This is a genomic window from Sphaerisporangium sp. NPDC049003 (assembly GCF_043197795.1).
Classification (GTDB): Bacteria; Actinomycetota; Actinomycetes; order Streptosporangiales; family Streptosporangiaceae; genus Sphaerisporangium.
The window spans coordinates 55,093-111,216 of the sequence record NZ_JBICTU010000014.1 but is presented as its reverse complement, the minus strand read 5'-3'; the positions used below and the strand labels follow the sequence as shown (position 1 = coordinate 111,216).

The window sequence follows — 56,124 nt, the reverse complement described above, 5'->3', positions numbered from 1 at the left end:
CCGTCCCGGGCCATGCGGCCCACGACCTCGACGAGCAGGCGGCGCTCGACGATCTTGATACGCTCGTGGAGCGTGTCCTCGTCGTCCCCGTCCCTCACGGCCACGGCCTCCTGGGCGATGACCGGACCGGTGTCCACGCCCGCGTCGACGAGGTGGACCGTGCACCCGGTCACGCGCACGCCGTACGCGAGTGCCTCGGCGACCGCGTGCGCGCCGGGGAACGACGGCAGCAGGGCCGGATGGGTGTTCACGACCGAGAAGGCCTGGAGCACCTCGGGGCCGAGGATCTTCATGAACCCCGCCGAGACGACGAGGTCGGGCTCGTGGGAGGCGATCTCCGTGCGGAGTGCCTCGTCCCAGGCCGCCCGCGAAGGAAAGTCGGCCAGCTTGACCACGAAGGTCGGAAGACCCGCGCGCCGCGCGCGGGCGAGGCCCTCGATGCCATCGCGGTCGGCGCCGACGGCGACGACGCGAGCGCCGTACGCGTCAGCAGCGGCGGCATCCATCAGGGCCTGTAGGTTGGTCCCCGAACCGGAGACGAGGACGACGAGCCGAGCCGACAGGGCTGCACTCCTTCGGGGCGACGTTGACGGGTACGGCTGTCAGCGTATCGGCCCGCCCGCTCCATGACGCAGAGGAGGTCAGGTGCTACCACCCGCGGAGGCTTCGGGGGTCGAGGTCGGGCGCCGGGCGCTGCTGCTCTCCATAGGCGCGCTGGCGTTGACACTGCTGATGCCCGTGCTGGGCCTGGCTCTGGGCGGCTTCTCGATCATCGTGTGCGTCCGGGCGTGGAAGACGCGGTCCGCGAAGCGCCGGCCGGTGATCATGCCAATAGCGGGGTTGCTGATCTCGATCTTCTCGATCGTCATGGCGGCGTCGGTGACGTGGTTCCAGATGTACTTCAGCGGCGAGCTCACCGCCTACACCGAGTGCATGAAGGGGGCGGGCACGGCGACCGCCCAGCAGACGTGTGTCACCGGGCTCGAACAGGGGATGGAGCGTAGGCTCCCGTTCATCCCGAAGGGCAGTCTGAGATTTCCCTTCGCTCCGTAATCCTCGGATCGGGCGGCCATCGTGACCTCCATATGGAGATATACCGGTATTGGGGCCTCGGCGTCCCGCCGGGGAGGGAGACCGCTTCAGGTCGACCGCGTGACCGTGCGCATGCCCGAGAAGCTCTAGGAGATCCTGTGAACGTCTGCACGCACCTCGACCTCGTCCGCGACGTAGAGCCGCACACCGTCCTCGGCTGCGAGGAGTGCCTTGCGACGGGGTCGCGCTGGGTCCACCTGCGCACCTGCCTGACCTGCGGTCACGTCGGCTGCTGCGACTCCTCGCCCAACCGGCACGCGACCCGCCACTACACCACCATCGGCCATCCGATCGCCGAGTCGTTCGAACCCGGCGAGGACTGGGCGTGGTGTTATCCCGACGAGGTCCTGTTCGAGCCGTCGCCCAGCGGCGAGGGCTCACGCGCCCACGCCTAGAGGCCGCCTTCCCCACGTGTGGCACCCGCTTTCCGGCGGTCCCTGGTCGCGGCCGTACTCCGGTCGCGGCCGGTGATCAGGGATCGCGGTCCCAGGCGTACGGATCGACGTAGATGATGTGACCGCCGCGGTCGTCCGACTCGTCGACGATGTCGCGGCGCGGCGGCCTGGGCTCCTCGCGCTTGCCGTCAGCCCGGCCCTTCGCGGCGGCGGGCCGCGTGCCGGCCGGCCCCTTCTTCGCCGGGCCCTTCCCCGTGACCAGGCCCTTCCCCGCGGGGGTCTTGCCGGGGACGGGCTCGAAGGTCTCGGCGGCGGCGGAGGCGTGCTCGTCGGCCCAGTCGGCGCGGATCACCGGGATGGGCTGGGTGTCGGCCTCGGTGGCGTCCATCCAGTGTCCCGGGAGCCGGTCGGCGGCGGGTGGCGTGGCCGGCTTCACCTTGCTCGCCACCTTGACGATGGCGTCCCCGGCCTTGCGCACGGGCGCCGGCGCGGGGACACGGGCGCCGTGGAACATCAGCCACCAGTTGGCCAGCCCGGCGGAGATGCCCGCGGCGACGCCGACCTCCAGGGCGACCGACAGCGCCACCTCCCAGGCGGAGGGGCCCACGGCAGAGAGGCGGGCGCCGCCGAGCGGGCCGCCCGCGAGCGCCGCGAGCATCCCGGCCGACAGCCCTGTGGCGAGCCCGCAGACGAACCCCCACAGCGGCGCCGACTCGAAATGCGGGGTCGGCGCGATACGCGCGACGACCACTCCCGCGACCGCCCCCGCGAGGAAGGGGATCGCGAGCACTCCCATGATCCACGGAGACGTCACGCCCGAGTCGGGCAGCCCGCCGAGGACCGGCAGGGCGGGCACGGTACCGAGTTGGACGCCGGTGGGCGCGACGAGGGTGCCGGTGCCGAGCGCGAAACCCGGCCCGCTGATGTACGCCACGCCCCAGATCACGAAGTTGATGAGGTAGAGCGTCTCCACGAGCAGCAGGAGCAGCCCGCCGATGAACCCCGGTGCCAGCAGATCCGACAGCCGCTGGACCTGCCCGAAGTTCATGACGACCGCCGCGAGCACGAGCACGAGCCCGGCCGCGAGCATCGTCGTGAGGGCGACCGCCGTACCGACCACGACCGACCTCGCGCGCTCGGGAAGCAGCCGGAGCATGGAACGCCAGGGCCCGATGGTGCGCGCGGTCGCCAGCGACCCCGCGACGAACGCCAGCACGAGGTGGCTCAGCAGGGCCTCTCCGACGAACGGCTGGGTCACGTTGTTCCGCGCGACCAGCGCGATCATCCCGGCGAGCAGGGCGTACGGCGCGGCCAGCGAGATGCCCGCCTGGGCGATCAGCACGAGCTGGGCACGGCGCCGGGCGTTGGCCAGGTCTTTGGTGCTTCCCTTCGGCAGCCGGGCGGGCAGCCGGAGCCGCAGGTCGGCGTCCCGCGCCATCCAGATCGCGGCGCGGTACAGCAGGGCGGCGGGCAGCACCATCAGGCCGAGGGGCAGCAGGCCGACCCGCCCGCCGGGAATGGCGAACCCGGCATGGTGCGCGGCCAGCCACACCTGGCAGGCCGCCCGGAACACCCCCGGAAGCCCCTGCCCGAACGCCCCGCGCGGCGCGGCGATCCACCCGATGAGGGTGAGCGTGGTCAGGACGGCGAGGCCGACGCCCAGGGTCCAGACGGCGGCGAGCATCGCGGAGACGGGCAGCGGACGGCGGGCCTCGTCGTCGTCACTTCCGCCCCCCGCGAGGGGGATGCGGCTGAGCACGGTGCGGGGGGCCGCCCGGAGCTGGTCGAGAAGGGCCGTCACAGTAGTCGATGGTCTCAGCATGTACGGCCCGGACGGGCCTACCGCGCCCGCGTGTCGCACCCTTTGTCCCCGGACCGATCAAGCGTCCCTTCTCTGCGCCCCGTTTCACCACTCCGGACCACCTTGGGCTTCCGGGCCGTGCGGCGGTCTCCGGGGCCGTCCGGAGGGCTCCGGTCCGTACGGCGGCCTCCGGGTCGTACGGCCGCGCGGGGAGCCGCCGATCGCCGGGGACGCGAGAACGCCCGGTCGATGTGACCGGGCGTTCTTCGCGTAGCGCGTGCAGAGGTGGGCCCTCAGCGCGAGCGCATGACCTCGCGCATGAGGCGGGCGGTCTCGCTCGGGGTCTTGCCGACGCGGACGCCGACCTTCTCCAGGGCTTCCTTCTTGGCCTGGGCGGTGCCCGCGGAGCCCGAGACGATGGCCCCGGCGTGGCCCATGGTCTTGCCCTCCGGAGCGGTGAACCCCGCCACGTAGGCCACGACCGGCTTGGTCACGTGCTCCTCGATGTAGGCCGCCGCGCGCTCCTCGGCGTCGCCGCCGATCTCGCCGATCATCACGATCGCCTCGGTCTCGGGGTCGGCCTGGAAGGCCTCCAGCGCGTCGATGTGCGTCGTGCCGATCACCGGGTCGCCCCCGATGCCCACCGCCGTGGAGAACCCGATGTCGCGCAGCTCGTACATCAGCTGGTAGGTCAGCGTGCCCGACTTGCTCACCAGGCCGATGCGGCCCGCCGAGGTGATGTCGGCCGGGATGATGCCGGCGTTGGAGGCTCCGGGCGAGGCGATGCCGGGGCAGTTCGGCCCGATGATGCGGGTCCTGGCGCCCTTGGAGATCGCGTAGGCCCAGAACTCGGTGCTGTCGTGGACCGGCACGCCCTCGGTGATGACGACGGCGAGCGGGATCTCGGCGTCGATCGCCTCGATGACGGCGGACTTGGTGCCCGCCGGCGGGACGAAGATCACGGTGACGTCGGCGCCCGTGGCGGCCATGGCCTCGGCCACGGTCGCGAAGACCGGCAGCTCCACGCCGTCGAAGTCAACGGTCGTGCCCGCCTTGCGGGGGTTCGTACCGCCGACGACCTTGGCACCGGCCTTGAGCATGCGACGGGTGTGCTTCGACCCCTCGGAACCCGTGATGCCCTGGACGATGATCTTGCTGTTCTCGGTCAGCCAGATTGCCATTACGCACCTACCGCAGCGAGCTCGGCGGCGCGCTTGGCCGCTTCGTCCATCGTGTCGACGAGTTCGACGCGGGCCAGTGCCGCGTCGGACAGGATCTGCCGCCCGAGGGTGGCGTTGTTGCCGTCCAGCCGGACGACGAGGGGGTGGGTCACGGTCTCGCCCCGTTCGTCGAGCAGCTTGAAGGCCGAGACGATGCCGTTGGCGACCGCGTCACACGAGGTGATGCCGCCGAAGACGTTCACGAACACCGACTTGACGCTCGGGTCGGACAGGACGATCTCCAGGCCGTTGGCCATGACCTCGGCCGAGGCGCCGCCGCCGATGTCGAGGAAGTTGGCCGGCTTCTGCCCGCCGTACTGCTCGCCCGCGTAGGCGACGACATCGAGCGTCGACATGACCAGGCCCGCGCCGTTGCCGATGATTCCTACGGAACCGTCGAGCTTGACGTAGTTGAGGTCCTTCTCCTTGGCCCTGGCCTCAAGCGGGTCCTCCGCGGCCTTGTCGGCGTAGGAGCCGTGCTCGGCCTGGCGGAAGGAGGCGTTGTCGTCGAGGGTGACCTTGCCGTCGAGCGCCTTCACCTGACCGTCCTCGGTCAGGATCATGGGGTTCACCTCGACCAGGGTGGCGTCCTCGTCGACGAAGACGGCCCAGATCTTCTCGATGATGTCGGCGGCGCCGTCGAGCGCGGCCTCGGGCAGGCCGCCGGCCTGCGCGATCTCACGGGCCCGGCCGCGGTCGACGCCGGTCAGCGGGGAGACCGGGATCTGGGCGACCTTGTCGGGCGACGTGTGCGCGACCTCTTCGATCTCCATGCCGCCCGCGGCGGAGCAGATGGCGAGGAAGGTGCGGTTCGCGCGGTCGAGCAGGAAGGAGAAGTAGTACTCCTCCGCGATCGCGCTGGCCTCCTCGACGAGGACCTTGTGAACCGTGTGACCCTTGATGTCCATGCCGAGGATGTCGGTGGCCTTCTGCTCGGCGTCAGCGGCGTCGGAGGCGACCTTGACGCCTCCGGCCTTGCCCCTGCCCCCGGTCTTGACCTGGGCCTTGACGACAACGCGACCGGTCAGCTGCTCTGCTGCCGCGCGTGCCTCCTCCACGGTGTGCGCGACGACGCCGCGCGGCACCGGGATGCCATACTCCGCGAAGAGCTCCTTCGCCTGATGTTCGAACAGGTCCACGAGGGTCCGTCCTTGCTTGTCCGGCTGACTTCTTCTCTACGTTGAGGGCCAGACCTCGGGGCACCCGCGATCTGCCGGAAGCCTGGCCTCAGAAGCCTAGCCGCCACCGGGACCTGGAACGCTCGCCGGGGGGTCTTTACCCCATGGCAGCGGGTAATGAGATACAGCAAATTTCCACAAATTTCACAAAAGACACCCCTGACCGGCTTTTGTCATGATTGGCCGCCCATACACCCGGACCGGCGTGGATCTACGTCCACTCCGGCCGGGATACCGCCCCCGCTTCCGCGTCTAGCGTGCCTCTTCGCGAAGCGCCGGGTGGTCGCGCCAAGCGGGCAGAGTGCGCATGTACGCCTTGGTGGCCGTCTCGGCCTCGGCGCGCGACTGGCCGGTGCGCTGGGTCTGCCACTGCACCATCCGCTCGAACCGCTCCTCGAACGGCTGCAGGGTCCCCTCGGGCGCGCAGTGCGCGCACCAGGCGCCGTCCGGGTGGCCGGGCGCGTGGTCCTCGGCGGTCGCCATCGGCATCCCGCAGCTTTCGCAGGTCTGAACGCTCATCCTTGTTCTTCCTCTCCGAGAAGTGCCCGCAGTCCTTCCACGAGCGCTTGCCTCTGTTGTTCGGTCATCCGCTTCACCGCCCGCGCCAGCGCGTCGTCCTCCAGGACCTTCGGACGCACGGCGGCCGCAGCCGTACGGCCCTCGTCGGTCACCCAGACGAAGACCCGGCGCCGGTCGCGCTCGTCCCGGATCCGGGCGACCAGGCCGCGCTCCTCGACCCGGTCGACGAGCTCGGTGGTCGCGGCCTTGGAAAGGCGCAGGTGTTCGGCCAGCTCTCCCACGGTGAGCGGGCCGGAAGCGGTCAGGTGCCCGAGGACGGCGTGCATGCGGGCGGTCAGGCCCGATCCGTCCACGGGACGGGCGGATGCCTTGAACCGCCGATAGATCGCCGGATACAGCCGGGCGATCTCCGCAGTCGCCTCTTTCTCCTCCATGGCCCCCATAAAGTTCGTACTTGAAATTTCGTACACGAACCTTAGTTCGCCGCATAGCCATCTGTCCAGCGCGCCTCGTGATTCTCTCGTGATCTTGACTCGCGAGAATGCTCGGACCCTCGACGACGGGGAGAGGGTCTTGTAACGGGAGGAACCCCCCAATGAGGCGATTGATCGCCCTAGCCGCGACCGCTCTGGTGGCACCCGCGCTGGCGATGGCCGCGCCGTCCACCGCGCATGCGGCCCCCACCCAGGCGGCCCCCAAGAACTCGGTCGACGCACTGCGGTCGCAGTTCGCGAAGAAGACCACCGTCCACATCGACGAGACCACGCGTATGAAGCTGGACGGGGACGACCTCTTCCGGACCCGCCAGTACGGCGCCCTCCGCTTCGGGAAGTCGGGCGTCGACGCGTCCGACACCAAGACCGTCTCAAGCTTCGGCGGCGAGGGCGGCGACGCCACGGTCCGCGTGATCGTGCTGGACGGAAAGGCCTACCTGAAGAGCCCGCTGTACGACGACTTCCTGCCCGCCGGCAGGACCTGGGTGCGCACCACCGCGCCCAAGGGTGGCAGCACCACCAACAGCATGATCGACATCCTCCAGCCGAAGGTGCTGAACGCCGTTCTCGGGACCGCTAAGGCCAAGGGGGCCGGCGGCACGGTCGGCGGTGCCAGGACCACCCTGCTCCGCGGCTCCATCACGCTGGCCCAGCTCTCCAAGGTGTCGCCGGTGATCGCCGATCTGTCCAAGTCGTTCAAGGTCAAGAAGACCGTCGCGCTGCCGTGGAAGCTGTGGGTCGGAAGCGACCAGCTTCCCCGCCGGTTCCAGTCGGCCTTCCCGCTGTCGACCGGCAAGCTCGACCTGTCCCTCTTCACCGACGTCCGCTTCACCTCCTGGGGTAAGAAGGTCGCCATCACGGCGCCCCCGGCCGACCTCGTCATCGACGAGGACGACATCGACACCGACCTTCCGGAGACGACCCCCGACTTCACCACCACCATCACCCGCGCGGCCACGCGGGTGCACTGAGCGTCCGTGACGTCAAGGCCCGGTGAGGAAGGTCACCGGCCTTGACGTTCGGCCCCTTCGAGGCCGAAGCGGCCTTAGAGCTTCTCAAGGGGGGCGTAGGCGAGGAGAAGGGTCTTCTCGCCGCCGGAGCCGAAATCGATCTTGACCTTGGTCTTCTCGGCCATGCCGTCGACGGTCACCACGGTGCCGAGCCCGAAGGTGTCGTGCGTCACGCGGTCGCCCGGGCTGAGGTTCGGGATCACGCGCCCGCCGGCCTTCTTGGGGGCCGGAGCCGTGCGGCTCTGGCGCGAGGTCGCGGCGCTCCAGGCGCTCTTGCCGGGATCGCTACGCCAGTCGAGCAGGTCGGACGGCACCTCGGCGAGGAACCGGGACGCGGGGTTGAAGGCGGGAGACCCCCACGAGCTGCGGACCGCGGCACGCGAGACGTAGAGCCGCTGCTGGGCCCGGGTGATGCCGACATAGGCCAGGCGGCGCTCCTCCTCCAGCTCGCGCGGCTCGCCGAGGGACCGCATGTGGGGGAACACGCCGTCCTCCAGGCCGGTGAGGAACACCACCGGGAACTCCAGCCCCTTGGCGGTGTGCAGGGTCATCAGCGTGACGACGCCCTGATGGTCCTCGCCTTCGGGGATCTGGTCGGCGTCGGCCACCAGCGAGACCTGCTCCAGGAAGTCGACGAGCGTGCCCTCGGGGTTGGCCTCCTCGAACTCCTGGGCCACGGAGATCAGCTCGTTGAGGTTCTCCAGCCTGCTCTCGTCCTGCGGGTCGCCGGAGGTCTCCAGCTCGGTGCGGTAGCCCGTGCTGGACAGGACCTCCTCGGCCAGCTCGGAGATCGGCAGTTCCTTGCTCCGCAGATCGTCGAGCAGCGCGACGAACTCCCTGATCGCGTTGAGGGACCTGGTGGCCAGGCCGGGGGCCTCGTCGGCGCGCCGGAGCGCCTCCCAGAAGCCGACGCGCTCGCGGCCGGCGAACGCCTCGATCATCGCCTCGGCCCGGTCGCCGATGCCGCGCTTGGGGACGTTGAGCACGCGCCGCAGCGACACCATGTCGGTGGGGTTGGCGAGCACCCGCAGGTAGGCCAGCAGGTCGCGGACCTCCCTGCGCTCGTAGAAGCGCACGCCCCCGACCACCTTGTAAGGCAGGCCGGTGCGGATGAAGATCTCCTCGAACACGCGGGACGCGGCGTTGGTGCGATAGAAGACCGCCACCTGGCCGGGCGTCACGTCCTCCTCGTCGGAGAGGCGGTCGACCTCCTGGGCGACGAACATGGCCTCGTCGTGCTCGTTGTCGGCGACGTATCCGATGATCTTGGGCCCGGCGCCCTGGTCGGACCAGAGGTTCTTGGGCTTGCGGCTCTCGTTGCGCGAGATAACGGCGTTGGCGGCCGAGAGGATCGTCTGGGTGGAGCGGTAGTTCTGCTCCAGCAAAATCGTGCGGGCATCCGGATAGTCGCGCTCGAACTCCAGGATGTTGCGGATCGATGCGCCGCGGAAGGCGTAGATCGACTGGTCGGCGTCGCCCACCACGCACAGCTCGGCCGGATCGACCGAGCCCCGCACGAGGTCGCCGTCGGCGGTGCGCACCTCGGGACGGCCGACCAGCTCCCTGACCAGGATGTACTGCGCGTGGTTGGTGTCCTGGTACTCGTCGACCATGACGTGGCGGAACCGGCGGCGGTAGTGCTCGGCCACATCGGGGAAGAGCTGGAACAGGGTGACCGTGAGCATGATGATGTCGTCGAAGTCCATCGCGCCGGCCTCGGTGAGCCTGCGCTGGTAACCGCGGTAGGCCTCGGCGAGCGTGCGCTCAAGATGGGTCTGCGCCTTCTCTGCCGCCGTCTCGTAGTCGATCAGCTCGTTCTTGAGGTTGCTGACCTGTGCCGAGAACGAGCGCGGCGGGTAGCGCTTGGGGTCGAGGTCGAGCTCGCGGCAGACCATCGCCATCAGCCGCTGGGAGTCGGCCTGGTCGTAGATCGAGAAGCTGGAGGTGAACCCGAGCCGCTTGGCCTCCCTGCGCAGGATGCGGACGCAGGCGCTGTGGAAGGTCATCACCCACATGGCCTTGGACCTCGGGCCGATGAGCTTGTCGACCCGCTCCTTCATCTCCTTCGCGGCCTTGTTGGTGAAGGTGATCGCGAGGATCTCCTGAGGCTGGACGTCGCGCTCGGAGAGCAGGTAGGCGATGCGGTGGGTGAGCACCCGTGTCTTCCCCGAACCGGCACCCGCGACGATCAGGAGCGGGCTGCCCGCGTGGACGACGGCGTCACGCTGCTGCGGGTTGAGCCCGTCGAGCAGCGGATGATCAACGGTGGGATTCATGGCTCGGGTCGACACGCCCCTAGATTAGGGCCGCCCACCGACAACGGGAGCCTCTTCGGGCACCGCCCCAGCCGCCGGAACGGCTCGACCGGCCGGGCATCGCTGCCTCAAGCTGGAAATATCGAGAGATGGTCATTTGTTCACCGCCCTGTGGACCTAGGAGGACGATCGTGACCGCACTGGACGACGCCGACATCAGCACGATTCTCGTGGTGACCGCTCACCCGGACGACGTGGACTTCGGGGCGGCGGGCACGATCGCGACGCTCACCGACAAGGGTATCCAGGTCGTGTACTGCATCGTGACCGACGGCGACGCCGGAGGGTTCGACCGCGCGCTGGACAACGGTGGCATGGCCGCGCTGCGGCGGGCCGAGCAGACCGAGGCCGCCAGGCGGGTCGGGGTGAAGGACCTGCGCTTCCTCGGCTACGCCGACGGCACCGTTGAACAGACCCTCGGCCTGCGCCGCGACATCGCGCGCGTGATCCGCCAGGTACGTCCCGACCGGGTGATCACCTCCTCGCCCGAGCGCAACTACGCCCGCATCGGGCCAAGCCACCCCGACCACCGCGCGGTCGGCGGCGCGACGCTCGACGCGGTCTACCCCGACGCTCGCAACCCGTACGCCTTCCCCGAGCTTCTGGTCGAGGAGGGGCTGGAGGCGTGGACGGCCCGCGAGGTGTGGCTCACGGGCGGCCCGACGCCGAACCACTACGTGGACATCACCTCGGCCGTGGACCGCAAGATCGCGGCCCTGCGTGCGCACGAGAGCCAGACCGCCCATCTGGAGACGCTGGAGGAGTTCGTCAAGGGCTGGCTCGCGGCCACCGCCCAGGCCGCCGGGCTTCCCGAGGGCAGCTACGCGGAGGCCTTCCAGGTCGTGCCCACGGGCTGAGCGCCCCGGCCTCCTCGCCGGTCGAGGCGCCTGGCGGCCCGGGCGGCGAGGAAGCCGAGCGAGTTGGTGGCCAGGTGGAACAGGGACGGCGCCGGCAGTCCCCCGCGCCGCCGGAGCTCGTGGAAGAACACCCCCGCCAGCCCGGTCGAGACGACGGACCCCACGACGACCCTCGCCCTCCCGCTCGCGGGCGAGCCCGCGTCGGCGAGGCCGCCGAGCGCCGGGTTGGCCGCGGCCATGTCCAGCGACGGGAGGACGTGCCAGAGCCCGAAGAGGGCCGAGGAGCCCGCGACGGCCACCCCCGCCCCGTACGAGCGGCGCAGCACGGCGGGCAGCACTCCCCTGAACGCCACCTCCTCCAGCAGGACCGTGCCCAGCGGGACCTGCACCAGGGCCTCCTCGGCAAGGCGGGCGCGCGACAGCCCGAGAGCCCGCTCGTCGCGGAAGAAACGCCGGGTCGAAGGCAGCAGGACGCCGCAGGAGTACACCGCCGCCACGGCCACCGCCAGTGCCCCTCCGATCTTCACCCCCCTGCTCCCGCCGCCGAACCCCATCTCGGACCAGGACAGGCCCGACCGCCGGGCGAGACCCACCAGCGTGCCCGCCGCGAGGGCCGAGGTCACGGGCGCGAGCCGCCGGGCGACGCGGTTGTTGAGCACGTTGGCCGCCACGAGCACGGCCACGGCCGCGGGCAGGAGGCGCGGGTCTTCACCGTGACGCGCAGCGGGGCCGCGGGCGACGGCGCGCCCGGAGGCGGGGTCGTCACCGACCACGAACCGGGGGGCGGGGACGTCCCGCGTCATGAGGCGGCGCTCTGTCGCCAGCCCCGGGGGAAGCGCAGGCGGCGGCGCTCGTCGGTGGTGAGGCCACCCCAGATGCCCTCGGGCTCCCCCGCCCGCACGGCATAGGCCCGGCACTCGGCGACCACCGGGCACGTGGCGCAGATGGCCTTCGCCCGCTCCTCCAGGTCGAGGAAGGGGGCGACGGGGAAGAACAGCTCGGGATCGGCGCCCCGGCAGGACCCCCTGGCCGCCCAGCCGGCTCCGCGGACGGTTTCCGTACCCATGACCACCTCCCTGGCCCGCGCCTACACCGCCAGGCTAGGGACCGCCCCGCGACGGCACATCCGTCTGGCGGTGTATCCGGGGATCATGTCTGTCCCCATCTCGGTGTAGGTCAGCACGCGTCGACGCCGTTGTTGAAGCCGGTGGCGAACGACCGCTGGCGCTGGATCGGAGTGCCGTGGGCGTCCTCGCGCCACCACGCCTCGCTCGGGTCTCCCGCCGCCGCCAGGTTGGTGAGCAACTCCGCGTCGTCTCCGGTCTCAGCCTCCAGCATATTGGAGTCGATCATGCCCCTCAGCGCCCCGCCCGCGTAGCAGTCGGCCTGGAGCTCCCGCTGGATGCTCAGACTGAAGTCGCGCATGAGCTGCGCCTGGATGGCATGGCCGACCTCGTGAGGGATGATCACGTACACGGCCCCGTCGCCCAGCTTGTCGTAGAGCGAGCGCATCCACGTCTCGTCGTAGGCGACGAAGTGCCCGACCGGGCAGTAGAAGGCGTTCTCGGCCACGGCGGGCTGGCCGCCGCAGGAAGGGCCGTCCTCTCCGGAGTACGCCACGAACTCCTGCAGGGGGCGGTAGATCCGGCCCGCGGCCTCGAATTTCCGCTGCCAGTAACGCTCGGTGAAGGTGCGCGCGAGCTGGACGTCCTCCTCGAACGTCTGCCCGAGGGCCAGGGGCGACCTGGACGCCTGGGGGGTCGGCTCGGAGAGTTGGTCCTTCCAGAAGTCCACAGACGAGCACCCCGCCGCCAGCACGGCTGCGAGGACGATCGGCAGAAGCGCGCGAGTGGTCACGCGACCAATCTTGGCCGACCCGTCACGCCCCCGCCCGGGCATTGGTCACACGAGACGCCGGGCGGTGGCCCAGCGGGACAGCTCGTGACGGTTCGACAGCTGGAGTTTGCGCAGGACGGAGGAGACGTGGGTCTCGACGGTCTTCACCGAGATGAAGAGCTCCTTCGCGATCTCCTTGTACGCGTAGCCCCGCGCGATCAGCCGCAGCACCTCGCGCTCGCGCGTCGTCAGGGAGTCGAGCTCGGGATCGATGGAGGGCGCCTCGGTGGAGGCGAAGGCGTCCAGCACGAACCCGGCGAGGCGCGGCGAGAACACCGCGTCTCCCTCCGAGACCCGGACGATCGCGTCCGTCAGCTCCCTGCCGCTGATCGTCTTGGTGACGTACCCGCGGGCTCCACCGCGGATGACGCCGATCACGTCCTCGGCCGCGTCGGAGACCGAGAGCGCCAGGAACCGGACCGTGGACCCCGAGCCGAGCACCCGGCGCAGCACCTCCTGGCCTCCGCCCCCGGGCATGTGGACGTCGAGCAGGATCACGTCGGGCTTGAGCGACTCGATGGCCGCGACGGCGGACTCGACGTCCTCGGCCTCGCCGACCACCTCGATCTGGGAGCCCAGCTCGGCGCGCACTCCCGACCGGAAGAGCCGGTGGTCGTCCACGATCAGTACCTTGACCATTCTCAGGGCTCCCTCGAACACCGGGTCAGACCGTGGATCACGACTGCTCCCGCTTCATCGTCAGCATTACTTCGGTTCCCTCGCCCGGTCCGGTCTTGATCCGGGCGCTTCCGCCGTGGCGCTCCATGCGGCCGATGATCGACTGGCGGATGCCCATGCGGTCGTCGGGAACGTCCTCCATATTGAAACCCTTGCCGCGATCCCTGACGAACACGGTGATCTCCCCCGCCTCCACCTCTGCGTAGACGGAGATCACCGGCGCCTCGGCGTACTTGGCCGCGTTGACCATGGCCTGCCGTGCCGCGTGCAGCATGGCGCGGAGCCCGTCGTCCAGGTCGCAGTCACCCACGCAGACGATCTCGATGGGCACGCCGTGCTCGTCCTCGATCTCGGCGGCCACGCGGCGCACCGCGGCGGCGATGGAGGCGTCGGCGTCCGCCTTGGGCTGGTAGAGCCAGTTGCGGAGCTCGCGCTCCTGCGAACGGGCCAGCCGCGTGACCTCGAAGGGGTCGCCCGCGTTGCGCTGGATGAGCGTGAGGGTGTGCAGCACCGAGTCGTGGACGTGCGCGGCCATCTCGGCGCGCTCCTCCTGCCGGATGCGCTCGCGGCGCTCCCGCTGGAGTTCCTTCCACAGGCCGGTGAGCCAGGGCGCCGCGATCAGCGCGAGGCCCCCGACCACGACGGCGGTGAACACCAGCCCAGGACCGGCGTCGGCGATCTTGCCCTGGGCCGCCAGGAAGCCGATCGCGCCGACGACCACGAGAAGCAGCCCGAGGGCGGTGCGGATCCACGACCGCCGCACCTGCCTCACCGCGTCGGTCATCCAGCGCTGGCGGTGGCGGGGCTCGGCCTGCTGCCAGAGGATCAGGCTGCCGATGCCGCCCACGGCGATCGACCAGGTGCCGATGCCTCCGGTGGACGCGCCCGTGATCCAGCCGAAGGCCGTCAGGGCCATGCCGAGCGCGCCGTACGCGGCCACCTGGCCCCAGTCGCGGCCCGGCGGCTCCCCTTCGTACTGCTCGCGCGGCGTGAACATCCACAGCGCGGCGTACGCGAGGAGACCGAGCCCGTCGAGGACGCTGAGCAGCACGAAGGCCAGCCGCAGCACGACAGGGTCGAGCCGCAACTGGGCGGCGGCGCCTTGGGCGACGCCCGCGACGAGCCGGCCTCGCATCGGCCGGACCATGCGCGGGTACGCCTCGGGAATGGTGGGGGTCTCAGACATCTCTCGGGCATCGTCACACGTGAAAGGGACTTCGTGCATCAGGGCGCTCCCTGACTCCTGCCCTGATGGCTCGGGGACGAGTCAGGGGTCTCCCGGATGGTGAGCAGGGCACGCGCCCGGCCACGATGGAGCCATGACCGAAGCAGGCATACCCGACACGACGCAGGAGCCAGGTAGCTTCCCATCTGTGGATGAGGAGCGTGTGCTCAAGCGTACTGACGAGGGACGCATGCTCACGGGGGTGTGCGCCGGGCTCGGCCGCCACACGGGGATGGATCCGGTGATCTTCCGCGTGGGCTTCGCCGCGCTCGTCGTGGGCTCCGGCATCGGCATCATGCTTTACGTCGCGGCGTTCCTGCTGATGAGGAGCCCTGACGGCGGCCCCGGATACGCCGAGCAGTGGAGCCGCAGGGTCTTCGACACCGAGACCGTGATGGCATTGCTGGCGGCGGTCTTCGCCCTCGGCCTGATCATCAACCTGGCGGCCGACGGCATCAGCACCGCGACGGTCGTCGTGGGCACGCTGCTGGCCATCGCCCTGCTGGCGGCGCACGCCCAGGGCGCCGATCTGCTCGCCCTGGCCAGGAGCCTGCCGGAGCGGGTCAGGGGGAAGCCGCTCTCTGACTCGGTCCCGCCGGCGGACGCGGTGGCCGACGCGGTGCCGGGCGCCGGCGCGAGACCGGGGACCGACGCGGTGCCGGGGGCCGCCGCGAGGCCGGGGGGCGGCGCGGTGCCGGGGGCCGCCGCGGTGCCGGGGGCCGCCGCGGTGCCGGAGTACCGCCGCCTGTCGGACCTGGCCCAGGAGGCGCGCGACGCTTCGCCCGGCAGGGCCGTACACGCTCCCATGGACGCGCCCCCCGCAGGGCCGTCCCCCGCGGGACCGCCTCCCGCCGCGCCGGAGATCCCGGTCTCATCGGGTTCGTCGCGGTACGGGCCCGTGCGACTGGGCGGTGGGTTCGACTCCTCGGGTGAGCCGTTCGCCCCGCGCGGACCCTACAGCCGGTACGCCCCGCCGCAGCCTTACGAGCCGCACGACTGGGGTTACGGCGGAGGCGGCGCCGGCCTGGCACGGCCCGACCGCCCGAAGCGGCCGAAGTCCTTCACCGGCGCCATCACGATGTTCGTCGCGTTCGTGGTCGGAGGGATCATGGTGGCCGCGCAGTCGTCCTCCAGCACGTTCAACCTGCCCGTGGTCGGCGGGGTCGTACTCATCACGATCGGCTCCGGGCTGCTGGTCGCGACCTGGCTCGGCCGGGGCGCGGGCCTGGTGGCGACCGGCACGATCATGTCTCTTCTCCTGGTGGCGGGGTCGACGGTGAACGGTATTCCTAAGAAGATCGGCAGCTATACCTGGGAGCCGGTCGACAGCTCGCAGGCCGTGCGCTCGTACGCGGTGGGCATCGGCGACGGCACCCTGGACCTGCGGGAGACCAAGCTCGCGCCCGGGTCGCGCACCCGGTTCGACGCCTCGGTGTCCATCGGGGAGCTCAAGATCATCGTGCCCCGCACGGCCCGCGTCGAGGTGTTCGGCTACACCAGGCTGGGCGACGTGAAGATCGAGCACTCGGTGCAGGGCGGCGCCGACGTCCACCACGACAAGGTGCTCGAACCCGACGTCGCCTCCTCCGGCACCGCGCCCGTCATCGAGTTGCACATCAAGGCCGGCATCGGCGACGTGGAGGTACACCGTGCCGCATAGGACCGACTGGCTGTCGCTGCTCTCGGGCCTGCTGTTCATCGGCATCGGCGTCCGCTACCTGGCCCAGCCCGCCCCCGACACGCTGGTCATGGCGCTGATCCTCGTCTTCGGGCTCGGGTTCGCGGGCTTCGTCGGCATCATCGCCAAAGCGGTCCGCAAGCGCTGACTAACGGGACCAAGGGCGCGAACGCGTTAGGATGGGCGGATGCCCGAACCCCTGGTCCTGCTGTTCACCCAGACGATCCGGGCGAGCCGGCTGAACCGCGGCGAGATCTCGGACGCCCTCGCCGACACCGACGGCCTGACCGCGTGGGTCAGAGACCACGCCGGCGAGCTCGGCGTCGACCCCCGCTTCACCGCGAGCGACTCCCTGCGTGACGAGGTGGTCGAGCTCCGTCAGGCCGTACGGGCGCTGTTCGCCAGGGCCGTGACACCCGGGCCGCCCAGCTCCGCGGACTTCGCGCGGCTCCCGAAGTTCACCGACGCGCTCGCCACGGTGAACGCGGCGGCGACGGCCGTGCCCCTGGCCCGGAGACTCGAATGGCCAAAGGACGCGGACCCCGTCGCGACGACCGTGCCCGCCGCCCCGGCGAGCGAGTCCGTGCGGCTGCGCGCGGCGCTGGCCACGGCGGCGATCGAGTTCCTCGCGAGCCCCGACCGGCACCGGCTCAGGTCGTGCCCGGCGCCCCGCTGCGTGCTGTATTTCGTCAAGGACCACGCCCGCCAGGAATGGTGCTCGGTCGGCTGCGGCAACCGCGCCAGGGCCGCCCGCCACTACCGCCAGCACCGCGACGACTGACCCGTTCTAACGGATTGATTCATCCCCATCCGTTAGGTTACGCTCCCCTTGATTCTCTAACGGAACCACATCCGTGGTTCCGTTACAAGGCTCGGGCGAAGGGGCGAACCACATGGGTTTCCAGATCGGGCACGTCGGCCTCAATGTGACCGACCTTGAGAGGACCAAGGAGTTCTACCTGCGCGTCTTCGGCTTCGACCTCAACTTCGAGTCCACCGAGGGCGACCGGCGGTACGCCTCCCTCGGATACGACGGCGTCTCGATGCTGACCCTCTGGCAGCAGAGCGAGGGCCGCTTCGCGACCGGCCTGCCGGGCCTTCACCACGTCGCCCTCCAGGTGCCCGACATGGACGCCGTGCGCCGCGCGGAGGCCACGCTCCAGGAGATCGGGGTGGAGTTCGCCTACGAGGGGGTCGTCCCTCACGCCGGCGGACGGCAGTCCGGCGGGGTCTTCTTCACCGACCCCGACGGCATCCGCGTGGAGATCTTCGCCCCAACCGGCGCCGAAGCGCTGACGGCCCCCGTGGAGGATGCCCCGACCTGCGGATTCTTCTGATGGAGCATGCCGGCGAGCTGCTGCTGCAACGCCGGGCCGGGATCACCCGTCCTCTGGGCTCGGCCCGGGCGCGCCCCGAGATCCCTCCCGTGGCGGCGGCCTTCCTCCGGGCCCAGCGCATGCTTGTCATCGGAAGCCCCGATGGCCGGGGGCGGGTCTGGGCGGGCACGCTCACCGGGCCGCAGGGGTTCGCCGACCCGGTGGACGAGCGGCTGGTCGAGGTCGGCGCGCTGCCCGGCGGACCCCTCACCGGGCTGTTCGAGGAGAGCCACGACATCGGGATCCTGGCCATCGAGCCCGCGACCCGCCGGCGCATGCGGGCGAACGGCAAGGCGCGCCGTGAGGGAGGCCGGCTGGTCGTACGGACCGAGCAGGTCTACTCAAACTGCCCCAAGTACATCCAGAAGCGGGAGCCGTCCCCCATCCCCGGCGCGACCCTGGCGAAGGGCCCGGTCACGACCGGGGACGGCCTCACCCCGTCCCAGCGGCGCTGGATCGGCACGGCCGACACCTTCTTCGTCGCCACCCACGTGGACGGGCTCGGCACCGACGTCTCCCACCGGGGAGGAAACCCCGGGTTCGTCCGGGTGGCCGGCGAGCGACGGCTCTCGTGGCCGGAGTACCCCGGCAACTTCATGTTCATGACCCTCGGGAACCTGCGGCTCAACGCCGCCTGCGGGCTGCTCTTCCTCGACTGGGAGAGCGGGCACGGGCTGCACCTCACCGGCCGGGCGGCCATCGCCGGGGACGGGGTCGCCTTCGAGGTGGACCAGGTCGTGGAGGTCCCGGGCGAGGTCCCGCTGACCTGGCGCTTCGTCGAACCCTCCCCGCTCAACCCGCCCGTGGAAGAGGTTTGATCCCCCGTCGAGGCCGGTATCGACCAAGTTCAGGGGGAGGACTACTGATGGCATCTCTGACACCGCCGTTCACCGACAAGACCGCGCCGATGAAGGTCCAGGCGGCCGAGGACGCGTGGAACACGTGTGACCCGCACCACGTCGCTCTCGCGTACACCACCGATTCCGTCTGGCGCAACCGGTCGGAGTTCGTGACCGGGCGCGACCAGATCACCGAGTTCCTCACCCGCAAGTGGTCCAGGGAGCTCGACTACGCGCTGCGCAAGGAGCTGTGGGCGTTCACCGGCGACCGCATCGCCGTGCGCTTCCAGTACGAATGCCGCGACGCGAGCGGGCAGTGGTGGCGCAGCTACGGCAACGAGCTGTGGGAGTTCGACGAGAACGGCCTGATGTGGCGCCGCGAGGCCAGCATCAACGACCTCCCGATCGACGAGAAGGAGCGCCGCGTCTTCGGCCCGCGCCCTCCCGAGGAGCACGGCCGGCCGTTCCCTCTCGCCTGAGGGCCGGCGGGGAGGGTTTACCGGCGCGGGGGTTGACCGGGCACATCAGGGGCGTACCTTCGCATTCGCCGGTTCTCACCATCCACTCCACTCACCGTTGGTGCGCTGTCCACCCTCACAGTCACTCCGCCGAAGGTCACCCCTCGCGAGGTTCGTACTGGTCAGATCAGCGCCGACGCCACAGCGCACGGCACTACGCCGAAATCTCTGTTGCGATTCCGAGTACGCGAAGCTTCTCGTCCAGGTCGCGGACGTAGGTGTTGGTGGCCCACGGCTGGAGCTGTCCTCTGGCCGTGCGGAGACCGTCGATCAGGCGCACCGAGCTGTGTCGCGTTGTCATCTCGGCGACGTCACCCAGCCTTTGGACCGCCGCGAGTATCTCCCGCTTCTGAACAAGTGCGGCCACGAGTTCCAACGTCACGAAGGCACGGGTTCTGGTGAAGGAACCTCCCAGGCCTTTGAGCGTCTGCTCGGAAGCGCTGAGCGCCTCGTTCGAACGCTTGAGAGCGACAAGGCAGTAACCGGTGTTGCGTTGAACCAGCATGGGCGTACACCAATAGAGGTGTGGAGGATCAGCTTCAGTGCGTGGATCTTCCACCTCCCTGTGCGCACGATCGAGGGCACGAAGACCATCCTCGCCCCTCCCCGCGTCGGTCAATGCCCGAGAGAACGCAAGGCAGGACGCGGCTTGCTGCAGTCGACTGGGGCTCTCCTTCGCCCAGGCCTGCGCGGCGTGAGCATGGTCGAGAGCCACGGTCGGCTTGCCCTGGTAGCCAAGGGTGTTCGCCAGGCAGTCATGGATGTGGGCCAGGAGTGTCGGATCTTTCAGCTCGTGAGCTGCTTCCAACCCTTGCTGGTACCAATGAACGGCTCCCGCGTAGTCGAGGATGTCGTAGCGCAGCCAACCGCCGAGGTGACTCAGCGCCCAGTAGGCGGCGATGACGCGGTCACGGAGGGCGGGCATGAGAGTGTTCTGGCGTAGAAGCTGAGCCACCAGGTCACGCTGAGCGTTGACAACGGGCAACAGCTTGGCCGGCCCGTACGCCTCATCAAGCTGCCAGCAGTGGGCGATCAGCTTTTCGATGGTGGTTACCGTCTGGGCGTCCACGCGGCCCGAACCCTGTACGGCTTGCGCGAGCCGTACCTCCTCGTCGGGGGTGAGGTGGCGCAGCAGGCGAAGGGCGGGGACGCCGCCGAGGGCCAAGGCAAGATCGAAGAGCAGTTCGCGTCGCTTCACGTCGGCCTCCTCGGCGGTGAGGGCGCGGAACAGGGCGGCACACTCGCCGGGCCGTACCCCAGACGTCGCGACGAAGGTCCGCACCGGCCAGACTCCAGCGGTCGATTCCATGCTCGCACGGGATATCTCGGGCATGGCACCCCTGAGGCTGCTGCGCTGACAGGGATCAAGGTGACGATAATCGGCCGCGTCGATCAACTCACGTTCGTACGAGCCGTAGGAGCTGTAGATCTGGTCGGTCACCAGACGACGCGCCGTCGTCTGGTAGATCCGGGCGAGCAGGTCGAGCACCCGCGGCGAAGGACGACGCCTGCCCTCCGGCCACCCCTCCAGGTCGTACAAACGAGCGGTGCGCATCGAGGCCGTACCGGCGGGGTCCAGATCGTTGAACGCCGCTACCACCTGAGCGGCCGTCAGCCCATGGGCATAGCGGTGCAACAGCAACGGGCTGTCATCAAGATCGAGACTGAGCACGTCGGCGACCTGATCGTAGGTGAACCCCTTGGCCCGCAGGGCCTCACTACGCTTCCGGCAGGTGAGCAGGACGCGATGCCCCTCGGTCATGTCCGCCCCTTCGATCAAGGCTGATCCGAACGCCAGTTCGTCATTTGTTCGGCATCTTAGTCGCTCAACGTAGGCATGTGGTTACGGATTCGGAGATTCGTGGAGTCAAAGCAGGTTGGGCGCAAGGGTCGTTGACGGGTCTCTGAAACGAGGGTGACCAGGTCCCACGATTGACGGCAGGTGTCCTCCCGCAGGGTGGCGCGGGGATGGGGACCGCTTCGAGGCCGGGCGAAAGTACTCCTCGGCGCGGGGTGGTCCCGCGATCACGGCAAGGAGGTGGCCGCCATGGCCGATCCCATCATCGACATCGCTACCGGCTCCCACGCCCGGTCAGAGATCGCCCCCGGCGACTGCGTCGTTCCCAGCGGGAGGATGGTGTGGCGCCGGGCCTTCACTGGGCTCGCCGAGGAGGCGCCCAAGGCCCGTGCCTTCGTACGCTGCCTGCTGGCCGGGACCCGATGGGTGGACGACACCGAGTTCGCCACCGCCGAACTGATCAACAATTCGCTGTTTCACAGCCGCTCGGGCAGGCCGGGCGGCTACTTCGTCGTCGAGGTGACCCGCCGGTCCCGAAGCGTGCGCGTCGGTGTGTACGACCTGGGGGGCGGCGGGGTGCCCGACATCAAGAACCTTCCGGGGGAAGTTCCGACGGACGGCGTTGTGGACGAGGTGCTCCGTGAGCATGGCCGTGGGCTCGACGCGGTCGCGAGGCTGGCCTCGCGGGTGGGTTACCGGGGCAATCCGGCCACCGGGCATCTCGTGTGGGCGCTGTTCGCCGAGACCGCGCCCCGGGCGGCGATCATCATGACCAGCGGATCGACCCCTGAAGTTCGGTGAACCCCCGTAAGGGATTCGCATGACCCTGGGGAGAGGGGTACGAAAGTAGCGACGGCACCTTGAGTGGTCATAATGGCGCAAGAGCGACATGGGCTGTCCTGCCGTGCACGCGGCGGGCCGTTCACCCTGGAAGAGGAGCGGATCGATGGCGATGCGGTTCGAGCATGAGTTCACGGTCCCCGTGCCGATCGAGCAGGCGTGGTCGGTGCTTCTCGATGTCGAGCGGGTGGCTCCCTGCCTGCCGGGCGTGACCCTCGACACCGTGGACGGCGACGTCCTGACCGGCCGGATGAAGGTCAAGGTGGGTTCCATCACGGTGACCTACCGGGGTGAGGCGTCCTTCACGTCGGTCGACAAGGACGCGCACGCGTTGCGCCTCAAGGCGTCGGGCAAGGAGGCGCGCGGCACCGGTACCGCCGGCGCGGTCGTCAGCGCGGCGCTGGTCGCGGAGGGTACGCAGACCAAGGTCAAGGTCGACACCTCGTTCACCGTGACCGGACGTCCGGCGCAGTTCGGGTGCGGGGTGATGGCCGAGGCCGGAGCCAAGCTCATCAACCGGTTCGCCGCCAACCTCGCCACGTTGCTCCGCGAGGCGCCCGAGGAATTGTCCCCGACCGCCGTGTCCGAGGGTGGCGTCCCTCCCTTGTCGGCGGAGCCCGCCGCCACCCCCTTCAACCAGCCTGTCTCCAGTCCGCTGGGCGAGCGCACCCCACCGGAGATCGTCGAGCCGATCCCCACCGGCGAACCCGTGGACGAGCCGCGGCCCATAGAGGCCGTGCCGACGGCTGAGCCCGTACCGGCGGCCCAGTCCGTGCCGGCGGCCCAGTCCGTGGAGCCCGCGCAGGGCGCGCGGCATCTGACGGCGGTGCCGGACTCCTACGACGCGCCGTACGCCGAGGAGGCCGCCGGGCGGGAGGCCCATCCCGCAGGGACGGCGCGCACGTCGCTGACCGCCGAGGAGGAGGCGCTCGACCTGCTGAAGATCGCCGGTATTCCGGTGCTCAAGCGGGCCGCACCGGCGGTCGCCGGCGTCTCCCTCGTGATCCTCATCGCCTGGCTGGTACGGCGTATCCTGGCTCGCCGGTGAGCACCGGGGACGAATCGCCGGTCACCCCGAGCGGACGGCTCGCCGGTAGGCACCGGGACGACGCGTCCTGACGCGCCTGCGGCCGTACGGGCGGGGTTGGCGATAAGTGATTCGGGTGGTGATATCACCCCTGGCCTCGGCGATAAGCGCAAAAGTCGGGCAAGAGGAGGTCAGCACTCGCCCGAGACCGGCGGCATGAGTATCTGTCTGGGCATACCCGAGTCAGCGTCAATGCCGACTCGGGGGATGAAGCATGCAGCCGGACGTCAGCGTTGTGCTCATCACGTTCAATGATTCCGCCCGGCTGCCGCGCGCCATCACGTCCGTACTGAACCAGTCCCTCCACAACCTCGAAGTCATCGTCGTGGACGACGCGAGCACCGACGACACCGCCCGCGTGCTCGCCCAGTTCGGCGACCCGCGCGTCAGGTACATCCGCAGGCAGACCAACAGCGGGGGGTGCGGGGCGCCGCGCAACACCGGGCTGGACGCGGCCCGCGCTCCGCACATCATGTTCCTCGACAGCGACGACGAGCTGACCAGGCACGCCTGCAAGAGCCTGCTCAACGAGGTCGAAAGGACCGGCGTGGACTTCGCCGCCGGGCAGATCTCGCGGCTGTTCGAGGCGACCGGACGCACCCAGCGGTACTACCCGTCCCTCTACCGGCCGCGCAGGGTGGTCGAGGGCATCCGCAGCGAGCCGCGCCTGTTCCTCGACGGGTTCGCCACCAACAAGCTCTACCGCACCGCGTTCCTGCGCGAGCACGGCCTGCGCTTCGCCGAGAACATCCACTACGAGGACCACGTCTTCACGGCCGCCCTGTTCTGCGCCGCCCGGCGCTTCGCCGTCGTGCCGTGGGTGGTGTACCACTGGCGCCGCGCGGTCGACGCGACCTCCATCTCGCTCTCTATCCAGGAGCTGGACAACATCCGGCACCGGGTGCGGGCGGCGCAGATCAGCGACGCGATCCTGCGGGACAACGGCTGCTCTGACCTGGTCGGCGACAGGCAGCAGCGGTTCCTCGTCCAGGACCTGCGCGTCTACCTCAACAAGCTGCCGCGCCACACCACGGTCTGGATCAAGGAGTTCGCGTCGGTGGTGCGCCCGTACCTCGACGAGCTGGAGCCCGGAGTGCTGGGCAGGGCCGAGCCGATGACCCGGGTGTGCTGCCACCTCATCCGCACCGACCGGCCAGAGGACCTGGTGGTGGCGGCCCGTTCGCTGACCGGACCCAAGGCCGCGCCGCGCCACGCCATGCGGGTTGACGGCCGGACGTACTGGGGCCCGCGCGCCGACCCCGGCCTGGAGATCACCGGCCTGCGCCTGGCCGAGCTGCCGTTCACCGCGTCCAGGATCCGGCACGAGATCGCCGAGATGTCGTGCGAGGGGACGGTCGTGTCGCTGACCGTGCGCACCTACGACCCGTTCGCGGTGCTCCGCCGCTGGAAGACCGTGGCAGACCTGACCGTCAAGGGCATGAGCGTACGGCTGGAGCCGCGACGGCAGGCGGACGGCAGCTACCTCACGCAGGTGGAGATGGACCTCGCGGAGGCGCGGCTCGGCAGGCTGGGGTTCGACGGCTGGCGGGACGTGCGGATCGCGTTCACCCGTTCGGACGGGCACCGGACGAGCGACCGGCTGCTCGTCGATCCCACCGCGCCCCCGCTGGTGCTCACGGCGGGCCGGCACGAGGTCACGGTGGGCCCCGAGGGCGACAGCGCGTTCCTGCGCGTCTCCTGGCGCCCCGCCAGGCCGCTGCGCCGGGCGGCGCGGCTGCGCTCCCTGCGCACGCTGGTCGGCCGCGCCGACCTGAAGCTGTGGGTGTACCGGCACCTGATCCACGTGGTGCCGCGCCGCCGCGACCTCGCGCTCTTCGAGTCCGACATCGGCGCGGGCTACACCGGCAACCCCAAGTACATCCACGAGGAGATCCGCCGGCGCGGGCTGCCGCTTGAGGTGTGCTGGTCGGTACGCGGAGAACGTACGCACTTCCCGTCCGACGTGCCCCTCGTACAGCGGATGAGCTGGCGGTACATCTGGGTGATGGCCCGCGCGGGCTACTGGGTGGACACGCACGGCTTCCCGCTCGACTTCCCCAAGCCGAAGGGGACCCGCTACCTGCAGACCTGGCACGGGCAGACGCTCAAGACGGTCGGCTTCGACTCCCCCGACCTGCGCGGCGACTTCCCCGGCCCCCGCGAGCAGTGGCGCTCCGCCGTGTCGCGATGGGACGCTCTGGTGTCCCCCGGCCCGGAGTTCGAGCGGGTCTTCGTACCGTCGAACGGGTACACCGGCACCGTGCTCGGCTTCGGCTCGCCGCGCTGCGACGTCCTGGTCAACGGCGACCCGGCCGCCGGGCCCCGGGTGCGCGAGGCGCTGGAGATCCCCGAGGACCGCAAGATCCTCCTGTACGCGCCGACGTACCGTGACCGGTCGAAGCGGAGCGGGACGTCGGTACGGGCGGACCTCGACGCGCTCGCGGGGGCACTCGCGGACGAGTGGGTGGTGGTGCTCCGCACCCATCCGGCCGAGCGGTTCAAGGTGCCCGAGCGGATGCGGCACTTCGTACGGCCCGCCGGGTCGTACCCCGAGGTGAACGATCTCATCCTGGCCTCGGACGCGCTCCTCAGCGACTACTCGTCGATCATCTGCGACTACGCCTGCACCGGGCGGCCGATCCTGCTCTACGCCGACGACTACGAGGAGTACGTCCGGGTGGAGCGCGGGCTGAACTACGACCTGCGCGAGATCGCCCCAGGGCCCGCACTCGCGACCACATCCGAGCTGGTCGCGGCGCTGCGCGGGCTGCCCGCCGTCACCGCGGAGTACGCGGAGCGGTACGCGGACTTCGCCGGCCTGTTCTGCTCGGAGGAGACGGGCAAGGCCGCCCCACGGGTGGTGGACGCCTTCTTCCGCGGCTTCGGAGCCCGCCCGTGAACACTGCGAACACGGTCGTGTTCGCCTGCATGGACGCCGACACGCTCGGCGGCATCCAGCAGGTGACCCACACGGTCGCCCAGGGACTCGCCCTGCGCGGCCATGAGGTGCACGTGGTCGGCCTGCACGAGGCTCCCGACCCGTTCCGGTACGTCGAGCGGCCCCTGTACGAGCACCACGTGGTGCAGAAGCGCCCTCTCGGCGAGGGCCGGCGCCGGGTGGTGCGGCGGCGCTTCTCGCGGTTGCTGTCCTCGCTCGGACCGGGGTACGCGGTGCTGACCTCCCCCGGCGTGGTGTCGTGGATCGCCGACCTGCTGCCGCCCCGGCTGCGCTCCATCGGGCAGTACCACGGCTCGTTCGACCACGCGCGCGGGACCTCTCACTTCGCGTCCGTACGCCGGGACTACGGGGACCTCGGGCAGGCCGTGTTCCTGAGCCCCGACGACGCCGGGCGGTTCGCCGAGGAGGCGCTGCTGCCGAACACCGCGGACCTGCCCAACCCGCTGCGTGCGTGGCCGGAGAAGACGTCCTTCCTCGACGTGCCGCGAGTGCTGGGGGTCGGCCGCCTGGCCGCGGTCAAGCGCTTCGACCGGCTGATCACGGCCTTCGCCCGCGCCGCCCGCACCCGGTCCCAGTGGGAGCTGCACCTGATCGGCGACGGGCCCGAGCTGTCCCGCCTGCGCTCGCACGCCGCCTCCGTCGGGGTAGCCGAGCGTGTGGTGTTCCGCGGGCGGGTCCCGGCCTCGGAGATCGGCCAGGAGTACCTCAACGGCTCGATCCTCGGGCTCTCCAGCGAGCACGAGGGGTTCCCGCTGGTCGTGGGCGAGGCGGCCTCGTACGGCATGCCGACGGTCGCCTTCGACGTCTCGGGGGGCGTGCGGTCGCTGGTCATGGACGGCACGACCGGCGTGCTCGTGCCGCCCGCGGACGTAGACGCGTTCACCGGCGCGCTGAGCGGGCTGATGGCGGATCCGGCCAGGCGACGGCGGCTCGGAGCGGCGGGCCGGGTCCACGCGGAGTCGTTCCGGCTCGACAGGGTGCTGGACCGCTGGGAGGACCTGTTCGCCCGGACCCGCCGCTGACCCGCCCGTTGATCGGCCCGCCCGTTCGCGAGAACCGCGCGTGTGTGCCGGAGTTGATCGGCGTGTGTGCCGGAGCGGCATTCCCCGCGCGCGTCAGGGGTGCTATCCCCTGATGAGCTCCTGGGACGCGCTGCGCGGCCTCGGAACCCGCGCGAGCGAGATCTGCCCGGAGGTGAGCATGGCAGGCAGGGGGCCGGGCTCGCGCAGGCGGTTGACCCAGTCACCGCCCTGCTGCTTGTACCGGGACAGCCTGCGCCGGGCGGCCGTCTTGCGGTAGGCCAGCAGTTGCTGGGCGGATGCCTTGGAGCCGGCCGTCTCGTAACCGTGCGCCCGGAGACGGCTTCCCAGCACCTGGTCGCAGAGCGCGATCTCCCAGGGTTCGAGCCGGGTGGCCCAGCCGCCCACGCTCGCCCTGGTGACCTCCCTGTGCGTGTTGTTGTGCCACACCTTGTACGCGGGCACCGCCATCCCTGCCACCTTCCGTGGCTCGCACATCGCGGGATCGAAGTCCTCCCCGATGAACGCGCACAGCTTGGTGAGCTCCGTCTCGGGGTCGGCGGTCAGGTCCTCGTAGCGCATCTCGTAATAGCTGCCCGCCGGCAGCCGCTCGGCGCAGCGCCGCCCGTGGTCGACCGACTCCGACCAGATGGCGACCGCATGGAAGACGTCGAGCCTGAACCAGGGCATCTCCTTCAGCGAGGCCACGCAGTCGCGCCCGTCCCTGATCATGTTGACGAACTGGGCGTCGGGGAAGAGCCGGAGCAGGGCGTCGACGTGCTTGACGTAGCAGGGCCGCTTGTCCCCCCAGCGCGGCTTGCCGAACCGCTCGGCGTACGCCCGGAAGGCCTCTCCGGTCACCGACCCCAGCGACCCGGGGCCCTCGACGGCCCTGCGCACGTACGTCGCGCGGTCGATGCCCAGCTGGCGGAACTTGGTGGCCTTGTCGGTGGCGATCCACTCGGCCAGCCTGCGCCGGTTCTCGGCGTCGCGCATGTCCCCGTAGAGGCGGCGGCGGAAGTACGCCGAGAGCAGGAAACGGGTCTCCGGCGGCACCGCGACGCGCTCGTGCGAGTGCAGCATGAGCTGCAGCAACGTGGTGCCGGAACGCGGACATCCGATGACGAAGATCGGCCTGTCGGGACTCATCTCTACACCCCCGTGAAGAACGGGTCGGTCCGCACGTACCGCTGGTCGTCCTGGTCCGGCTCCATGAGCCCGTCCTGCCCCGCGAGCGCACGGGTGGAGAGCCACATGCGGTAGACGAGGAAGATCTCGTTGAGGACGAGCAGGGCGCCGGCGCCGGTCGTGACCGGAAGCAGCGCCGAGGACCCGAGCAGAGGCGCGACCACGAACACGGCCGCGTGGAACTCGATGCCGCTCATCAGATGGGTGCGCACCCGGTGCCGCGCGAGGCACTCGATCAGGCGCTCACGCGCGCTCATCGCGACCGGGGCCTCCCCCTCCGGCAGGGGCGCCCGCTCCTGGTCGTACGGCGCGCGGCGCGGTGAGGGCGGGGCATGGGAGAGCGCCCCGGGGGAGATGGGCTGGGTGGAGGTCAGTGAGTCGCCGGGGACGGACGCCTGCCGGGGGATCGTGGCGCCATGAGCCGCTATCCCCTGGAGCCCCGGCGCGTGACCATCCGGCGCGGGTGACCCGGCATCCGGCTCGTACGAACCGTCGTGGCCGCCCGGGTCGTACGAACCGTCACGGTCGCCCCGCTCATACGAACCGTCGTGGCCGCCCGGGTCGTACGAACCGTCACGGCCGCTCCGCTCGTACGAACCGTCGCGGTCGCCCGGGTCGTACGAGCCGTCGTGGGACGCGGCGACGTGGAGGCCCGGCTCGCGTGAGCCGTCGCGGCGGACGTACTCGCGGGCGCCGGGGTCCTCGTCGCCCATCTCACGCGAGCGGGCGTCGCGTTCGGCGATCTCGTACACCGCCGGCTCGTACGGCGAGGCCATCTGGTCGTAGGGCTCGTAGGACCCGTACCCCTCGTACGGGCCGTACGCGTGGTCGGGAAGATCGGGAGCCGAGGAGCTGTAGGTCATGTCGTACCCCGGGCCCTGGTCCAGCGACTCGACGGCCATGGCGTCGCGCACCGCCGCCAGCTCCTCGCGGCGCGCGATGCGCCTGCGGAGCTTCACCGTCTGGCGCACCCGCTTCATCTGCGGAGCGTTGACGTAACGGAACAGGTCGAGGATGGCGATCCCGGCGCCGAGCAGCACATAGGCGAGCCGTCCGGTCGCGGCGTACTGACCGTAGGCGATGCCGAAGGCGCAGCAGATGACGCGGATCCGGTCGCCGACGTAGTCGAGCCAGAGGCCGAACGGGGTGCCGGTGCCCTTGAGGCGGGCGATCTTGCCGTCCACACAATCGATCATGAAGCTGACGTAGAACAGCACCGCACCCAGCACGAGGCGATTGGCCGCGAAACAGGCCGCGGAGGCCATGCCGAGTACCAGCGAGAAGCGGGTAAGGGCGTTCGGGGTGATCTCGGTGCGATTCGCTACGAACAGTGCCATCCGGCATGCCACCGGGTCGACCATGAACACCGTCCACCATGAGTCTCGGCGTTTGCGCGTCGCCCGGACGTCATCCAGCGAATAGGACCTCATGACAGCCAGCATGGCCACGTGAAGCCACCTAAAACTCACCCTCTGTAACTAACATGAGATCTCTAGATGCTTTCTTGACCGCCCCTGGCGACTGATCCACACGCCTTGACCTCCGGGCGCACGAAGGCGAGCCGCCGGTCGCCCGCGCAACACGCAACACGCCTTCCAACCACGCTGTGTACACTGCCGACCACATATCGTAGTGACCATGACCTCGACGCGCAGGAAGGCGCATTTGACGGAGCTGAGCGTCATCGTCCCGATCTACAAGGTGGAGCCTTACCTCGCCGCGTGCCTCGACTCGCTGGCGTCGCAGACCTGGCGCGACCTGGAAGTCATCATGGTCGACGACGGCTCCCCGGACGCCAGCGCCGCCATCGCCGCGCGGTTCGCCGCACGCGACTCCCGGTTCCGGCTGGTCAGCCAGCCGAACATGGGCTTGGGCGGCGCGCGGAACACCGGCGTCGGCCACGCCTCCGGCGAGTTCCTCGCCTTCGTCGACAGTGACGACCTGCTCCCCGAGTACGCCCTTGAGTATCTCGTCGCGAGCCTGCGCGCGACCGGGTCGGACTTCGCGACGGGCAACGTCGACGTGCTCACCTCCCGTGGCAGGAGGCGGTCGCCGATGCACCGCCCCATTTTCCGCGGGTCGGCGGCCGGGACCCATGTCACCCGCAGGCCCGTCCTGCTGTACGACCGGCTGGTGACCAACAAGCTGTGGCGCCGCTCCTTCTGGGACCTGCACGGCCTGCGGTTCCCCGAAGGCGTCCTCTACGAGGACATCCAGGTCGCCATCCCCGCGCACTTCCTCGCCGCGAAGGTGGACGTGCTGGCCGCCCCCGTGTACGTCTGGCGTCGTCACGCGAGCTCCATCACCCGCAACCGGGTGAACATCAAGAGCATGGAGGACCGCTTCTCGGCCGTCGCGTCCGTACGCCGGTTCCTTGAGGAGCACGGGTCGCGCAGGCACCTGCGCGAGTGGGACCGCGTTGCGCTCGACTCCGACCTGCGGATCTTCATGCACCTCCTCGACCGCGCCGACGAGCCGTTCCAGGAGCGCTTCCTCGATCTCACGGCCGCCTACCTCGGCCAGGTCCACCGGGCGTCGACCGACCACCTCACCGCGATCAGACGCCTCCAGTGGCATCTCGCCGGGCGCCGGATGCTTCCCGAGCTGCTCGAAACGGTCACCTTCGAGAGGACCGCCACCGACGAGCACGCGCCGGCCGTGCGGCACGGGCTCCGCCACTACGGGCGGCTTCCCTTCCTGGACGACCCCAGGTACGCCGTGCCGCGCGAGGTCTACCGCATGCGCGACGACCTCGCGCTCGAACAGGAGGTGCGCGCGGTGGCCTGGCGGGCGGGCAAGCTGGTCCTGTCCGGCCGTGCCCGCGTCCTGCACCTGCGCGCCACCCGGCGGCGCGACCAGCAGCTGGTCGCCTGGCTGGTGCAGAAGGACGCCCGCCGCCGGCTGCCCCTGGGCGTCGTCCTCGGGGCCCGGGGCCGCTACCGGCTCACCGTCGATCCGCGCCGGCTCCATCTCAGGCGGGCGTCGTCACCGGCCACCTGGACGGTGGAGCTGTGGGTCCAGAACCACGGCGTCTTCCATCGGGCCGAGCTCGGCCCACCGGCCCACATCAAGGCACGGGGCCTGGTGAGCATGCAGATCGAGCAGGGGGTGTGGGCCCGGCCTCACTGGTCCGACCAGAAGACGCTGCGGATCACCGTCGGCCCGTCCGTGGCCCTCCTGACCGGCCATCGCCTCGCCGGGGAGTCCCTGGAGCTCTCGCTGGAGGTGTCCGTCCAACTCGGCGACGACGGCCGGCTGTGCCTGACGCCCCGGCCGGGCGGCCTCACGAGCCACCACCCGCTCGTACGGGGCGACGGGCCGGCGTCGTTCGTGGCCCGCGTTCCCTTAGCCGCGCTGAAACGGAGCACCACCGGTCGGCAGTCCGAGTGGCGGGCGCACGTCATGGGCAGCGCGCTGCGTGAGCCGATCGCGGTCACCCTGACCGGCACCAAGCCCCGGCCCCGCCACGTCGTCGCCGACCAGGAGATCGCCCTGCGCCGGGCCGCCGCCGACGAGCTCGCCATCCGCGTACGGAACCCGCGCACCAACGCGACGATCTTCCCCGCGGAACGCCAATCAATTGTCTGATCGATACCTATACTGCGAGATTTTCCGTCTGTTCGGGGGGTGGGATAAGGTGGCGCGGCGCTGACGGAAATGGAGAAAACTCGATGCGGCGATGGATTCCGATCGTGCTCGCGGCCACCGTAGCCCTGGCGGCGGCACCGCCCGCATCCGCCGACGACAGTGCGTCCAAGGGTGCCGTCAACTGCGCGAAGGTCAAGTGCATCGCCCTCACCTTCGACGACGGCCCGGGCCCGTACACCGGAAAGCTGCTCGACCTCCTGCGCGAGCACCGTACGAAAGTCACGTTCTTCCTGGTCGGCCGGCGCGTCGCGAAGTTTCGGAAAACCGCGCGCAGAATGGCGCGCGAGGGCCACGAGATCGGCGGCCACACGTACACTCATCCGCACCTGACCTCCCTTTCCGACGACGAGGTACGGGACGAGATCGTCCGGACCCAGGACGCCATCCGCCGGGCCACCGGCAAGGAGCCCGACATCATGCGCCCGCCGTTCGGCGACACCGACGACCGCGTGAGATCCATCGCGGCCGAGCTGGGCCTGTCGCAGATCGTCTGGGACGGCTCCTCGCGCGACTGGGAACTGCGCGACACCGCCGCCATCACCAAGAAGGTCCTCGGCCTCGCCAAGCGCGACCGCGTCGTCCTCATGCACGACATCTGGCCCGAGACCGTCAAGGCCATGCCCAAGATCCTGACCACACTGGAGAAGCGGGGCTACCACGTCGTCCCGGTGAAGTCCCTCCGCCGCGGCAGACAACTCAACGCGGGCGAGACCTACCCCATCGGCGGCTGGAACTGAGATAGGCGACTTACGGCCCCGCCCACTCTCCAAAGCCCGCCCCGGAGCCTGCGCCGGGATGATCAGCAGACTCACGCGAACTGACCTGAGGCTGATCAGGGAATGTCTTCGCTGGGCTCGCCGGGAGCGGAGTCGGTGGGAAGGGGGTGGCAGGTGTGGAGGCGCCAGTGGCTGATGGCCGGGTCGGCGAGGGCTTCGTTGACGGTTTCCTTGATCTGCGCGGGGGTGGCGTCGTCGCCGGTCTCCACGCGGATGGTGATCTCTCCGTTGGCCTGTGTGAGGTCCTTGCGCCATTGATCGGGCAACAGGGCCAATATGCGGATGCCGTCGATCGGTGACTTACCCGCTGGGTGTGACGGCGTGGTGTGCATCGTTAATTCGACCAGCATTATCTATCGTCCTCATTCAGTCCCAGGTGGTGCCGTTCGTGCCTGCCGGGGCGGAATCCCATCGTCGCGCCAGGGTGTCGGCCAGGGCCGAGTCCCAGGTCGTGCCGGTGGTGTTTGGGGGCGGTGTCTCAGGTGGTGCTCATGGCCGAGACGCGGGATGCCGTGTCCTCGGTGGTGCCGGCGGTGAGGATGGTGCGGCCGCCGATGGCGATGCTACAAGCGCAGCGGCCGAGACGGCGGCGGCGGACGCTTTCGCGACGAAGTTGAAATTGATCCGAGAGGGTGGAGCGGTTCGCCATTGTATTTCACTTTCCCAGGGACCGCGCATTCTCCACCCCAGGGATGCGCGTTCATTCTCGTGGAAACGATCCGACGGGAATGACAGCCACAAACCAGACGAACCGGCGGCCGCAAGAAGCGTGCGGGCGACCGCTGCCTGGCGGTCGGGCCGCGGACGTGTCCATCCGCGCCTTCAGGGGTTGCATCACCCCAGGTCAGGGTTACCATAGTGCTGAATTGCCGTCGAGTTGGATTAGACGTAGACATTACAGGGACGGCGGCTGCTAATGTTGTCGCCAAGCATTTTAGTGGTCGCGTTCAACTCCAATGACGGTCCGAGTCGATTCGAAAGAAGGAACATGAGCGGTGTGCACGAAAAGGCCGAGCTGTACGCGCTCGACATCTCGGATGTGACCTGGCTCAGCGCCCCGGGGAGCAGTTCTGAAGACCGCATAGAGATCGCGTACCTGCCCGGCGGCGCGGTCGCGCTCCGCAACCCGTCCGACCCCAACGGCACGGTGCTCAGATACACGGCCGCCGAGTGGCACGCCTTCGTGCTGGGCGTCCAGGACGGGGAGTTCGACGACTGATCGCCGATCGGCCGGTGATCGGGCGAAGTAGGGCCCCCGAGACTGATCGGGGGCCCTTCGCGCGCATACGAGTCCCGGCCCTGAGCGTGACGGGTCTAACGGGGCACGACCCCGATGACGGCGGCGTTACCTCTGCGGTCGATCTTGACTACGGCCGCCGCCCGGTCGCCCGTCAGGTCGTCCTGGAGGTGCTGGGCCTCGTCCTGCGGGAGGAACAGGCTGTCGATCCCGCAGGACAGCGACCCGTACCCCCACGTCTGGCACGCCAGGTACGGCTGGGCGGCCGGGCGCTGCCGTACGATTCCGGCGCCCTTCCACAGGCCGCCGTCGGGGACGAGCGGTACGAACGCCGCTCCCGCCTCCTGGCCGTCGGCGGTCGGCAGCCCCGGGTAGACCAACCCCACGTACGCCCCCCGGAAGGGATCGACCGGGTCGAGGGGTCCCGCGGCCAGGCGGTATTCCGTGCCGGTCAGCCTGGCCGAGAGCCGAGGGGCGACCGCCACCACGAGCAACACGGCCTGCAGGAGCAGCGCGGCGGCCACCAGCACCGGGCGCGAGAGCAGGAGACGGCGGTTCATCGGGTCGCCTCCATCAGGCGGCGACGCCCGTAGAAGGCCAGCGTTCCGGTGAGGATCAAGACCACCCCGAGGACCAGGAAGAGCGCGGCCCCGGTGAACAGGGGCTGGAACACGGCGAAGCTCTGCGCCGTGACGAAGACCACGAGGGCGGCCGTCGCGAGGAAGACCAGGTACGACAGGTCACGCCGGGCCGCGGCGACGGCGAACCAGCTCGCCGCCAGGATGTAGACCAGGGTGCCCACCACCGCCCGCGCCGTCTGCCCGGCGGTGAACCCGCCCGAGTACCCGTAGTCGCCACCGGGCGACCACACCACCAGCAGCAGTGCGAGCCCGGTCATGACGCCCACGGCGAGCACCTCGCGGCGGCCGTTCGCGTCACCCAGGACGAGCGCGGCGCCCACGGCGACAGCGGCCACGGCCAGCCCGGCCCAGAGCGCCGCCGAGCCGAACAGCTCGTCCCGCCCCACACCGGGGAAAGCCGCGACGAACAGCCCACAGAGCGCCAGCACCACCCCGGCCAGCCGCCACGGCGCCGCGAACCTGATCCGTACTCCGGAGGAGGCCGAGCCGGACGGCCGGCCCGGCGGTGCGGATTCCAGGTGCCCGGCCGATGGTGCGGATACGGGATGTACGGCCGATGGTGCGGGAGCCGGTGGCCGAGCCCGCTCGTGCAGGACCGCGGCCGACAACGCGACCGCGCCTGCGAACAGCAGGGACATCGAAACGGCCGCCGCGCCGTCCGCCTGCTCCCCGACGAGCCAGCCGTACCAGGTGGCCCCGATCACCAGCGCCGCGACGAGCGGGCCCGCCGCACCGGTCGCGTACGCGTAGGCCAGCGTGCCCGCGGCCCACACACCGAGGAGGACGGAGGTGTACGCGGGAACCTGGAGGCTCTGCGCCGTCTGGAAGATCACTCCACCACCGGCAAGGACCGTGACCAGCCTGGCCGCCTGCTTCCCTGCCGGATGCGACAGGACCTCCCCGATGACCGCCGAGCCGATCCAGACCAGGACGATCCCGGCGAGGCGGGCCAAGGGCGGGAGCTGGTCGAGATTCGCGGACACGAGCCAGATGAGCCCGACGCCGAGAAAGCCGCCACCGAGCACCAGCACGAGCCGTTCGAGGCTCAAGCGCCGGCCGACGGCGTAACGGCCCCCGATGCGCCGCGCCGTGTCGGCGTCGATGATCCCCTCCGCCTGCCACCGGGCCAGTTCCCCGTGCAGCCACGCCAGGCGGCGTGCCGGAACCTGCCGGATCGATTCCATCCCGCGTTGCCTCCTGTCATCCCCCGGCCCGATGCGGCCGATTGCCCCAGTTTGGCGTGACAGAGGAGCTTAGAGTATGAGCATCCGTACTCAACTCCGGAAGTGCCTTCACCTCAGGGCGAGCGGGTGGCCGGCAGGGAGCGGGTCAGGCGGCGGCCCAGGTGCTGCATGGGGCGTTCGACGAGGCGGTAGCTCAGCCAGCTACAGCACAGCACCACGGCGACGAACGCGACGGCGAGCAGGGCCTGGACGGCCATCGGCCGATCGCGGGGGTCACCGAACAGGGTGACGAAGAGCTTCGGCAGCGGATGGACGGGTGACCGCCGCGACCGTACGGAGGCCGGAGATCTGTCCCCGCCCTCGACTCCGGGACGTACGTCCGTTCAGCAGCGGCTGCATGCCAAGACCTCTGAGGTTCCAACCCGGCCAGCTCTCCTTGCGTTGATACAGGCGAAAGGAGACGCATGGATAGATATGAGGGTTTCAAGGAGTTCGTTGGCAGCCGCCAGCAGTCGCTGATGCGCAGCGCCTACCTGCTCACCGGGGACGCCAGCCGGGCCGAGGACCTGCTGCAGACCGCGCTCATGCGGACCGCGAGGCACTGGCCCCGGCTCGTAAAGGACGGCAATCCGGAGGCGTACGTCCGCAGAGCCCTGATCAACCAGCACATCTCCTGGTACAGGCGGCTGCGCGGGACCGTGGAGGTGCCCATCGCACACCCTCCCGAACACGGCCGCGATCTCGGCGACGAAAGCCTGCACCGCCTCGCGCTGCGTCAGGCCCTCCTGCGGCTGACGCCCCGCCAGCGCGCCGTCCTGGTGTTGCGCTTCTACGAGGACCGCACCGTCGACGAGACCGCCGACCTGCTCGGCTGCTCCCCGGGCACGGTCAAGAGCCAGACCAACCACGCCCTGGGACGGCTGCGCGTCCTCGCCCCCGAACTGGCCCATCTGCTCCACGACGTCGTACCCCAGGAGGTCGCCCGATGACCGGAATCCGCGACGAACTCGAACTCCTCGCCGCCGAGGCTCCCACGGTCGCCCTGGCCGACCGCGCGGTGCGTGGGGCGCGACGCCGGCGGGCGGGCGCCTTCGGCTCGGCGCTGACGGCGCTGGTCGCCGTGGCGCTGAGCGCGACCGTACTGACCGGCGGTCCAGACCGGAACACGATCAGCACCAAGGTCACCGACGTGCTGCCCGCCGCGGGGGTGGACCCGCTGAGTCACGCTTACTACGACTGGTGCGGGCAGAGCACCGGCTTCGCGGGCAAGGAGTGCGTCCAGTGGCGGGTGGTGACGCGGACCGGCCAGAGCTTCAGGATGCCGGAGGCACTGGGCGTCTACACCGAGCAGAGCAGCGAGAACTATATGAACGCCGCCGCTCCGTTGGCGATCACACCGGATGGCCGGAGGATCGCGTACTACAGCGACAAGGACCAGAAGTTCGCCGTACGAGACCTGGCGAGCGGCCGGATCTGGCTGACCCCGCAGACCGTGAGCAGGACGACGATGGTGTCCGGAGGCGGGCTGCTGCGGCTGTCACCCGACGGCCGCTTCCTCGGCCTGAACGGTGTGGGCTGGCCGAACGTGGTCGTCGACGTGGAGAGCGGACAGACCACCCCGATCCCCGAAGGATGGCATGCGCAAAGGGTGCCCAGCGGTGGCACGCCGGTCGTCGTGGCCGACGAGGGTTTCCAGTTCGGCCTGCTGGCCGAGGGGAAGGTACGTCCCTTCACCGCGGCGGGCACTTCCACGACGCTGAGCGCGCTGGCGCCCGACGGGCGGACGGTGGCCTACATGACCCGCGGCAAATCGCCCAAGGACGGCGACGACGAGGACCGACCGGACGACACGATCGTCACCGTCGACGCGACGACGGGAAAAACCCTGACCACGGCGAAGTTCCGGGGCGCGCCCAAGGACTTCAGGCCTTGGCTGGTGGGCGGATGGCACAGCCCCACGGAAGTGTCGGTCGCGGCCTCGATCTACGACTGGTCGCTGAAGGGCCGGGAGGGCGATACGCCGACCCTGGGCGAGACGACGTACGCGGTCGACGTCACCACGGGCCAGGTCCGGAAGCTGGCCACCTACTCCTACCGCGCCTGGTCCGGTGACGTCGTGATCCCCGACTTCTGAAGGCCGGCCGCGTCATAGCAGCGGGTGGCCGGCAGGGAGCGGGTCAGGCGGCGGCCCAGGTGCTGCATGGGGCGTTCGACGAGGCGGTAGCTCAGCCAGCTACAGCACAGCACCACGGCGACGAACGCGACGGCGAGCAGGGCCTGGGCGGCCATCGGCCGCTCGCGGGGGTCACCGAACAGGGTGACGAAGAGCTTCAGCAGCGGATGGTGCAACAGGTAGACCGAGTAGCTGATCATGCCCAGCCAGACCAGCACGCGCGGCACCGTACGACGCCGCAGGGCCATGCCGAGCGCGAAGGTCACCCCGGCCATCACCAGCGTGGTGATCCACACGCGGGGGTAGGACCACCAGCCGTACGTGAAGGCGAAGAAGGGGATGACGGCCAGCAGGACGGTCACCACCGCGACCGTACGGAGGCCGGAGACCTGTCCGCGCTCCCAGCGGTGGATCACCGTACCGGTGAACATCACCGCGAGGATCGCGGCGCCCAGCCAGGGCGTACGGCTGCCGAGGAGCAGGAGCGTCACGGCCAGGCCGCCGATGAGCAGCGCGCCGGCCGTGCGCGCCCTGCCGGAGCCGGTGACCACGCACGCCAGCCCGGCGACCACGACGCCGAGAGCGACGAAGGCGGCCGGGCCGCGCGCGAGGACGGGGGCCTCCAGCACCAGCCCGACGACGAGCGCGGCGACGGCGAACGCCACGGCCCAGACCCCGCTGCGCCGGTGGAGGCCCCCGACGAACAGTGCCGTGATCAGGAGGTAGAAGACCATCTCGTACGAGAGCGTCCACATGGTGTCGGCGACACCGGCGGAGCCGACCACGTCGACGAGCATGGTGGCGTGCGCGGCGGCGGTGGGCAGATCGGGCACGACCGCCGGGCGCAGCGGCACCAGCGGGAGCATCACCAGCACGAGCCCGATGACCAGGAAGTAGAGCGGATAGAGCCGGAAGAACCTGCCGGCCCAGAACGAGCGCACATCACCCCGCCGCTCCAGCGACGCGGGAATGATGTAGCCACTGACCAGGAAGAACACGAGAACGCCGTACATGCCGAGGTTGAACCAGTGAGGCCGCAGCCCCGGCAGGAACCGGTAGAACATGTGCTCAAGCAACACGGCCGTCGAGGCCACACCGCGAATCGCGTCGAGCCAGGCCAGCCTGTGCCCCGGAGAATCAACGGAAGCGGGCGCCGTCTCGGTACGCGGCTGAGCCATAAGCATTCGACAAAACTTACCGGCCCGAGGCCGGGCAAACCGTCAACCGACCTATTTACGTTGTTAATCCCATTTGCACCGCTTTATCTGGGACTAAACACTAATAGCCGTCATACCGCGACCGGTCACTCCCACTCGATGGTGCCCGGGGGCTTGCTGGTCACGTCGAGGACGACGCGGTTGATCTCGCGGACCTCGTTGGTGACGCGGGTGGAGATGCGGGCCAGCACGTCGTACGGCACGCGCGACCAGTCGGCCGTCATGGCGTCCTCGCTGGTCACCGGCCTGAGCACGACCGGGTGGCCGTACGTGCGGCCGTCGCCCTGTACGCCGACCGAGCGCACGTCGGCGAGCAGCACGACCGGGCACTGCCAGATGTCGCGGTCGAGACCCGCGCGGGACAGCTCCTCGCGGGCGATGGCGTCGGCCTCGCGCAGGATGGACAGCCGGTCGTGGGTGACCTCGCCCACGATGCGGATGCCGAGCCCGGGGCCGGGGAACGGCTGGCGCCACACCATCGCGGACGGCAGGCCGAGCTCCTCGCCCGCCCGGCGTACCTCGTCCTTGAACAGGGTGCGCAAGGGCTCGACCAGGGAGAACTTCAGGTCGTCCGGCAGGCCGCCCACGTTGTGGTGGGACTTGATGTTGGCCGTGCCCGTGCCGCCGCCCGACTCGACCACGTCGGGGTACAGGGTGCCCTGGACGAGGAAGTCGACGGGGCCGTCGGCGAGGATGGCGCGCTGCTCGTCCTCGAAGACGCGGATGAACTCGCGGCCGATGATCTTGCGCTTCTCCTCGGGGTCGGACACCCCGGACAGGGCCTTCAGGAACCGCTCGGCGGCGTCCACGACCCGCAGCCTCACACCCGTGGCCGCGACGAAGTCGCGCTCGACCTGCTCGGCCTCACCCTTGCGAAGCAGCCCGTGGTCGACGAAGACGCAGGTCAGCCGGTCGCCGATGGCCCGCTGGACGATCGCGGCGGCCACCGCGGAGTCGACGCCGCCCGACAGCCCGCAGATCGCCCGCCCCTCGGGGCCGACCTGCTCGCGCACGGCCTCGATGGCGTCCTCGACGATGTTGAGCATGGTCCAGGACGGGCGGCAGCCCGCCGCGTCGAGGAAGTGCCTCAGCACCGTCTGGCCGTGCTCCGAATGCAGGACCTCGGGGTGGAACTGCACGCCGTACAGGCCTCTGTCGCGGCACTCCATGGCCGCGACCGGGGTGTCCTTGGTCCACGCGGTGACCTCGAAGCCCTGCGGGGCCGCGGCGACGCTGTCGCCGTGCGACATCCAGACCGACTGGGCCGAGGGGAGCCCGGCGAAGAGCACGCCCTCGCTTCCCACGGTCAGTTGTGTGCCGCCGTACTCGGCGATGCCGGTCTGGGCGACCTGGCCGCCGAGGACCCGGGCCATCTCCTGGAAGCCGTAGCAGATGCCGAAGGTCGGCACCCCCGTCTCGAACAGCCCCTCGGGGGCCGCGGGGGCGCCCTCGGCGTACACCGAGGAGGGGCCGCCGGACAGGATGATCGCCTTCGGGTTCTTGGCCAGCATCTCGCTCACCGGCATGGTCGAGGGGACGATCTCGGAGTACACGTGGCACTCACGGACCCGCCGGGCGATCAGCTGCGCGTACTGCGCGCCGAAGTCGACGACAAGCACCGTGTCGAACTCAGACACCGAAAAGACCCCCCAAAAGACGCCGCGGTCCCCACAGTCTATCGGCGGCCACCGCTGCCGGGACGCCTCCCAAGATCCTCCGGGGACGCCCTCCCGCGATCCTGAACCGCGCCCTAGGTAAATGCGTCGTAGGGGCATGAGGACTTCACTTGGTACGGCTGCGGCCGTCGCGCTCGCCGTAGGGCTGGTGGCGGCGGCCTGCACGAACGGCGGGAGCGCAACCGCGCCCGAAGCCGGGGAACCCGTGGCACTGGGCAACATAAAGCTCGTCTCGTACACCGGTTGCGATGACATGCTGGAAGGCTTGCGCAAGGCCACCGCGGAGAACGTGGGCCCCTATGGCCTCGGCGGGAACATGATCCTCTTCGCCGCCGGCGGGGCGGAAGACGCCATGGCCAAGTCCTCGGCGCGGTCGTCCGGGCCCACCTACTCGACGACGAACGTCAACGAGGCGGGCGTCGACGAGCCTGACCTGGTGAAGACCGACGGCAAGCGGATCGTCACCTTCGGCCGGGGCGTGCTCCGCGTGGTCGACGTGGCGTCGAAGAAGGTCACCGGCACGCTGCGGCTCCTGCCGGCCGAGCAGGGATGGGCGCCCGGCGACCTGCTCGTCCACGGCGACCGCGCGCTCGTGATCCTCTCCCAGGGCGGCGCCGTCCCGATGGGCGCCATGGCCAAGCAGCGCCCGTTCGTCGGACCGAAGTACGTGCTGGTCGACCTCAAGGACCTGAAGGTCCTGGGATCGATCACTCCGTACGGGAACCACGTGGACGCCCGCATGACCGGCTCGTCCGTACGGATCGTGGTCAGGTCGCAGCCCGAGTTCACCTTCGCCGAGGCGCGCCAGGACGAGCCCGAGTCGAGCCTGATCAAGCGCAACCAGGACATCGTGCGCGCCGCGCCTATCGACGCCTGGCTCCCGAAGTACGAGGTCGCCGGGCCCGACGGCGCCGCCCGCACGGAGAAGGTGAAGTGCGAGCAGGTCAGCCACCCGGAGGACTACACCGGGACCTCGATGCTGACCGTGCACACGATCGACCTGGAAGCCGGGCTCGACGCCGGCGACCCGATCAGCGTGGCCGCCGACGGTGACACCGTCTACGCCACCCCCACCAGCCTGTACGTCACCAGCAACCCCCGCTGGTGGGTCCGGCGCGTCATCGACGACGTCTCCCCGGCGGACACGCCCCCGGTGAGCACCTCCCCCGGCGAAGCGGAGGCGTCCTCCTCCGGCACGGCGGTCGCCCCCAAGGACCCGCCGAGCTCGCCTCCGGCCGAGAAGGTCGAGCCGAGTGACGACCCGTCGATGCCCACACTGCTGCCCGAGCCGACGGCGACGGCGACGCCCACCACGGGGTCGCCGAGCGCCGAGAGCACCCCTGTGTACAAGGCGCCGCCTGAGCAGACCGAGGTGCACCGGTTCGACATCACGGCTCCGGGAGCGCCCAGGTACGTCGCCTCCGGGGTGGTCCCCGGGCGCCTGCTCAACCAGTACTCCCTGTCGGACTACGAGGGGAGCCTGCGGGTGGCCACCACGTCGTTCGGCGACGAGGGGGTGGCCTCGGAGAAGAGTTCCAGCGCGGTCTACGTCCTCGACTCCGGCACGCTGGCGAGGACCGGCCAGATCACCGGTCTCGGCAACGGCGAGCGGATCTACTCGGTGCGCTTCATCGGCCCCGTGGGGTACGTCGTGACGTTCAAGCAGGTGGACCCGCTCTACACGCTGGACCTGCGGGACCCGGCGCGGCCCAAGGTCACCGGCGAGCTGAAGATCACCGGATACTCCGCCTACCTGCACCCGGCCGGAGACGGGCGGCTGATCGGCATCGGACAGGAGGCGAGCGACAAGGGACGCACCCTCGGAACCCAGGTCTCGCTGTTCGACGTCAGCGACCCGGCCAAGCCCGCCCGGCTGTCGCAGTACCACCAGAAGGACTCCGGCTCGGAGGCCGAGTGGGACCCGCACGCGTTCCTGTACTGGCCCGCGTCCGGCGTCGCCGTCCTGCCTCTCAACACCTGGGGCGTCGAGGGGCAGGACAGCCAGTCGGCCGCGCTGGTGCTCAAGGTCGGAGATGACGCGATCACCAAGACGGGGCTGGTCACCCACCCGAAGCCGAAGAAGTCCAACGACCCGATTCCGCCCGACCCCATGATCCGGCGCTGCCTCGTCATCGGCGACACCCTGTGGACGGTCTCCGACATGGGGCTCAAGGTCAGCGACACGAAGACCCTGGCGGAGGAGGGCTGGATCCCCTTCGCCACCTGACGGGCGGCCTCGGCTGGTTCGACGCGCTTCCAGGCCGTATCGCGCAGTACGGCCCGGAGTGCCAGGCCGCACGTTCCGGTCCCGATCCGACGGGACCGGAACGTGCGGCCCAGGGCATACTCGGGCTCAGCCCGATTCGGACCGGATCAGACCGGCTCAGGAGGGCCTCCTGAGCTGAGGACCGACGTCCGGCTCAGACCGGCTCAAACCGACCTAGGCCGGGCTCAGACCGGCTTGGTCTCCGCCTCGCCCGAGGGGACGATCTCCGGAGCGCCGAGACGGATGGCGTCGGCCTCCTGGTCGGTGTCCTGCTCCTGCGAGGCCCGCTCGGCCTCCACGCGCTTGGTGTAGTACTCGACCTCGCGCTTGACCTGCTCCGCGTCCCATCCGAGCGGCCCGGCCAGGAGCTCGGCCGCCTCCTCCGCCACGGCGGTGCCCCGGTGGAAGGTCTCGATCGAGATGCGCGTGCGGCGCGTGAGCGCGTCATTGAGATGGCGGGCGCCCTCGTGGGTGGCCGCGTAGACGATCTCGGCCCTGAGGTAGTCGTCGGCGCCCGTCAGCGGGCGGGCCAGCGACGGATCGCGCTCGATCAGCGCCAGCACCTCGTCGATCAGCGACCCGTACCTCTGCAGCAGGTGCTCGATGCGGGCGACGTGAAGGTGCGAGGAACGCGCCAGGCGGTGCCGGGAGTTCCAGAGCGCCTGGTAGCCCTCGGCGCCCACGAGCGGGATCTTGTCGGTGCAGGACGGCGGCACGCGCTGGTCGAGGCCGTGCGCGACCGCGTCCACCGCGTCCTTGGCCATCACGCGGTACGTCGTGTACTTCCCGCCCGCGATCATGACGAGGCCGGGGACCGGGTGGGTGACGACGTGCTCGCGCGACAGCTTGGAGGTCTCCTCCGACTCCCCGGCCAGCAGCGGGCGCAGCCCGGCGTACACGCCCTCGACGTCGTCACGGGTCAGCGGCACCAAGAGCACCTCGTTGACGTGGTCGAGCACGTAGTCGATGTCCTGGCGGGAGGCGGCCGGATGGGCCTTGTCGAGCGCCCACTGGGTGTCGGTGGTGCCGATGATCCAGTGCCGCCCCCAAGGAATCACGAAAAGCACCGATTTTTCGGTGCGAAGGATGATTCCGGTGAGCGAGTGGATCCGGTCACGCGGGACCACGAGGTGGACGCCCTTGGACGCGCGCACGTGGATCTGACCGCGGCCGCCGACCATCTCCTGGATCTCGTCGGTCCACACGCCGGTCGCGTTGACCACCTGCCGCGCGCGGACGTCGAACTCGGTGCCGGTCTCCAGGTCGCGCACCCGTACCCCGGTCACGCGCTCGCCCTCGCGCAGGAAGCTGACGACCTTGGTGCGCGACGCGATCTGGGCCCCGTACGCGGCGGCGGTCCGCAGCATCGTCGTGACGTGCCGCGCGTCGTCCACCTGGGCGTCCCAGTACTGCACCGCGCCGGTGAGCGAGGACTTGCGCAGCGCCGGGGCGAGCCGGAGCGCCCGGCGGCGCGACAGGTGGCGGTGGCCCGGCACCCCCCGGGACAGGCCGGTCGAGAAGCCGAGCGAGTCGTACAGCGTCAGGCCGGCACCCACGTACGGCCGCTCCCAGACGTGGTGGGTGAGCGGGAACAGGAACGGCACCGGGCGCACCAGGTGCGGGGCGATGCGCTGGAGGAGCAGCGCTCGCTCCTGCAACGCCTCGCGCACGAGGTCGAAGTTGAGCTGTTCCAGGTAGCGCAGGCCGCCGTGGATCAGCTTGGAGGACCGGGAGGAGGTGCCGGAGGCGAAGTCGCGCGCCTCGACGAGACCGACCGAGAGCCCGCGGGTCACGGCGTCCAGCGCGACGCCGGAGCCGACCACGCCGCCGCCGACCACGATCACGTCGAGCTCCTGCTCGGGGTCGGCCATGCGGGCCAGCGCGGCCGATCGCTCCGCCGGCCCTATGCGGGCCGAGTAGACCCCGCCGCCCCTGGACCGCACATCAGCGCCGTCCCACTTGACCTGCCCGTCACTTCGCTGAACGTCCACACCCCCACCATCCCGCCCAACCGCGCCGTCGCCTCGCCCGGCGTCCACGCTCCCGCGATCGGGCCGGGTCTCGCCATGCTCGACGTCCATACTCACACCATCTCGTGGAGCTTCGGCGTCGGCGTGCCCGGCACCGGGCACCGGGGCCTTCTCAGCACCGTCCAGGGCAGGGTCGCCCGTCTCGCCGGGCCGGGGCTCCCGGCCGGCTTCACCCGGCCCGACCCCGCTGGCTGTGTGTGCTGTCATTGCGATCCCCCTGGGGTGCGGCTTGTCGCATTGTGTCCTATTTCTACCCGTGAGTAGATACCTGCATGCCGTGAGCGGACCCGGCCGGGGATGAAGCTCCTCACATTCCGCGACTCATGGGGCGCGCGCTCCCCCACCACCCTCACCGCGTCACCCCGGTCACACGACCGCGGGAGGTAGATCTTCTCCGGCACCGCGGAACCGTAGATCTTCACAGGTCACGCGAGGACCGGGAATCGGCGGTCACGCTCACCTCACAGCCGCCGGCCGTCGTCAGACCCGCACGACCTCGACGCCGGCCTCCGTGAACGCCTCGGCGGCGGCGTCGGACAGCCCGGCGTCGGTGATCAGCATGTCGATTCGGTCGATGGCACAGATCTTCGCGAAGGCCCGGCGGCCCGCCTTGGACGCGTCGGCGACGGCCACCACGCGGGCGGCCCGGCCGATCAGCAGGTTGTTCACGCCGGCCTCGCCCTCGTGATGGGCGGACGCGCCCGCCACCGCGTCGATGCCATCGACCCCGAGGAAGGCGATGTCCAGGGTCACCTGCTCCAGCACCCCGGAGGCGAGCGGCCCGATCAGCTCGTACGACTGCGGCCGCGCGACCCCGCCCGTGACGACGAGCTTGACGTTCTGCCGCACGGTCAGCTCCGCGGCGATGTTGAGGGCGTTGGTCACGACGGTGAGCCTGGCGCCCGGCTCCGCCCGCAGGGCCAGCGTCCTCGCGACCTCGGAGGTCGTCGTGCCGCCGTTCATGCCCACGACGGCACCCGGCGCGACCAACTCGGCCGCGGCCTCGGCGATGCGCTGCTTCTCCCCCGCGTGCCTGGCCGTCTTGTAGCGGAGCGGAAGGTCGTAGCTCACGTTCTGGGCGACGGCGCCGCCCCGCGTGCGCATGAGCATCTGCTGCTGGGACAGCTCGTCGAAGTCGCGCCGGATCGTCGCCGTCGAGACCTCCAGGGTCTCCGCGGCCTCCTCGACCGTCAGGCGCCCGTGCTGAGCCAGCAACTCAAGCAGGGCGTTCCAGCGTTCATACCGGCTCATGGTCCCAAAGCGTGGCACACGACCCGACTTCGCACACCCGAGTGGTCGCCACCCGATGCACAATCGTGCTTGTTAGTGCTATAAAAAGTGCAGAACAAATCAAATCTAAGGAACCGGCCCGTGATGACGCACACCGAGACCGAGATCGCCTCTCAGCCGGAATGCTGGAGCCGAGCGGTGGAGCTGGCCGGATCAGCGGCGCTCCCCCGGCCCGGCGAGCGCGTCGCCGTGATCGGCTGCGGCACCTCATGGTTCATCGCCCAGGCCTACGCCGTCCTCCGCGAGGCCGCCGGGCACGGTGAGACCGACGCGTTCCCCGCGTCCGAGGCCCCGCTGGGCCTGTCGGACGGCGGCGCGCCGGGCCGGTCGTACGACAGGGTGCTCGCGCTCACCCGCTCCGGCACGACGACCGAGGTGCTGGAGCTCCTGCGCCGGCTCGACGGCACGAGGACCACGGCCGTCACCGCCGACCCGGACACTCCCGTCATGACGCTCGCGGACGAGGTCGTCGTGCTCGACTTCGCCGACGAGAAGTCCGTCGTCCAGACGCGCTTCGCCACCACGCAGCTCGCGCTGCTCCGCGCCCACCTCGGCGAGGACCTCACCCGGGCCGTCGCCGACGCCGAGCGGGCGGTCGCTTGGCCCGTCGGCGCCGAACTCGTCGACGCCGAGCAGTTCTCCTTCCTCGGCCGGGGCTGGACCTGCGGGCTCGCGCAGGAGGCGGCGCTGAAGATGCGGGAGGCCTCGCGTTCGTGGACCGAGGCGTACCCGGCCATGGAGTACCGCCACGGCCCGATCAGCATCGCCGGGCCAGGGCGCGTCACCTGGATGCTCGGCACCGCCCCCGAGGGCCTCGCCGACGACGTACGGAAGGCGGGCGGCACCTTCGTCGCCGCCGACGCCGACCCGATGGCCGAGCTCGTACGGGTGCAGCGGGTCGCGGTGGCCCGCGCGCACGCCCGGGGACTGGACCCCGACCAGCCGCTTCACCTGACCCGATCTGTGATCCTGTCTTCATGAGCATCACACTCGCCGACGCCCGCGTCGTGACCCCCGACGGTGTACACGAGGGCTGGATCACCATCGAGGACGGACGCTTCACCCACATCGGCCAGGGCCAGGCGCCCCGTGACGGGCACAGCCTGGCGGGCCGGTACGTGCTCCCCGGCTTCGTCGACATCCACACCCACGGCGGAGCCGGGGGATCCTTCCCCTCCGGCGACCAGGAGGAGGCGCGGCGGGTCGCGGCCTTCCACGCCGGCCACGGCACCACGACGCTCATGGCGAGCCTGGTCACCGCGTCGCTCGCGGACCTCGCCCGTGCCACCGCCGCGCTGGCCGAGCTGTGCGACGACGGACTGCTGGCCGGGATCCACTTCGAGGGTCCCTACATCGCGCGGTCACGCTGCGGGGCGCACGACCCCACCCTGCTCCGCGATCCCTCCCCCGGCGAGCTGTCAGACCTGCTGAAGGCCGGACGCGGGCACGTGCGGATGCTCACCATCGCCCCCGAGCTGCCGGGCGGACTCGGCACCGTCCGTGCCGCCGTCTCCGAGGGCGTCATCGCGGCCCTCGGCCACAGCGACGCCACGTACGAGCAGGCCGTCGCGGGCATCGAGGCGGGCTGCACGGTCGCCACCCACCTCTACAACGCCCTGCCCCCGCTGCACCACCGCGAGCCCGGGCCGATGGCCGCGCTGCTGGAGGACGAGCGCGTGACGATCGAGCTGATCAACGACGGGGTCCACGTCCACCCGGCGATGATGCGGCTCGCGGGCACGTTCGCGGGCACGGGCCGCACGGCACTGATCACGGACGCGATGGCCGCCGCCGGCATGGGCGACGGGACCTACCGGCTCGGCTCCATGGAGGTGGAGGTGTCGGACGGCGCCGCCCGGCTCGTGGAGAACGGCACCATCGCGGGCAGCACCCTGACCATGGACGTCGCCTTCAGGCGTGCGGTCCAGGAGGTCGGCCTGTCCGTGGCCGAGGCCTCCGAGATGGCGTCGCTCACTCCCGCCCGCGTCCTCGGCGTGGACGGCCGCGCCGGCTCGATCTCCGTCGGCAAGGACGCCGACCTCGTCGTGCTCGACGACGACCTCACCCTCCACAGCGTCATGCGCCACGGCGGCTGGCTCACCTCCCCATGACCCCGCCCGAAGCGCCCCACCATCCCGTCCGTTCCCCCGGCGGAGACTCCCGGACGGTTCGTGGCGCGCCCGCATGCCGTACCACCGAGATCGGAGACGAGCCGTGCCCCTCGTGACCACCGGCGACGTCATCCGTCAGGCCCCTTCGGGCGTGGGCGCCTTCAACGTGATCCAGCTTGAGCACGCCGAGGCCATCGTCACCGGGGCCGAGGCGGCGAGCGCTCCCGTGGTGCTGCAGATCAGCGAGAACTGCGTCCGCTACCACGGGGCGCTGAAGCCGCTCGCGGTCGCGTGCCTCGCCATCGCCGAGACCTCGGCCGTTCCCGTGGCCGTCCACCTGGACCACGCCACCTGCCGCGCCCTCGTCGAGGAGGCCGTACGCCTGGGCATCGGATCGGTGATGTTCGACGCGTCCGCGCTGCCGGACGCCGCGAACGTGACGGCGACGGCCGAGGTGGCGGCCTGGTGCCATGAGCGCCAGGTCTGGGTCGAGGCGGAGCTGGGCGAGATCGGCGGCAAGGACGGCGTGCACGCGCCGGGCGTGCGCACCAAGCCGGGGGAAGCGGTGTCCTACGTCGCGGCGACCGGAGTGGACGCCCTCGCCGTCGCGGTGGGCAGCTCCCACGCCATGACCACCAGGGACGCCGTGCTCGACCTGACGCTGATCGGCGAGCTCCGCGAGGCGGTGCCGGTGCCCCTGGTGCTCCACGGCTCCTCAGGCGTGCCGGACGACACGCTGCGCGAAGCCGTGCGGCACGGCATGAAGAAGATCAATATCGCGACAGGCCTGAACAAGGCCTTCACCGGGGCCGTACGGGACCGCCTGGCCGCCGACCCCACCGCCGTCGACTCCCGCAGGTACTTCACCAGCGCCCGCGAAGCCGTCGCCCACGAGGTCACCCACCTCCTGAAACTCCTCACCACCTCCTGAGCCCACCCCCGTGACGGCCGCGACCCTCTGAACGCCTCTCCTTGTGACGGCTGGGTCAGGGGAGGCGAGCAGGCGCCACCCTTCCCCGGCGAACAGGGCCTTCCCATGCGACTCGGCGGAGACGCGAAAGGGTCCTTCCCCCGGGTGGTTCGCCCGGGGGAAGGACCCCTGCTCAGCGTCAGTGGACGTGGGGTGCGACGACGACCTCGACGCGCTGGAACTCCTTGAGGTCGGAGTAGCCCGCCGTGGCCATCGTGCGCCGCAACGCGCCCATCAGGTTCATCGAGCCGTCGGCGACGCTGGACGGGCCGTGGAGGATCTGCTCCATGGTGCCGATCGTGCCGACCTCCACGCGGGCGCCTCGCGGCAGCTCGCCGTGGTGGGCCTCGGAGCCCCAGTGGTGACCCCGCCCCGGAGCCTCGGCGGCGCGGGCCAGCGGGGAGCCGACCATGACGGCGTCTGAGCCGCAGGCGATGGCCTTGGCGATGTCGCCGGAGCTGGTCATGCCGCCGTCGGCGATCACGTGGACATACCGGCCGCCGGACTCGTCGAGGTAGTCGCGGCGGGCGGCGGCGACGTCGCCGATCGCGGTGGCCATCGGCACCGCCACGCCCAGCACGGTGCGCGTGGTGTGGCCGGAGCCGCCGCCGAAGCCCACCAGGACGCCCGCCGCGCCTGTGCGCATCAGGTGGAGGGCCGCGGTGTACGTCGCGCAGCCGCCGACGATGACCGGGACGTCGAGCTCGTAGATGAACTGCTTGAGGTTGAGCGGCTCCGCCCGGCCGGAGACGTGCTCGGCGGAGACCGTGGTGCCCCGGATGACGAAGATGTCGACCCCGGCGTCGATCACGGCCTTGTAGTGCTGCGCGGTGCGCTGGGGCGACAGCCGCGCGGCGGTCGTCACACCGGCGGACCTGATCTCCTCGATGCGGCGCCCGATGAGCTCGTCGCTGATCGGCGCGGCGTAGATCTCCTGAAGCCGCCTGGTGGCGGCCTCTCCACGCAGCTCGGCGACCTCCGACAGCAGGGAGGCGGGGTCGTCGTAACGGGTCCAGAGCCCTTCGAGGTCGAGCACGGCGAGGCCGCCGAGACGCCCGATCTCGATGGCCGTCTTGGGCGAGACGACGCTGTCCATGGGGCTCACCACCACGGGCAGGTCGAAGCGGTAGGCGTCGATCTGCCAGGCGATCGAGACCTCCTCGGGGTCGCGGGTGCGCCGGGACGGCACGATGCCGATCTCGTCCAGCGCGTAGCCCCGGCGCCCGCTCTTGCCACGCCCGATCTCTACCTGAGTCATGCTCTTGTCGTTCCCGTCACTCGGAGAAGCCGCTTCGCTCGTAGGTCCTTACCCGCACGGGTCGCGATGTCGCCGCCGGGCGTCGCCCGGCCGCTCCATCAGCGGCCGTGGTAGTTGGGCGCCTCGACCGTCATCTGGATGTCATGGGGGTGGCTCTCTTTGAGACCGGCGGAGGTGATCGGCATCAGCATGCCGTTCTCGTGGAGCTCGTCGATGGTGCGGGAACCGGTGTACCACATGCCCTGGCGCAGGCCGCCGACGAGCTGGTGGGCCACGGCGGCGACCGGGCCGCGGTAGGGCACCTGGCCCTCGATGCCCTCGGGGATGAACTTGTCCTCGCTGGTCACGCCCTCCTGGGAGTAGCGGTCCTTGCTGTAGGAACCGCCGCGCTCCCGGTTGCGCACGGCGCCGAGCGAGCCCATGCCCCGGTAGGACTTGAACTGCTTGCCGTTGATGAAGATCAGCTCACCGGGCGACTCCTCGCAGCCGGCGAGCAGCGAGCCCAGCATCACGGTGTTCGCCCCGGCGGTGAGGGCCTTGACGATGTCGCCGGAGTACTGCAGGCCACCGTCGCCGATCACCGGGACCCCCGCGGGGGCGCAGGCCAGCGACGCCTCGTGGATGGCCGTGACCTGCGGGGCGCCGACCCCGGCCACGACGCGGGTGGTGCAGATGGAGCCGGGGCCCACCCCGACCTTGACGGCGTCGGCTCCGGCGTCGATGAGCGCCTGGGCGCCCGCCCGCGTGGCGACGTTGCCCGCGATGACGTCGACCCGGCCGTTGGCCTTGATCTTGGCGACCATGTCGCAGACCCCGCGCGAGTGGCCGTGGGCGGTGTCGACGATGATCACGTCGACCCCCGCCTCGATCAGCGCCATCGCCCGCTGCTCGGCGTCGCCGGCGACGCCCACCGCCGCCCCGACCACCAACCGGCCGTCGGCGTCCTTGGTAGCAAGGGGATATTGCTCGCTCTTGGTGAAGTCTTTGACGGTGATGAGGCCGCGCAGCCTGCCCTCGGCGTCGACGAGGGGAAGTTTCTCCACCTTGTTGTGGCGCAGCAGCCGGAACGCCTCGTCGCGGGACACCCCCACGGGGGCGGTGACGAGGGGCATCGGGGTCATGACATCGCGGACCCGGACGCTCTGGTCGGTCTCGAAGCGCATGTCGCGGTTGGTCACGATGCCGACCAGCACACCGCCCCGGTCGGTGACCGGCACACCAGAAATGCGATATTTCCCACACAGGATCTCGACGTCGGCCAGCGTGTCGTCGGGCGAGCACGTCACCGGGTTGGTGACCATGCCGGCCTCTGAACGCTTCACCAGATCGGCCTGCTGGGCCTGGTCGTCGATGGACAGGTTACGGTGCAGGATGCCGATGCCGCCCTGGCGCGCCATGGCCACGGCCATGCGCGCCTCGGTCACGGTGTCCATGGCGGCGGAAACCAGGGGAATGCGCAGATTTATCGACCTGGACAGGCGAGTGGTGGTGTCGGCGTCGCCCGGCTGCAGGTCCGAATACGCGGGAACCAGGAGCACGTCGTCGAACGTGAGCCCGGGTTCGGTGAACTTGGCCATCTGCAACCCTCCTGCCATGGCGCTCTCAAGGTGGGGAAAGGCGCCGGCCCCCTTGGCCCAGTTTAGTGTCCCGCCACTGACCGGCTCTGCGGCTCCTGCGGACGACCTGGCGCCCCTCTTTGGATCACTGCTTCCCAAGCACTTGCCCTCATCAGGGTAGGTGAGGGTCATAAGGTGGAATGCGTGCTGGAAGACGTCCCTCGCGACCCCTTCGCGGAAGACCCTGACGACCCTGCCGCGGCGCTGGGTGAGCTCGACGACTCCGAGCCGCTGACCTTGGCCGAGCGCGACGAGGCGCTCACCGACCTCGCCGATGTGGAGGTCTTCCGGTCGTTACTGGAGCCACAGGGGGTCCTCGGGCTCGTGCTCGACTGCCCGGAGTGCGGCGAACAGCATTACTTCGACTGGGATCTACTCCGCGGAAACCTCCGGCAGATGATCGACCACGGGCGGCCTCAGGTCCACGAGCCCGCCTTCGAGCCCGACCCCGCCGACTACGTCAGCTGGGAGTACGCGAGGGGCTACGTGGACGGCGTGATCGACACCGAGGAGAGCCACTGATCGACGTCGTCGGTCAGAGCGCGCAGCAGGCCCACCGCGGCGTCCTCGTGCTCGCCGACCGGATCACGGCGGGCGAGCGCGTCGATGAGCGCGTCGGTCCTGAGCACGTCGGGATCCGTCTCGGACCCGCGTTTTCGGACCGAACGCGCCGGATGGACAGCGGTCAAGCTATCGACTCCATGTCGGCCATCGCCCGAAGCCTGGCCAGCGCCCGATGCTGGGCGACGCGAACCGCACCTGGTGACATACCGAGTACGTTACCCGTCTCCTCGGCGGACAGTCCTGACACGACCCGCAAGATGATCAGCTCTCGCTGGTTCTCAGGGAGGCGTGACAGCAGCGCGCGGGCGTGCTCTGCCTCGATGTAGCGCACCACGGTCTCCTCCGGCCCCGGCCCCTGGTCGGGTCCGTCCGGCAGATCCTGGGTGGGCACGGCCGAGCGCACCGAGCTGCGGAGCGCGTCCGCGACCTTGTGCGAGGCGATGCCGAAGACGAACGAGGCGAACGGGCGGCCCATGTCGCGGTAGCGCGGCAGCGCGGCCAGCACCGCGATGCACACCTCCTGGGCCACGTCGTCGGCGATGTGGTAATGACCGGAAACCCGGCCAAGTCGGGCACGGCAATAGCGAACCACCATCGGGCGCAACTGGCCCAGCAGCGATTCGATCGCGGTGCGATCCCCCTGTACGGCAAGGCTCGTCAGATCCCTGAGGTCGGACTCGTCCGATCTCGTCGCAAGCCTTACCCCAGTTTTGGCGTCGGCGACGCGTCCCTCGGTCACGTTAGGCATGATGCCCGCCACGATCGCGCATGTCGTCATAGTGAACGGATACGGATTGGTCACATTGACGCGACGATAACGGCGAGTAATCAAATGAACACAGTAGTGTTTGTATATTTCACTCTCGAAGGGAATTCGGAGGATATTTGTTAGATGTCACGGCAGCTCGGAGGGCGCGCAGCGCGGTCTGCCGGACGCCCCAGTCGCGTGATCGGTTTACCAGGCGGTCAAATGACGGGGGCCTAAATCGATTCAACAAAAAAGTACGGCCCGCGCCTCCATGAGGCGCGGGCCGTACTTCGGGCCGAATGATCGGGTTCAGTGGCCGTGTCCGTGGCCGTGACCCTGCCCCCCGGCGGCGGGGGCCTCCTCCTCGGGCTTGTCGACCACGAGGACCTCGGTCGTGAGCAGCATGCCGGCGATGGAAGCGGCGTTCTGCACGGCCGAGCGGGTGACCTTGACCGGGTCGATGACGCCCTGCGCGATCAGGTCGCCGTAGTCGCCGGTCGCGGCGTTGAGGCCGTGGCCGGCGGGCAGCTCGCCGATCTTCGCGGTGACGACGTAGCCCTCGTGGCCCGCGTTCTCGGCGATCCAGCGGGCCGGCTCGACGAGCGACCGGCGGACGATGGCGACACCGGTCGCCTCGTCACCGGTGAGGCCGAGGTCGTCCAGGTCCTTCGACAGGTGCACGAGCGCGGAGCCACCGCCGGAGACGATGCCCTCCTCGATCGCGGCGCGCGTCGCGGAGATGGCGTCCTCAAGACGGTGCTTCTTCTCCTTGAGCTCCACCTCGGTGGCCGCGCCGACGCGGAGGATGCAGATGCCACCGGACAGCTTGGCGAGGCGCTCCTGGAGCTTCTCGCGGTCCCAGTCGGAGTCGGTCTGCTCGATCGCGTGCTGGATCTCGCGGACGCGGTCCTGGACCGCCTGCGGGTCGCCGGCGCCGTCGACGATGGTCGTGGCGTCCTTGGTGACCACGATGCGGCGGGCGGTGCCCAGCACTTCGAGGCCGGCGTTGTCGAGCTTGAGGCCGAGCTCCTCGGAGATCAGCTGGCCACCGGTCAGGATCGCGATGTCCTGCAGCATGGCCTTGCGGCGGTCACCGAAGCCGGGAGCCTTGACGGCGACCGAGGTGAACGTGCCGCGGATCTTGTTGGTGACCAGGACGGCCAGGGCCTCGCCCTCGACGTCCTCCGCCACCACGAAGAGCGGCTTCTTGGTCTGGGCGACCTTCTCAAGCAGGGGGAGGAACTCCGCGATAGAGGAGATCTTGCCCTGGTTCAGCAGGACGTAGGCGTCCTCGAGGACCGCCTCCATGCGCTCGGGGTCCGTCACCATGTACGGCGACAGGTAGCCCTTGTCGAACTGGAGTCCTTCGGTGAACTCCAGCTCAAGGCCCATGGTGTTGGACTCTTCGACGGTGATGACGCCGTCCTTGCCCACCTTGTCGAACGCCTCGGCGATCAGCTCGCCGATCTTGGCGTCCTGGGCGGAGATCGTCGCTACGTTGGCGATCTCCTTCTTGTCCTCGACGGGACGGGCGAGCTCCAGCAGGCGGTCGCTGACCGCGCGGGCGGCCAGGTCGATGCCGCGCTTGAGCGACAGCGGCGAGGCGCCGGCGGCGACGTTGCGCAGGCCCTCGCGGACCATCGCCTGGGCGAGCACGGTCGCGGTGGTGGTGCCGTCACCGGCGACGTCGTTGGTCTTGGTGGCGACTTCCTTGGCGAGCTGCGCGCCGAGGTTCTCGTACGGCCGCTCCAGCTCCACCTCACGGGCGATGGTCACACCGTCGTTGGTGATGGTGGGCGCACCGAACTTCTTGTCGATGACGACGTTCCGGCCGCGCGGCCCGAGGGTCACCTTGACGGCGTCCGCGAGAGCGTTCACGCCACGCTCAAGAGCGCGACGCGCGTCCTCCTCGAACTCCAGGGTCTTCGGCATTTAAGGTCCTCTCAGCATCAGAGCCCCGGGCCTTCAGCCGAAGCGCCCGGGGCTTGACACGCATTTTTTGTAAGGCTCCGTACTGATGGTCGCTTGCGCGCCCGGGGCTTTACTTCTCGATGATCGCGAGAACGTCACGGGCGGAGAGAACGAGGTACTCCTCGCCGCCGTACTTGACCTCGGTACCGCCGTACTTGCTGTAGAGGACGATGTCCCCTTCCTTGACGTCGAGCGGAATCCGCTTCTCGCCGTCTTCGTCCCAGTTGCCGGGGCCCACCGCGAGGACCTTGCCCTCCTGCGGCTTCTCCTTGGCGGTGTCTGGGATGACCAGACCGGAAGCGGTCGTCTGCTCGGCTTCAAGCGGCTGGACCACAATGCGGTCGCCGAGCGGCTTAACGGGAACCTTGGTGGCGGTCGTCACGATCGGACCTCCCCTTCAGATTGTGTTGATGAGCTGAAGAGGCGACCAGCGGCCTGCCGTCGCGGGTGTCAGACCTGCCTCGTCGCATTTTTGACTTGGCACTCTCACTAGGCGAGTGCCAACACTGAACAGTATGCAAGGCCGCCGACTCAGTCAACACGGACAGGCCGTCCCTGGTCAGTCCGGTTCCGATACCTGCCCCGGCCGATGTGCGGCTCGCCCGAAATGTCCGCCTGAGCGCCGGGTCCGCCAGGTTACCGGCTCCTTCCCTGGGACCTCCCGGCACGCGGTAGCGTCGGGAGACGTGGACCTCGACGCCTTCCGCGAATTGCTGACCACACGCGGGCAGAAGGCCCTCGGCGACGCCGTGGAGGCGGTGGCCGG

Annotated in this window: 55 protein-coding genes (2 of these 55 cut by a window edge); 25 read left to right on the top strand and 30 right to left on the bottom strand. The window is 70.1% G+C overall.

Annotated features, from left to right (window positions below; all coding sequences use genetic code 11):
* Window positions 1–563 carry the 5' portion of a phosphoribosylglycinamide formyltransferase gene (gene purN, locus ACGFIV_RS17375; protein ID WP_358553789.1) on the bottom strand. Its footprint begins 151 nt before the window's first position, so 563 of the gene's 714 nt are visible here — the first part of the coding sequence; its start codon is at window positions 561–563; its stop codon lies beyond the left edge, outside the window.
* A gap of 82 nt (window positions 564–645) precedes the next feature.
* Here purN and ACGFIV_RS17370 point away from each other — a divergent pair, with 82 nt between their 5' ends.
* Window positions 646–1,053 (top strand): hypothetical protein, encoded by a 408-nt coding sequence (locus ACGFIV_RS17370; RefSeq protein WP_358553745.1) that lies wholly within the window; start codon window positions 646–648, stop codon window positions 1,051–1,053.
* Between the two features lie 137 nt (window positions 1,054–1,190).
* Window positions 1,191–1,487, top strand: a complete 297-nt coding sequence (locus ACGFIV_RS17365; RefSeq protein WP_392835856.1) for a UBP-type zinc finger domain-containing protein — start codon at window positions 1,191–1,193, stop codon at window positions 1,485–1,487.
* A gap of 76 nt (window positions 1,488–1,563) precedes the next feature.
* Here the strand turns inward: ACGFIV_RS17365 and ACGFIV_RS17360 are convergent, their stop codons facing one another.
* From ACGFIV_RS17360 to ACGFIV_RS17340, 5 genes are all read right to left on the bottom strand, one after another.
* Window positions 1,564–3,288, bottom strand: coding sequence for a DUF6350 family protein (locus tag ACGFIV_RS17360; protein ID WP_358553749.1), 1,725 nt, complete (start codon window positions 3,286–3,288; stop codon window positions 1,564–1,566).
* A 293-nt stretch (window positions 3,289–3,581) separates the two neighbouring features.
* Window positions 3,582–4,469, bottom strand: coding sequence for a succinate--CoA ligase subunit alpha (gene sucD / locus ACGFIV_RS17355; RefSeq protein WP_358553751.1), 888 nt, complete (start codon window positions 4,467–4,469; stop codon window positions 3,582–3,584).
* Window positions 4,469–5,647: an ADP-forming succinate--CoA ligase subunit beta gene (sucC, locus tag ACGFIV_RS17350; RefSeq protein ID WP_358553753.1), complete on the bottom strand. Its 1,179-nt coding sequence runs from the start codon at window positions 5,645–5,647 to the stop codon at window positions 4,469–4,471. Before sucC ends, sucD begins: the two co-directional genes overlap by 1 nt.
* Before the next feature lie 291 nt (window positions 5,648–5,938).
* Window positions 5,939–6,205: a zinc ribbon domain-containing protein gene (locus tag ACGFIV_RS17345; protein WP_392835851.1), complete on the bottom strand. Its 267-nt coding sequence runs from the start codon at window positions 6,203–6,205 to the stop codon at window positions 5,939–5,941.
* Window positions 6,202–6,639, bottom strand: a complete 438-nt coding sequence (locus ACGFIV_RS17340) for a MarR family winged helix-turn-helix transcriptional regulator (protein WP_358553757.1) — start codon at window positions 6,637–6,639, stop codon at window positions 6,202–6,204. Before ACGFIV_RS17340 ends, ACGFIV_RS17345 begins: the two co-directional genes overlap by 4 nt.
* A 161-nt stretch (window positions 6,640–6,800) precedes the next feature.
* Between ACGFIV_RS17340 and ACGFIV_RS17335 the strand changes: the two genes are divergently transcribed.
* Window positions 6,801–7,670, top strand: coding sequence for a hypothetical protein (locus ACGFIV_RS17335; RefSeq protein WP_358553759.1), 870 nt, complete (start codon window positions 6,801–6,803; stop codon window positions 7,668–7,670).
* A gap of 74 nt (window positions 7,671–7,744) precedes the next feature.
* Here ACGFIV_RS17335 and pcrA read toward each other — a convergent pair whose 3' ends face one another.
* On the bottom strand, window positions 7,745–9,985 hold the full coding sequence (pcrA, locus tag ACGFIV_RS17330; RefSeq protein ID WP_392835999.1) for a DNA helicase PcrA: 2,241 nt from the start codon (window positions 9,983–9,985) through the stop codon (window positions 7,745–7,747).
* Window positions 9,986–10,152: 167 nt separating this feature from the next.
* On the opposite strand from pcrA, the gene ACGFIV_RS17325 reads away from it, so the two are divergent.
* Entirely contained in the window at window positions 10,153–10,881 is a 729-nt protein-coding gene (locus ACGFIV_RS17325) for a PIG-L deacetylase family protein (RefSeq protein WP_358553793.1), read from the top strand.
* Here ACGFIV_RS17325 and ACGFIV_RS17320 read toward each other — a convergent pair.
* The 5 genes from ACGFIV_RS17320 to ACGFIV_RS17300 form a co-directional block, all read right to left on the bottom strand.
* Complete coding sequence (locus ACGFIV_RS17320; protein WP_392835849.1) at window positions 10,845–11,684, bottom strand: CPBP family intramembrane glutamic endopeptidase; 840 nt, start codon at window positions 11,682–11,684, stop codon at window positions 10,845–10,847. The genes ACGFIV_RS17325 and ACGFIV_RS17320 overlap by 37 nt on opposite strands.
* Entirely contained in the window at window positions 11,681–11,947 is a 267-nt protein-coding gene (locus ACGFIV_RS17315; protein ID WP_358553762.1) for a WhiB family transcriptional regulator, read from the bottom strand. Before ACGFIV_RS17315 ends, ACGFIV_RS17320 begins: the two co-directional genes overlap by 4 nt.
* 110 nt (window positions 11,948–12,057) lie before the next feature.
* Window positions 12,058–12,738: a neutral zinc metallopeptidase gene (locus ACGFIV_RS17310; RefSeq protein WP_358553764.1), complete on the bottom strand. Its 681-nt coding sequence runs from the start codon at window positions 12,736–12,738 to the stop codon at window positions 12,058–12,060.
* Window positions 12,739–12,783: 45 nt separating this feature from the next.
* Window positions 12,784–13,416, bottom strand: a complete 633-nt coding sequence (locus ACGFIV_RS17305) for a response regulator transcription factor (protein ID WP_358553765.1) — start codon at window positions 13,414–13,416, stop codon at window positions 12,784–12,786.
* A 37-nt stretch (window positions 13,417–13,453) separates the two neighbouring features.
* Complete coding sequence (locus tag ACGFIV_RS17300; RefSeq protein WP_358553767.1) at window positions 13,454–14,641, bottom strand: PspC domain-containing protein; 1,188 nt, start codon at window positions 14,639–14,641, stop codon at window positions 13,454–13,456.
* 202 nt (window positions 14,642–14,843) lie between these two features.
* Between ACGFIV_RS17300 and ACGFIV_RS17295 the strand changes: the two genes are divergently transcribed.
* The 6 genes from ACGFIV_RS17295 (at window position 14,844) to ACGFIV_RS17270 (ending at window position 19,052) form a co-directional block, all read left to right on the top strand.
* Window positions 14,844–16,340, top strand: coding sequence for a PspC domain-containing protein (locus tag ACGFIV_RS17295; protein ID WP_392835843.1), 1,497 nt, complete (start codon window positions 14,844–14,846; stop codon window positions 16,338–16,340).
* The gene (locus ACGFIV_RS17290; protein WP_358559855.1) at window positions 16,330–16,506 is read left to right on the top strand and encodes a hypothetical protein; all 177 of its coding nucleotides are present in this window, start codon (window positions 16,330–16,332) and stop codon (window positions 16,504–16,506) included. The genes ACGFIV_RS17295 and ACGFIV_RS17290 overlap by 11 nt, the downstream gene beginning before the upstream one ends.
* 39 nt (window positions 16,507–16,545) lie before the next feature.
* On the top strand, window positions 16,546–17,139 hold the full coding sequence (locus tag ACGFIV_RS17285; RefSeq protein ID WP_358559853.1) for an ABATE domain-containing protein: 594 nt from the start codon (window positions 16,546–16,548) through the stop codon (window positions 17,137–17,139).
* 112 nt (window positions 17,140–17,251) lie between these two features.
* A complete protein-coding gene (locus ACGFIV_RS17280) occupies window positions 17,252–17,695 on the top strand; it encodes a VOC family protein (protein ID WP_358559851.1) in 444 nt (147 codons plus the stop codon).
* The gene (locus ACGFIV_RS17275; RefSeq protein ID WP_358559849.1) at window positions 17,695–18,552 is read left to right on the top strand and encodes a pyridoxamine 5'-phosphate oxidase family protein; all 858 of its coding nucleotides are present in this window, start codon (window positions 17,695–17,697) and stop codon (window positions 18,550–18,552) included. The genes ACGFIV_RS17280 and ACGFIV_RS17275 overlap by 1 nt, the downstream gene beginning before the upstream one ends.
* Window positions 18,553–18,599: 47 nt before the next feature.
* Window positions 18,600–19,052 (top strand): nuclear transport factor 2 family protein, encoded by a 453-nt coding sequence (locus tag ACGFIV_RS17270; RefSeq protein ID WP_358559847.1) that lies wholly within the window; start codon window positions 18,600–18,602, stop codon window positions 19,050–19,052.
* 193 nt (window positions 19,053–19,245) lie between these two features.
* Here ACGFIV_RS17270 and ACGFIV_RS17265 read toward each other — a convergent pair whose 3' ends face one another.
* On the bottom strand, window positions 19,246–20,853 hold the full coding sequence (locus ACGFIV_RS17265; protein WP_392835837.1) for a hypothetical protein: 1,608 nt from the start codon (window positions 20,851–20,853) through the stop codon (window positions 19,246–19,248).
* A gap of 285 nt (window positions 20,854–21,138) precedes the next feature.
* Here ACGFIV_RS17265 and ACGFIV_RS17260 point away from each other — a divergent pair, with 285 nt between their 5' ends.
* From ACGFIV_RS17260 to ACGFIV_RS17245, 4 genes are all read left to right on the top strand, one after another.
* Window positions 21,139–21,690: an ATP-binding protein gene (locus ACGFIV_RS17260; RefSeq protein ID WP_358546767.1), complete on the top strand. Its 552-nt coding sequence runs from the start codon at window positions 21,139–21,141 to the stop codon at window positions 21,688–21,690.
* Window positions 21,691–21,835: 145 nt separating this feature from the next.
* Window positions 21,836–22,777, top strand: coding sequence for an SRPBCC domain-containing protein (locus ACGFIV_RS17255; RefSeq protein ID WP_392835834.1), 942 nt, complete (start codon window positions 21,836–21,838; stop codon window positions 22,775–22,777).
* 253 nt (window positions 22,778–23,030) lie between these two features.
* Window positions 23,031–25,715, top strand: a complete 2,685-nt coding sequence (locus ACGFIV_RS17250) for a CDP-glycerol glycerophosphotransferase family protein (RefSeq protein WP_392835830.1) — start codon at window positions 23,031–23,033, stop codon at window positions 25,713–25,715.
* Window positions 25,712–26,797: a glycosyltransferase gene (locus ACGFIV_RS17245; protein ID WP_358546775.1), complete on the top strand. Its 1,086-nt coding sequence runs from the start codon at window positions 25,712–25,714 to the stop codon at window positions 26,795–26,797. Before ACGFIV_RS17250 ends, ACGFIV_RS17245 begins: the two co-directional genes overlap by 4 nt.
* Before the next feature lie 102 nt (window positions 26,798–26,899).
* Here the strand turns inward: ACGFIV_RS17245 and ACGFIV_RS17240 are convergent, their stop codons facing one another.
* Window positions 26,900–27,943 carry a sulfotransferase gene (locus ACGFIV_RS17240; RefSeq protein ID WP_358546778.1) on the bottom strand — a complete coding sequence of 348 codons (1,044 nt, stop codon included), beginning with the start codon at window positions 27,941–27,943 and terminating at the stop codon, window positions 26,900–26,902.
* 2 nt (window positions 27,944–27,945) lie between these two features.
* Window positions 27,946–29,319, bottom strand: coding sequence for a CDP-alcohol phosphatidyltransferase family protein (locus ACGFIV_RS17235; protein WP_392835825.1), 1,374 nt, complete (start codon window positions 29,317–29,319; stop codon window positions 27,946–27,948).
* Between the two features lie 301 nt (window positions 29,320–29,620).
* On the opposite strand from ACGFIV_RS17235, the gene ACGFIV_RS17230 reads away from it, so the two are divergent.
* Both ACGFIV_RS17230 and ACGFIV_RS17225 read left to right on the top strand, forming a co-directional pair.
* On the top strand, window positions 29,621–31,570 hold the full coding sequence (locus ACGFIV_RS17230; RefSeq protein ID WP_392835822.1) for a glycosyltransferase: 1,950 nt from the start codon (window positions 29,621–29,623) through the stop codon (window positions 31,568–31,570).
* 83 nt (window positions 31,571–31,653) lie between these two features.
* Complete coding sequence (locus tag ACGFIV_RS17225) at window positions 31,654–32,367, top strand: polysaccharide deacetylase family protein (protein ID WP_358546787.1); 714 nt, start codon at window positions 31,654–31,656, stop codon at window positions 32,365–32,367.
* A gap of 95 nt (window positions 32,368–32,462) precedes the next feature.
* Here ACGFIV_RS17225 and ACGFIV_RS17220 read toward each other — a convergent pair whose 3' ends face one another.
* Both ACGFIV_RS17220 and ACGFIV_RS17215 read right to left on the bottom strand, forming a co-directional pair.
* A complete protein-coding gene (locus tag ACGFIV_RS17220; protein ID WP_358546789.1) occupies window positions 32,463–32,672 on the bottom strand; it encodes a hypothetical protein in 210 nt (69 codons plus the stop codon).
* Between the two features lie 212 nt (window positions 32,673–32,884).
* Window positions 32,885–33,055, bottom strand: coding sequence for a hypothetical protein (locus tag ACGFIV_RS17215; protein WP_358546792.1), 171 nt, complete (start codon window positions 33,053–33,055; stop codon window positions 32,885–32,887).
* Window positions 33,056–33,394: 339 nt separating this feature from the next.
* Here ACGFIV_RS17215 and ACGFIV_RS17210 point away from each other — a divergent pair, with 339 nt between their 5' ends.
* On the top strand, window positions 33,395–33,625 hold the full coding sequence (locus ACGFIV_RS17210; RefSeq protein ID WP_358546794.1) for a DUF397 domain-containing protein: 231 nt from the start codon (window positions 33,395–33,397) through the stop codon (window positions 33,623–33,625).
* A 95-nt stretch (window positions 33,626–33,720) separates the two neighbouring features.
* On the opposite strand, the gene ACGFIV_RS17205 is transcribed toward ACGFIV_RS17210, so the two are convergent.
* The 3 genes from ACGFIV_RS17205 to ACGFIV_RS17195 form a co-directional block, all read right to left on the bottom strand.
* Window positions 33,721–34,203 (bottom strand): GDYXXLXY domain-containing protein, encoded by a 483-nt coding sequence (locus ACGFIV_RS17205; protein WP_358546796.1) that lies wholly within the window; start codon window positions 34,201–34,203, stop codon window positions 33,721–33,723.
* Window positions 34,200–35,468, bottom strand: coding sequence for a DUF2157 domain-containing protein (locus ACGFIV_RS17200; protein ID WP_392835815.1), 1,269 nt, complete (start codon window positions 35,466–35,468; stop codon window positions 34,200–34,202). The genes ACGFIV_RS17205 and ACGFIV_RS17200 overlap by 4 nt, the downstream gene beginning before the upstream one ends.
* 113 nt (window positions 35,469–35,581) lie before the next feature.
* Window positions 35,582–35,725 (bottom strand): hypothetical protein, encoded by a 144-nt coding sequence (locus tag ACGFIV_RS17195; RefSeq protein ID WP_358546801.1) that lies wholly within the window; start codon window positions 35,723–35,725, stop codon window positions 35,582–35,584.
* Between the two features lie 207 nt (window positions 35,726–35,932).
* On the opposite strand from ACGFIV_RS17195, the gene ACGFIV_RS17190 reads away from it, so the two are divergent.
* Together ACGFIV_RS17190 and ACGFIV_RS17185 are read left to right on the top strand one after the other, a co-directional pair.
* Window positions 35,933–36,457: a SigE family RNA polymerase sigma factor gene (locus ACGFIV_RS17190; protein ID WP_358546804.1), complete on the top strand. Its 525-nt coding sequence runs from the start codon at window positions 35,933–35,935 to the stop codon at window positions 36,455–36,457.
* Window positions 36,454–37,602: a hypothetical protein gene (locus tag ACGFIV_RS17185; RefSeq protein WP_358546807.1), complete on the top strand. Its 1,149-nt coding sequence runs from the start codon at window positions 36,454–36,456 to the stop codon at window positions 37,600–37,602. The genes ACGFIV_RS17190 and ACGFIV_RS17185 overlap by 4 nt, the downstream gene beginning before the upstream one ends.
* Here the strand turns inward: ACGFIV_RS17185 and ACGFIV_RS17180 are convergent.
* Complete coding sequence (locus ACGFIV_RS17180) at window positions 37,560–38,819, bottom strand: acyltransferase family protein (RefSeq protein ID WP_392835995.1); 1,260 nt, start codon at window positions 38,817–38,819, stop codon at window positions 37,560–37,562. The two genes, ACGFIV_RS17185 and ACGFIV_RS17180, sit on opposite strands and share 43 nt — an antisense overlap.
* A gap of 125 nt (window positions 38,820–38,944) precedes the next feature.
* A complete protein-coding gene (guaA, locus tag ACGFIV_RS17175; protein WP_358546812.1) occupies window positions 38,945–40,495 on the bottom strand; it encodes a glutamine-hydrolyzing GMP synthase in 1,551 nt (516 codons plus the stop codon).
* Between the two features lie 136 nt (window positions 40,496–40,631).
* On the opposite strand from guaA, the gene ACGFIV_RS17170 reads away from it, so the two are divergent.
* A complete protein-coding gene (locus ACGFIV_RS17170; RefSeq protein WP_358546815.1) occupies window positions 40,632–42,761 on the top strand; it encodes a beta-propeller domain-containing protein in 2,130 nt (709 codons plus the stop codon).
* 224 nt (window positions 42,762–42,985) lie between these two features.
* On the opposite strand, the gene glpD is transcribed toward ACGFIV_RS17170, so the two are convergent.
* On the bottom strand, window positions 42,986–44,671 hold the full coding sequence (glpD, locus tag ACGFIV_RS17165) for a glycerol-3-phosphate dehydrogenase (protein ID WP_358546957.1): 1,686 nt from the start codon (window positions 44,669–44,671) through the stop codon (window positions 42,986–42,988).
* A 639-nt stretch (window positions 44,672–45,310) separates the two neighbouring features.
* The gene (locus ACGFIV_RS17160; protein WP_392835809.1) at window positions 45,311–46,081 is read right to left on the bottom strand and encodes a DeoR/GlpR family DNA-binding transcription regulator; all 771 of its coding nucleotides are present in this window, start codon (window positions 46,079–46,081) and stop codon (window positions 45,311–45,313) included.
* A 120-nt stretch (window positions 46,082–46,201) separates the two neighbouring features.
* Between ACGFIV_RS17160 and ACGFIV_RS17155 the strand changes: the two genes are divergently transcribed.
* From ACGFIV_RS17155 to ACGFIV_RS17145, 3 genes are all read left to right on the top strand, one after another.
* Window positions 46,202–47,101: an SIS domain-containing protein gene (locus ACGFIV_RS17155; RefSeq protein WP_392835806.1), complete on the top strand. Its 900-nt coding sequence runs from the start codon at window positions 46,202–46,204 to the stop codon at window positions 47,099–47,101.
* Window positions 47,098–48,231: an N-acetylglucosamine-6-phosphate deacetylase gene (gene nagA / locus ACGFIV_RS17150; RefSeq protein ID WP_392835803.1), complete on the top strand. Its 1,134-nt coding sequence runs from the start codon at window positions 47,098–47,100 to the stop codon at window positions 48,229–48,231. Before ACGFIV_RS17155 ends, nagA begins: the two co-directional genes overlap by 4 nt.
* Before the next feature lie 103 nt (window positions 48,232–48,334).
* Window positions 48,335–49,162, top strand: coding sequence for a ketose-bisphosphate aldolase (locus tag ACGFIV_RS17145; RefSeq protein ID WP_392835800.1), 828 nt, complete (start codon window positions 48,335–48,337; stop codon window positions 49,160–49,162).
* A 178-nt stretch (window positions 49,163–49,340) separates the two neighbouring features.
* Here ACGFIV_RS17145 and ACGFIV_RS17140 read toward each other — a convergent pair whose 3' ends face one another.
* Together ACGFIV_RS17140 and guaB are read right to left on the bottom strand one after the other, a co-directional pair.
* Complete coding sequence (locus tag ACGFIV_RS17140; RefSeq protein WP_358546830.1) at window positions 49,341–50,459, bottom strand: GuaB3 family IMP dehydrogenase-related protein; 1,119 nt, start codon at window positions 50,457–50,459, stop codon at window positions 49,341–49,343.
* Between the two features lie 98 nt (window positions 50,460–50,557).
* Window positions 50,558–52,036, bottom strand: coding sequence for an IMP dehydrogenase (gene guaB / locus ACGFIV_RS17135; protein ID WP_358546833.1), 1,479 nt, complete (start codon window positions 52,034–52,036; stop codon window positions 50,558–50,560).
* 183 nt (window positions 52,037–52,219) lie between these two features.
* Here guaB and ACGFIV_RS17130 point away from each other — a divergent pair, with 183 nt between their 5' ends.
* A complete protein-coding gene (locus ACGFIV_RS17130; protein ID WP_358546836.1) occupies window positions 52,220–52,597 on the top strand; it encodes a DUF5319 domain-containing protein in 378 nt (125 codons plus the stop codon).
* Here the strand turns inward: ACGFIV_RS17130 and ACGFIV_RS17125 are convergent.
* The 4 genes from ACGFIV_RS17125 to groES form a co-directional block, all read right to left on the bottom strand.
* Complete coding sequence (locus ACGFIV_RS17125; protein ID WP_392835794.1) at window positions 52,558–52,704, bottom strand: hypothetical protein; 147 nt, start codon at window positions 52,702–52,704, stop codon at window positions 52,558–52,560. The two genes, ACGFIV_RS17130 and ACGFIV_RS17125, sit on opposite strands and share 40 nt — an antisense overlap.
* A gap of 56 nt (window positions 52,705–52,760) precedes the next feature.
* Complete coding sequence (locus tag ACGFIV_RS17120; RefSeq protein ID WP_358546960.1) at window positions 52,761–53,387, bottom strand: sigma-70 family RNA polymerase sigma factor; 627 nt, start codon at window positions 53,385–53,387, stop codon at window positions 52,761–52,763.
* Window positions 53,388–53,696: 309 nt separating this feature from the next.
* Complete coding sequence (groL, locus tag ACGFIV_RS17115; protein ID WP_358546842.1) at window positions 53,697–55,319, bottom strand: chaperonin GroEL; 1,623 nt, start codon at window positions 55,317–55,319, stop codon at window positions 53,697–53,699.
* A 109-nt stretch (window positions 55,320–55,428) separates the two neighbouring features.
* Window positions 55,429–55,743: a co-chaperone GroES gene (groES, locus tag ACGFIV_RS17110; protein ID WP_084258731.1), complete on the bottom strand. Its 315-nt coding sequence runs from the start codon at window positions 55,741–55,743 to the stop codon at window positions 55,429–55,431.
* A gap of 301 nt (window positions 55,744–56,044) precedes the next feature.
* Between groES and ACGFIV_RS17105 the strand changes: the two genes are divergently transcribed.
* Window positions 56,045–56,124, top strand: partial view of a class I SAM-dependent methyltransferase gene (locus ACGFIV_RS17105; protein WP_358546845.1) — the start only. It continues 1,105 nt past the right edge of the window; only the first 80 of its 1,185 coding nucleotides appear in the window; the start codon lies at window positions 56,045–56,047; its stop codon lies beyond the right edge, outside the window.

Coding starts and splice junctions, on each gene's coding strand:
- sucD (WP_358553751.1), bottom strand. CDS start 4,469: ATGGCAATCTGGCTGACCGAGAACAGCAAGATCATCGTCCAGGGCATC.
- ACGFIV_RS17345 (WP_392835851.1), bottom strand. CDS start 6,205: ATGAGCGTTCAGACCTGCGAAAGCTGCGGGATGCCGATGGCGACCGCC.
- ACGFIV_RS17340 (WP_358553757.1), bottom strand. CDS start 6,639: ATGGAGGAGAAAGAGGCGACTGCGGAGATCGCCCGGCTGTATCCGGCG.
- ACGFIV_RS17335 (WP_358553759.1), top strand. CDS start 6,801: ATGAGGCGATTGATCGCCCTAGCCGCGACCGCTCTGGTGGCACCCGCG.
- pcrA (WP_392835999.1), bottom strand. CDS start 9,985: ATGAATCCCACCGTTGATCATCCGCTGCTCGACGGGCTCAACCCGCAG.
- ACGFIV_RS17320 (WP_392835849.1), bottom strand. CDS start 11,684: ATGACGCGGGACGTCCCCGCCCCCCGGTTCGTGGTCGGTGACGACCCC.
- ACGFIV_RS17315 (WP_358553762.1), bottom strand. CDS start 11,947: ATGGGTACGGAAACCGTCCGCGGAGCCGGCTGGGCGGCCAGGGGGTCC.
- ACGFIV_RS17305 (WP_358553765.1), bottom strand. CDS start 13,416: ATGGTCAAGGTACTGATCGTGGACGACCACCGGCTCTTCCGGTCGGGA.
- ACGFIV_RS17300 (WP_358553767.1), bottom strand. CDS start 14,641: ATGTCTGAGACCCCCACCATTCCCGAGGCGTACCCGCGCATGGTCCGG.
- ACGFIV_RS17285 (WP_358559853.1), top strand. CDS start 16,546: ATGCCCGAACCCCTGGTCCTGCTGTTCACCCAGACGATCCGGGCGAGC.
- ACGFIV_RS17280 (WP_358559851.1), top strand. CDS start 17,252: ATGGGTTTCCAGATCGGGCACGTCGGCCTCAATGTGACCGACCTTGAG.
- ACGFIV_RS17275 (WP_358559849.1), top strand. CDS start 17,695: ATGGAGCATGCCGGCGAGCTGCTGCTGCAACGCCGGGCCGGGATCACC.
- ACGFIV_RS17270 (WP_358559847.1), top strand. CDS start 18,600: ATGGCATCTCTGACACCGCCGTTCACCGACAAGACCGCGCCGATGAAG.
- ACGFIV_RS17265 (WP_392835837.1), bottom strand. CDS start 20,853: ATGACCGAGGGGCATCGCGTCCTGCTCACCTGCCGGAAGCGTAGTGAG.
- ACGFIV_RS17260 (WP_358546767.1), top strand. CDS start 21,139: ATGGCCGATCCCATCATCGACATCGCTACCGGCTCCCACGCCCGGTCA.
- ACGFIV_RS17255 (WP_392835834.1), top strand. CDS start 21,836: ATGGCGATGCGGTTCGAGCATGAGTTCACGGTCCCCGTGCCGATCGAG.
- ACGFIV_RS17250 (WP_392835830.1), top strand. CDS start 23,031: ATGCAGCCGGACGTCAGCGTTGTGCTCATCACGTTCAATGATTCCGCC.
- ACGFIV_RS17240 (WP_358546778.1), bottom strand. CDS start 27,943: ATGAGTCCCGACAGGCCGATCTTCGTCATCGGATGTCCGCGTTCCGGC.
- ACGFIV_RS17235 (WP_392835825.1), bottom strand. CDS start 29,319: ATGGCACTGTTCGTAGCGAATCGCACCGAGATCACCCCGAACGCCCTT.
- ACGFIV_RS17230 (WP_392835822.1), top strand. CDS start 29,621: ATGACCTCGACGCGCAGGAAGGCGCATTTGACGGAGCTGAGCGTCATC.
- ACGFIV_RS17225 (WP_358546787.1), top strand. CDS start 31,654: ATGCGGCGATGGATTCCGATCGTGCTCGCGGCCACCGTAGCCCTGGCG.
- ACGFIV_RS17215 (WP_358546792.1), bottom strand. CDS start 33,055: ATGGCGAACCGCTCCACCCTCTCGGATCAATTTCAACTTCGTCGCGAA.
- ACGFIV_RS17210 (WP_358546794.1), top strand. CDS start 33,395: ATGAGCGGTGTGCACGAAAAGGCCGAGCTGTACGCGCTCGACATCTCG.
- ACGFIV_RS17205 (WP_358546796.1), bottom strand. CDS start 34,203: ATGAACCGCCGTCTCCTGCTCTCGCGCCCGGTGCTGGTGGCCGCCGCG.
- ACGFIV_RS17200 (WP_392835815.1), bottom strand. CDS start 35,468: ATGGAATCGATCCGGCAGGTTCCGGCACGCCGCCTGGCGTGGCTGCAC.
- ACGFIV_RS17195 (WP_358546801.1), bottom strand. CDS start 35,725: ATGGCCGTCCAGGCCCTGCTCGCCGTCGCGTTCGTCGCCGTGGTGCTG.
- ACGFIV_RS17190 (WP_358546804.1), top strand. CDS start 35,933: ATGGATAGATATGAGGGTTTCAAGGAGTTCGTTGGCAGCCGCCAGCAG.
- ACGFIV_RS17185 (WP_358546807.1), top strand. CDS start 36,454: ATGACCGGAATCCGCGACGAACTCGAACTCCTCGCCGCCGAGGCTCCC.
- ACGFIV_RS17180 (WP_392835995.1), bottom strand. CDS start 38,819: ATGGCTCAGCCGCGTACCGAGACGGCGCCCGCTTCCGTTGATTCTCCG.
- ACGFIV_RS17170 (WP_358546815.1), top strand. CDS start 40,632: ATGAGGACTTCACTTGGTACGGCTGCGGCCGTCGCGCTCGCCGTAGGG.
- glpD (WP_358546957.1), bottom strand. CDS start 44,671: ATGGCCGACCCCGAGCAGGAGCTCGACGTGATCGTGGTCGGCGGCGGC.
- ACGFIV_RS17160 (WP_392835809.1), bottom strand. CDS start 46,081: ATGAGCCGGTATGAACGCTGGAACGCCCTGCTTGAGTTGCTGGCTCAG.
- nagA (WP_392835803.1), top strand. CDS start 47,098: ATGAGCATCACACTCGCCGACGCCCGCGTCGTGACCCCCGACGGTGTA.
- ACGFIV_RS17140 (WP_358546830.1), bottom strand. CDS start 50,459: ATGACTCAGGTAGAGATCGGGCGTGGCAAGAGCGGGCGCCGGGGCTAC.
- guaB (WP_358546833.1), bottom strand. CDS start 52,036: ATGGCCAAGTTCACCGAACCCGGGCTCACGTTCGACGACGTGCTCCTG.
- ACGFIV_RS17120 (WP_358546960.1), bottom strand. CDS start 53,387: ATGCCTAACGTGACCGAGGGACGCGTCGCCGACGCCAAAACTGGGGTA.
- groL (WP_358546842.1), bottom strand. CDS start 55,319: ATGCCGAAGACCCTGGAGTTCGAGGAGGACGCGCGTCGCGCTCTTGAG.